At 56.4% G+C, this 40680-nt stretch carries 42 protein-coding genes and 1 pseudogene; 20 read left to right on the top strand and 23 right to left on the bottom strand.

Annotated features, from left to right (window positions below; all coding sequences use genetic code 11):
• Window positions 1–352: 352 nt before the first annotated feature.
• Window positions 353–916 (top strand): ribosome-associated translation inhibitor RaiA, encoded by a 564-nt coding sequence (gene raiA / locus Q0C28_RS06820; RefSeq protein ID WP_293574075.1) that lies wholly within the window; start codon window positions 353–355, stop codon window positions 914–916.
• Window positions 917–963: 47 nt separating this feature from the next.
• Window positions 964–1428, top strand: coding sequence for a PTS sugar transporter subunit IIA (locus Q0C28_RS06815; RefSeq protein WP_293574073.1), 465 nt, complete (start codon window positions 964–966; stop codon window positions 1426–1428).
• Window positions 1429–1460: 32 nt separating this feature from the next.
• On the opposite strand, the gene Q0C28_RS06810 is transcribed toward Q0C28_RS06815, so the two are convergent.
• From Q0C28_RS06810 to Q0C28_RS06785, 6 genes are all read right to left on the bottom strand, one after another.
• Window positions 1461–2909, bottom strand: coding sequence for a sulfotransferase family 2 domain-containing protein (locus Q0C28_RS06810; protein WP_293574071.1), 1449 nt, complete (start codon window positions 2907–2909; stop codon window positions 1461–1463).
• Between the two features lie 3 nt (window positions 2910–2912).
• A complete protein-coding gene (locus Q0C28_RS06805) occupies window positions 2913–4613 on the bottom strand; it encodes a beta-1,6-N-acetylglucosaminyltransferase (RefSeq protein WP_293574069.1) in 1701 nt (566 codons plus the stop codon).
• Complete coding sequence (locus Q0C28_RS06800) at window positions 4610–5596, bottom strand: glycosyltransferase family 2 protein (RefSeq protein WP_293574081.1); 987 nt, start codon at window positions 5594–5596, stop codon at window positions 4610–4612. The genes Q0C28_RS06805 and Q0C28_RS06800 overlap by 4 nt, the downstream gene beginning before the upstream one ends.
• 173 nt (window positions 5597–5769) lie before the next feature.
• Window positions 5770–6639, bottom strand: a complete 870-nt coding sequence (locus Q0C28_RS06795) for an aminoglycoside phosphotransferase family protein (RefSeq protein WP_293574068.1) — start codon at window positions 6637–6639, stop codon at window positions 5770–5772.
• 63 nt (window positions 6640–6702) lie between these two features.
• A complete protein-coding gene (locus tag Q0C28_RS06790; RefSeq protein ID WP_293574066.1) occupies window positions 6703–7416 on the bottom strand; it encodes a flagellar hook capping FlgD N-terminal domain-containing protein in 714 nt (237 codons plus the stop codon).
• Window positions 7417–7420: 4 nt separating this feature from the next.
• A complete protein-coding gene (locus tag Q0C28_RS06785) occupies window positions 7421–9154 on the bottom strand; it encodes a flagellar hook-length control protein FliK (RefSeq protein WP_293574064.1) in 1734 nt (577 codons plus the stop codon).
• Window positions 9155–9289: 135 nt separating this feature from the next.
• On the opposite strand from Q0C28_RS06785, the gene Q0C28_RS06780 reads away from it, so the two are divergent.
• From Q0C28_RS06780 to flbT, 5 genes are all read left to right on the top strand, one after another.
• Window positions 9290–9580 carry a rod-binding protein gene (locus tag Q0C28_RS06780; RefSeq protein WP_293574062.1) on the top strand — a complete coding sequence of 97 codons (291 nt, stop codon included), beginning with the start codon at window positions 9290–9292 and terminating at the stop codon, window positions 9578–9580.
• Window positions 9573–9932 carry a flagellar biosynthesis protein FlgN gene (locus tag Q0C28_RS06775; protein WP_293574060.1) on the top strand — a complete coding sequence of 120 codons (360 nt, stop codon included), beginning with the start codon at window positions 9573–9575 and terminating at the stop codon, window positions 9930–9932. Before Q0C28_RS06780 ends, Q0C28_RS06775 begins: the two co-directional genes overlap by 8 nt.
• Window positions 9933–10140: 208 nt before the next feature.
• Window positions 10141–10953, top strand: a complete 813-nt coding sequence (locus Q0C28_RS06770) for a flagellin (protein ID WP_293574079.1) — start codon at window positions 10141–10143, stop codon at window positions 10951–10953.
• 81 nt (window positions 10954–11034) lie between these two features.
• The gene (flaF, locus tag Q0C28_RS06765) at window positions 11035–11406 is read left to right on the top strand and encodes a flagellar biosynthesis regulator FlaF (RefSeq protein ID WP_293574058.1); all 372 of its coding nucleotides are present in this window, start codon (window positions 11035–11037) and stop codon (window positions 11404–11406) included.
• Between the two features lie 3 nt (window positions 11407–11409).
• Entirely contained in the window at window positions 11410–11814 is a 405-nt protein-coding gene (flbT, locus tag Q0C28_RS06760; protein WP_293574056.1) for a flagellar biosynthesis repressor FlbT, read from the top strand.
• A 917-nt stretch (window positions 11815–12731) separates the two neighbouring features.
• On the opposite strand, the gene Q0C28_RS06755 is transcribed toward flbT, so the two are convergent.
• Complete coding sequence (locus Q0C28_RS06755) at window positions 12732–14060, bottom strand: FliI/YscN family ATPase (protein ID WP_293574054.1); 1329 nt, start codon at window positions 14058–14060, stop codon at window positions 12732–12734.
• Between the two features lie 88 nt (window positions 14061–14148).
• Between Q0C28_RS06755 and Q0C28_RS06750 the strand changes: the two genes are divergently transcribed.
• The 9 genes from Q0C28_RS06750 to Q0C28_RS06710 are packed head-to-tail and all read left to right on the top strand — an operon-like array spanning window position 14149 to window position 18736.
• A complete protein-coding gene (locus Q0C28_RS06750; protein WP_293574052.1) occupies window positions 14149–14538 on the top strand; it encodes a FlgB family protein in 390 nt (129 codons plus the stop codon).
• 12 nt (window positions 14539–14550) lie between these two features.
• Window positions 14551–14943, top strand: coding sequence for a flagellar basal body rod protein FlgC (gene flgC, locus Q0C28_RS06745; RefSeq protein ID WP_293574050.1), 393 nt, complete (start codon window positions 14551–14553; stop codon window positions 14941–14943).
• Between the two features lie 39 nt (window positions 14944–14982).
• A complete protein-coding gene (fliE, locus tag Q0C28_RS06740) occupies window positions 14983–15279 on the top strand; it encodes a flagellar hook-basal body complex protein FliE (protein ID WP_293574048.1) in 297 nt (98 codons plus the stop codon).
• Window positions 15280–15282: 3 nt separating this feature from the next.
• Window positions 15283–15555, top strand: a complete 273-nt coding sequence (locus tag Q0C28_RS06735; protein ID WP_293574046.1) for a flagellar biosynthetic protein FliQ — start codon at window positions 15283–15285, stop codon at window positions 15553–15555.
• The gene (locus Q0C28_RS06730; RefSeq protein WP_293574044.1) at window positions 15555–16274 is read left to right on the top strand and encodes a flagellar hook-basal body complex protein; all 720 of its coding nucleotides are present in this window, start codon (window positions 15555–15557) and stop codon (window positions 16272–16274) included. The genes Q0C28_RS06735 and Q0C28_RS06730 overlap by 1 nt, the downstream gene beginning before the upstream one ends.
• A 10-nt stretch (window positions 16275–16284) precedes the next feature.
• A complete protein-coding gene (flgG, locus tag Q0C28_RS06725) occupies window positions 16285–17070 on the top strand; it encodes a flagellar basal-body rod protein FlgG (RefSeq protein ID WP_293574042.1) in 786 nt (261 codons plus the stop codon).
• Window positions 17070–17486 (top strand): flagellar basal body P-ring formation chaperone FlgA, encoded by a 417-nt coding sequence (gene flgA, locus Q0C28_RS06720; protein ID WP_293574040.1) that lies wholly within the window; start codon window positions 17070–17072, stop codon window positions 17484–17486. The genes flgG and flgA overlap by 1 nt, the downstream gene beginning before the upstream one ends.
• Window positions 17486–18226 carry a flagellar basal body L-ring protein FlgH gene (flgH, locus tag Q0C28_RS06715; RefSeq protein WP_293574038.1) on the top strand — a complete coding sequence of 247 codons (741 nt, stop codon included), beginning with the start codon at window positions 17486–17488 and terminating at the stop codon, window positions 18224–18226. Before flgA ends, flgH begins: the two co-directional genes overlap by 1 nt.
• A 9-nt stretch (window positions 18227–18235) precedes the next feature.
• The gene (locus Q0C28_RS06710; protein WP_293574036.1) at window positions 18236–18736 is read left to right on the top strand and encodes a flagellar basal body-associated FliL family protein; all 501 of its coding nucleotides are present in this window, start codon (window positions 18236–18238) and stop codon (window positions 18734–18736) included.
• Between the two features lie 191 nt (window positions 18737–18927).
• Here Q0C28_RS06710 and Q0C28_RS06705 read toward each other — a convergent pair whose 3' ends face one another.
• The 10 genes from Q0C28_RS06705 to Q0C28_RS06660 form a co-directional block, all read right to left on the bottom strand.
• On the bottom strand, window positions 18928–19329 hold the full coding sequence (locus Q0C28_RS06705; protein ID WP_293574034.1) for a hypothetical protein: 402 nt from the start codon (window positions 19327–19329) through the stop codon (window positions 18928–18930).
• On the bottom strand, window positions 19329–20414 hold the full coding sequence (locus Q0C28_RS06700) for a flagellar biosynthesis protein FlhB (RefSeq protein WP_293574032.1): 1086 nt from the start codon (window positions 20412–20414) through the stop codon (window positions 19329–19331). The genes Q0C28_RS06705 and Q0C28_RS06700 overlap by 1 nt, the downstream gene beginning before the upstream one ends.
• Entirely contained in the window at window positions 20411–21190 is a 780-nt protein-coding gene (locus tag Q0C28_RS06695; protein WP_293574030.1) for a flagellar biosynthetic protein FliR, read from the bottom strand. The genes Q0C28_RS06700 and Q0C28_RS06695 overlap by 4 nt, the downstream gene beginning before the upstream one ends.
• Window positions 21187–23280, bottom strand: a complete 2094-nt coding sequence (gene flhA, locus Q0C28_RS06690; protein WP_293574028.1) for a flagellar biosynthesis protein FlhA — start codon at window positions 23278–23280, stop codon at window positions 21187–21189. Before flhA ends, Q0C28_RS06695 begins: the two co-directional genes overlap by 4 nt.
• Before the next feature lie 12 nt (window positions 23281–23292).
• Window positions 23293–24090 carry a transglycosylase SLT domain-containing protein gene (locus Q0C28_RS06685; protein WP_293574026.1) on the bottom strand — a complete coding sequence of 266 codons (798 nt, stop codon included), beginning with the start codon at window positions 24088–24090 and terminating at the stop codon, window positions 23293–23295.
• 158 nt (window positions 24091–24248) lie between these two features.
• The gene (locus Q0C28_RS06680) at window positions 24249–26864 is read right to left on the bottom strand and encodes a hypothetical protein (protein ID WP_293574025.1); all 2616 of its coding nucleotides are present in this window, start codon (window positions 26862–26864) and stop codon (window positions 24249–24251) included.
• Window positions 26861–27730 carry a flagellar motor stator protein MotA gene (gene motA, locus Q0C28_RS06675; RefSeq protein ID WP_293574023.1) on the bottom strand — a complete coding sequence of 290 codons (870 nt, stop codon included), beginning with the start codon at window positions 27728–27730 and terminating at the stop codon, window positions 26861–26863. Before motA ends, Q0C28_RS06680 begins: the two co-directional genes overlap by 4 nt.
• 76 nt (window positions 27731–27806) lie before the next feature.
• Complete coding sequence (locus tag Q0C28_RS06670; protein WP_293574021.1) at window positions 27807–28451, bottom strand: hypothetical protein; 645 nt, start codon at window positions 28449–28451, stop codon at window positions 27807–27809.
• Entirely contained in the window at window positions 28451–28897 is a 447-nt protein-coding gene (locus Q0C28_RS06665; protein WP_293574019.1) for a hypothetical protein, read from the bottom strand. The genes Q0C28_RS06670 and Q0C28_RS06665 overlap by 1 nt, the downstream gene beginning before the upstream one ends.
• Before the next feature lie 9 nt (window positions 28898–28906).
• Window positions 28907–29431 (bottom strand): flagellar basal body-associated FliL family protein, encoded by a 525-nt coding sequence (locus tag Q0C28_RS06660; RefSeq protein ID WP_293574077.1) that lies wholly within the window; start codon window positions 29429–29431, stop codon window positions 28907–28909.
• Between the two features lie 118 nt (window positions 29432–29549).
• Between Q0C28_RS06660 and fliF the strand changes: the two genes are divergently transcribed.
• From fliF to fliP, 4 genes are read left to right on the top strand one after another with little or no spacing between them, the layout of a single operon-like run.
• Window positions 29550–31226 carry a flagellar basal-body MS-ring/collar protein FliF gene (fliF, locus tag Q0C28_RS06655; protein WP_293574017.1) on the top strand — a complete coding sequence of 559 codons (1677 nt, stop codon included), beginning with the start codon at window positions 29550–29552 and terminating at the stop codon, window positions 31224–31226.
• On the top strand, window positions 31226–31822 hold the full coding sequence (locus Q0C28_RS06650; protein ID WP_293574015.1) for an ABC transporter ATP-binding protein: 597 nt from the start codon (window positions 31226–31228) through the stop codon (window positions 31820–31822). The genes fliF and Q0C28_RS06650 overlap by 1 nt, the downstream gene beginning before the upstream one ends.
• Window positions 31815–32111, top strand: a complete 297-nt coding sequence (locus tag Q0C28_RS06645; protein WP_293574013.1) for a FliM/FliN family flagellar motor C-terminal domain-containing protein — start codon at window positions 31815–31817, stop codon at window positions 32109–32111. Before Q0C28_RS06650 ends, Q0C28_RS06645 begins: the two co-directional genes overlap by 8 nt.
• A complete protein-coding gene (gene fliP, locus Q0C28_RS06640) occupies window positions 32108–32851 on the top strand; it encodes a flagellar type III secretion system pore protein FliP (protein ID WP_293574011.1) in 744 nt (247 codons plus the stop codon). The genes Q0C28_RS06645 and fliP overlap by 4 nt, the downstream gene beginning before the upstream one ends.
• A 512-nt stretch (window positions 32852–33363) precedes the next feature.
• Here fliP and Q0C28_RS06635 read toward each other — a convergent pair.
• From Q0C28_RS06635 to Q0C28_RS06610, 6 genes and pseudogenes are all read right to left on the bottom strand, one after another.
• Window positions 33364–34467 carry a flagellar basal body P-ring protein FlgI gene (locus Q0C28_RS06635; protein WP_293574009.1) on the bottom strand — a complete coding sequence of 368 codons (1104 nt, stop codon included), beginning with the start codon at window positions 34465–34467 and terminating at the stop codon, window positions 33364–33366.
• Window positions 34467–35471: a flagellin gene (locus tag Q0C28_RS06630; protein WP_293574007.1), complete on the bottom strand. Its 1005-nt coding sequence runs from the start codon at window positions 35469–35471 to the stop codon at window positions 34467–34469. Before Q0C28_RS06630 ends, Q0C28_RS06635 begins: the two co-directional genes overlap by 1 nt.
• A 3-nt stretch (window positions 35472–35474) precedes the next feature.
• Window positions 35475–36923, bottom strand: coding sequence for a flagellar hook-associated protein FlgK (gene flgK, locus Q0C28_RS06625; protein ID WP_293574005.1), 1449 nt, complete (start codon window positions 36921–36923; stop codon window positions 35475–35477).
• A gap of 48 nt (window positions 36924–36971) precedes the next feature.
• Window positions 36972–38294 carry a flagellar hook protein FlgE gene (locus tag Q0C28_RS06620; RefSeq protein WP_293574003.1) on the bottom strand — a complete coding sequence of 441 codons (1323 nt, stop codon included), beginning with the start codon at window positions 38292–38294 and terminating at the stop codon, window positions 36972–36974.
• Between the two features lie 103 nt (window positions 38295–38397).
• Window positions 38398–39234, bottom strand: a complete 837-nt coding sequence (locus Q0C28_RS06615; protein ID WP_293574001.1) for a flagellar motor protein MotB — start codon at window positions 39232–39234, stop codon at window positions 38398–38400.
• Between the two features lie 155 nt (window positions 39235–39389).
• Window positions 39390–40502, bottom strand: a pseudogene (locus tag Q0C28_RS06610) (AMP-binding protein); the annotation flags it as partial.
• Between the last annotated feature and the right edge of the window lie 178 nt (window positions 40503–40680).

Here is a 40680-nt window from a genome sequence, read left to right as displayed (position 1 = left end):
GCGAATACACGTCTTCGAACTTCATAAGTCGAACTTCCTGTAACACTTCTGTCCGCTTCATAACGCCTCCTTTCGGAGACATGATAAAACCGGACAGATCGCATGTTACCTACACCGGACATATCGCTTGTTAGCGACACCCACAGTGATTTGCATTGACTCTTTGTGCTGCATGTCATGGAATTGACATATGGCAAATTTGCAGTCCGTCGCTGTTCTCGCTCCAGCCTTGGTTTCAAGGCCCGAACGAATGCGATCGACTGTTTTGCCTAAATCCCGCTTTTAAAACCATTTTTTCGGAGTTGGCTTGGCCTCTTCCCGGTTTTGAAAGTCATTTTGTGAAGGAGATCACATGCGTTACCAAATCAGCGGAAAACAAATCGATATTGGTGAAGCCCTGCAAACTCACGTGCAGGCGGAGCTGGGAGCAGCTGTTGAAAAATATGCAGAACGCCCAACCGATGCCAACGTCGTCTTTTCGCGATCTGCGCATGAATATGTTTGTGAAACGACTGTTCATTTGTCCACCGGCCTGACCGCACAAGCAAAAGCGCATGCCACTGAAATTTATGCGGCTTTCGAAGCCTGCAACGAGAAGATGGAAAAACAGCTGCGCCGGTATAAGCGTCGCTTGAAGGATCATCACCGCGATCGGAGCGAGCCGGTTGAACTCTCGGAGGCAAGCTCTTATATCCTCGCCTCGGACGCAGCCGGAGCTGAGTCGGAGCCTGAGTCGCTGCAGCCGATCATTATCGCTGAGATGGAGACTAAAATTCCATCGCTTTCGGTTGGCGAAGCGGTCATGCAAATGGAATTGGCAGGCGCACCGGTTTTGGTGTTTCACAACGAAGGTAAGGATGGGCTAAACGTTGTTTACCGTCGTGAAGACGGCAACATCGGGTGGATTGATCCATAAACCCAGAAAACGATAAACGCAGTGCAAGCTGAGCGGAGCAGTAAAGAATGCAGATTTCTGACATCCTGAAGCCAGAGGCCGTACGTGTCTTTGGCGCCGCCTCTAGTAAGAAGCGTCTCTTTCAGGAGATTGCTGATGTCGCTCAACAAAGCTATGGGCTGGATGCTCAGTCCACGGTTGAGGCTCTTCTGGATCGGGAGAGCCTTGGTCCCACAGGTGTGGGCCATGGCGTTGCTTTGCCGCATGCGCGTCTCGATGGGCTAGAGCAAGTTGTTGGCGTGTTTCTGGTGCTGGATACGCCGCTGGAATTCGGGGCGGTGGACCGGCAGCCGATCGATCTGACCTTTGCTCTTTTTGCGCCAGAGGATGCGGGTGTAGAGCATCTGAAGGCGTTGGCTTTGGTGTCTCGCACTCTGCGTGATCAGAATTTCTGCACCAAATTGCGTGCCAACCCCGATCCCGCAACGCTGCACACGATCCTCACGGAAAGCCAATCGGTGCAGGCTGCCTAACGCGGGACCTGGCACCGGATCCAACACTGGGCCTAGCTGCCAGTGACCGGGGTTACTGACCAGGGACCAAACCCAAACAACAGGTAATCGCGGCTGTAAACGGTCGCGATTTTTTGTTCCAAAGCGTCGTCATAGATGTCTGACAGGGCAAATGGTGCTGGATCCGGTGTTGCGCCCATGAAAGCTGCATCTTCTTTGCCAAGCCATCGGGCAATATCGGGCAGCACCCTGGGCAGTTCTTCCTCTCTTAGAACAAAATCAGGGGACTGCACATCGGCAAACCCTGCAAGGATCTGTGCCTGACTGGCCCATGCAGGGTCGGTGCGAAACGCTGTCTGGCCGGACAGGTTGGCTCCGATGATATCGACGAACTTGCCAAACGCCTGTTTGTGACAGTCCAGATCGTAGTCTGGATCCGCCGTCGTCTGGGGTAGGCCCAGGTCAAATTGCTTGCGCAGCAGGTTCCGGATCTGGCGCATCGGGCCCGGATCTGGCGAGAGAATTTTGCGACAGAACACGTGGTGCAGACGGGCGAGGGGATGGCGCAATACGGTGAGGCTGCGAAAACCCGGATGAGCTCGTTTCCACTGTCGCAGTTGTTTTTGGGTCATGTTTTCGCATAGCTCGCCTGCGCCTTCCGCGTCCTGCGCCGCCATCCAAGCTTTGATCGCATCGGTTGGCCCGCCGGCAATTGGCAAGAACAGGAGCGGCAGGTGTTGCCCAGCGATGTAGCTCGGCACAGCAGGTCCGCGTCGCGGTTCAAAATTTGGCGTACGGTTGAGATTGAACGGATCAATCATTGCCGCCGCTTGATCCAGTGCCTCTGGGTTTTCCACTTTGCTGGTAATCGCGCCGGGGTTTTGTGGCTTTAGGCTGCGATCCAGTTGATCCAACCTGGACGCCAACCCCAACCATTGGGCAAGCCCGTTGAGGATATCGACATCCTGCAAATCCTCATAAGCGATGTAAAACGCGGTTTGACCTGTTTTCTGCAGACTGTTGAGGATCTGAATTTGAAACCTCTGCTGCGCGGCAACATGTGTGACAAACTCGCTGGCCGACACCTGGGCAAGACCTTCTTTGCGACGTTTCACGTGTGTCAGTTTCCACTGCCCCGTCAGACGCGCGATCTTATGGGAGACATAGCTGTCCACCGGGTTACGGGTCAGCACGATCTTGGCACAGCGCTTGTCTGACAAAATCTGGTCAAGCACCCGTGGATCGTGGTCATGAAAATACCGAAACCCGGCCATCCCGGATGGGTGATCGCGAAAACGGTGCAAAAACCCTTCCGGGTCCCTGTCGCGATCAGCCTGGGACCAGCCCAGCGTTTCGGTGCGGTTGGGATAGCTGATGAAATGCGGATTGAAGGCTTCGCCATGACACACAACGCCAGCCAGCGCGTTCAAATTGCTTTCCAGAAAATTTGAACCGGTTCGCATATCTGCAAGAACCACAAAATAGTCAAAGGCTTGCGTCATGGTCTATCGCACCAAATAGGGTTTGCGAGGCTGATTTGGCAGGTTGAATGGCCCCTGTTCTGCGGGGAAATCCCCCATCAAATAGGGATGCATACCCTGGTTTTTGAGATTTTGCAGAAATTGTCCGAATCCGGCCAGATCAACCATCTTGGGTGCGGTATTCAGGTGGCGCTGCGCATGGGCGCCGAATTCATCCAGGATGGTTTGGATGGGCTCCATCGGGGCTTCGACAAACTCTGCCATGGTCCAAATCCTCACCCGCGCTTTGACAAATCGGGAGCGCAGAACCTCAATATGCTTTGCTTCAATCTGTTGTAGCCGCGCGGCCTCTTTCCGAAGGTCAGCAAAATTTTTGTTCGATTTGAACAGGGAGACGGCCCAAGCGCCCGAAATGACCGACACTTGTGCGTTTGGATCGCGGGCGACCAGCCAGTTGATCGATTGATTGTCCTGTGGGCCGAATTGGAAACACTGCCGTTCACCCCGGGTGTTCCAGATCAGATTTGTCAAAAACGCCTTCGAATTGTAGTCCCGCAACCGTGTACTGTCACTCAGCGCGCCGTTGAGAAGCGGTTTGCGGCCAGCAAATTCAACCCGATCTGGGGCGAACAAATGACCGTGCACCTTGGCCCCGGTGACATGCGACAACCAATCCTCGAAATCTTCAAACAGTTCGGTAAAGCCTTGGAAAACCGAGTAGGGATTGCATGTAACGCCGTTTTCAGAGCCTTTGTCCGGCAAACGGCTCTGCATATAAAGCCCTGGCCTGCCTCTGGTCCGTCGTTCCACCGCTTTGGCAAAAATGCGGTCAATCTTTCCGGGGTTGGGTTCCGTCCCTTTCATCGCATTGGCGCTGTCGCCCAGAAATGTTGCATAGAGCCGGTTTGCATGTGGCCAGATTTTGCGCGCCGCAAAGCAATCAGAACGACGCAAAAGCTGCAGGTGATCGTCGTAGAAGTTATGTGGCTTACCCTGGAAATCAAACTTCGACAGCGTCAAAGACCGGCTTTCGATCTTGCTGGAATAGAGCCGTGCCAAGGTCTGATAGTAGCTTTCGTCCGGGATCCAGACATGACGAAAATAGCGATCGTGGCGTGGCCTGTCGGGATCGTCCAAGATGGCCGACAACGTGCGACGCGTGAGACACCACCACTGGCTGCCCATATGGGGGACAAGCCCGCTTGGGATGCGCCGTCGCATTCCAATACGCCTTTGTAGAGCCACATATCGATCAAACAGAAACCGCTGGCGTTTCCACGAAAAAGGAAACCGCAGAGTAAAACGTTCCACGTCCAGCCCGCCGACGATCCAGGGTACATCCGCGGTTGTCGCGCTCTCGATGAAATCTGTGCGCGGACGTGCAGCCAGATAGTCGATAAGTTCAGACACAGGGCGCAGCGGCAGGCAGGCGCCAGAGGCCAGATAGACGTGCCGTACATCTGGAAACCGCGCGAGCATCAATTCGGACGCAGATTGTGACGCCGCGACGATGCCCCAGGTGCCCCACTCACACCGATGGCGGCGCGAAAACAGGACAAGCGGTTCATCTGCAAAAGCTGCTTTGAACGCGGTGAACACCGGTTTGGACACGTTTGTGTCCACGTGAATGACCACCGGGCACCCTGCTGCAATCCAATGGCGCGCCACTTGTTCGGCCCTGTTCAGAGCGGTGTGAACCAGCATGACGATGCCAACTGTGCTCATGCCCAGTTGCCTTTCGACATCAGACCCAGGATCTCCAACTGGCGCCAATTGATGTATTTTTCGCTCCAGCTGCACCATAGATCGAGCGGCTGTGCCCCGGATTTTGCATAGGCTCGATATTCAGCAGACTGGGCGTAATGCTGTTTGCGTTGCAGCTCTTCTTCGGCTTTTTCCGTAAAGGTATGGAGAAACTTGGTGTGCAAAAGCACGCCGCTGGCTTTTTCGCCGCCATTGGTTTCATAAACCTGGTTCAAGCCTCTGGGTAAAAGTGCATGGGTTGAACTGACAAAACTGTAGCGGCGATCCCATTTCACCAAAGGGATCTTGTTGAGCGCTGGGGCCTTTTGCGGTTGGTTGGCAAAAAATGTCCGCGCGCGCGGTCCCCCTTGGATCCACAGATTGCCGTAGACCGGATTGCGTTTGATGGAATAGTTGCCACTGTCAAACCAATGCGCGATTTCAAGGGGATCCTGACCAGCCTGATAGGGAACAGCGTTGACGGGTCCCTTTGGGTAAACGTCCAGAAGCATCGCAGAAAAACTGCGGATCCCGGATCCGTCCAGCCAATCCGTCAGGGCCCGCAGTGGTCGACTGTCACAAAACGGGTAAACGAACAGCTCGTCCGGATCGACCACCAGCACCCAATGCCCGTGCGCATAGCGTCGCTTCAGATGGTTCATCCAGTCGATGCCGAAGCTGGCCCGGCGATAGCTGGATAGGGTGTGCCAGATCGAGACATCTGCCATGCCGCGCAGATAGTCCACCGTGCCATCGACAGACCCGTTGTCAACAAACAGGAAGTGGTTCACGCCAAGCGCGCGATAGTAGTCCAGAAAGTAGGGCAGCCTGATCTGCTCATTTCGCATGGTTGCGACCAGCAGGATATCCGATGGGCTGATGCTGTGTGTGTTGTCTTGAACAGCCGTCAGTTCACGGGATTTCCGCATCCCTCGCAAGATCCGCCGCTTGCGCCGCAGGCGCATCCGATAAGACTCCCAAAGGCTCACGACAGGTTCCATGCAAGGTTTCAGGGCGGGCTTACCCCTCTGTCAGGGAACGCACTGCGCCCATGAGGAAGGGACTTTCAGTATGCCATTGAACTTATGTGGAAACAATGAATTTGCAATTGATCTCTTTGTTGCGATTTGAGGGAGAATTAGCCGCGGTTGCAGTGCTCTAACGCCATCAACTCGGCATCGAGCGCTGCGGCATTCTCCTGCCGGTCATGGGATGACCGCCACAGGCAATAGGCTGCCATGCGCCAATGATACCAGGGTTTCAGCTGCCGATATCTCGATACAACCGTCTGGTCGGAATAGCTGGCCAGAAATTCAGCCTCTTCCGCGTTGGTCAGCGGTTCTCCGCGATAAATCAGTTGCATGGCGGGCGACAAAAAGACAGCGAGATCTTCGGCAGCATCGCCCAGTTGCGGACATTGCCAGTCAATTAGGGTCAGCGCGCCGCCGTGTGAGACAATGTTGCCTGGAACCGGATCACCATGGATGAGGGTAAGGTGGGCGCTGGGCGCGACGTGACCTTTCGGGCGCAAAGCAGCGATATGTTGTGGCGCCGGACATTGTGCAAGGATCGCCTTTGTCTGCTGGACCAACGCATCAGACCCATTTGCACCAAGAGGGAGGTCAGGTTTGGCGGGGTGTCGATGCAATCGATCCAGAAGGCATGCAACATCACAGACGCCATCTGTCCAGGTTTGGCCGGGCCGATGAGTGTAGGCCAACCAATGCCGGCTCTCGAACTCACCATGGTTTTGCAGTTGTGGCACCATGCCAGAACTGCGGAGTGCAGTCAGAACTGTGCGTTCGCGGTCTGGATCGTTGGCAAACAGGGGGTTTTCCAACCCGTTTGCATACAGCTTTACCACCACTGGACCGACCTGCCAGACACGGTTGGAGCGGCCGCCAATCAGTGGTTTGGCAACCGCGCGGCCGATGACGCCACAATTGGCAAGATGTGCCAGAAATCGCTCTTCTGCAGCTGTGCGGTCGTGTTGCAGCGTTCTCTCCATTCAGACAAGCAAGACCCCATGTGGGATCTGCTGCTGTCGCTGCCTAGCACATACTGGGGGGTGTTAGGAAACCGGGTCACCGGCAGGCTGCGGTGCAGAAACGACCGGTTCACGCAGAGCTGTGACGCTAGAGGCTGGAATGGCAACACCGCTTTGCAGAATCAGGGCTACCTGATTGTCGAGCATCTGGGTTTCGGTCACGCGGCTATAGGTTTCTGCGGTTTCGGACAGCACAACCTCTCCATTCTTGGAGCTTTCCAGAGTGAAGCTGTAAACGCCAGCCGGGAGTGGCGCACCATCGTCGCCGATGCCATCCCATTCATAAGGCTCTGCAGATACCGGCAGAACAACGCGTTGAACCTCTGTTCCGTTTTCATTCTTCACAACCAGATTGACGGTATCTGCAACCTTGGCCGGATTCGGTGACACAGTGATCGAATTTGATCCGTCAAAATAGGATGGTGCAGCGGTTCGGGTTTCCATACCAACCCAGCCAGACATTGCTGCCATGTTCGACAAACCCAACTGGGTTTGCATGGCCGCAAGCAGATCATTTCCCTGAACCTGTTGTTCGACCATCGAAAACTGCGCCAGCTGGGCAGAGTATTCCGTCGAATCAATTGGTTCCAACGGATCCTGATACCGCGCTTGTGCGGTCAGCATTTTCAGGAATGTCTCGAAATCAGAGGTGATTCCGGAGGTATTCCGATCTGATGCGCTGGCTGGTGCAGGCGCGGCTTTTTGTTGCGGCGTTGTGGTGCCTGTTACGGTTGTCATGTGATTAAAGCCTCATGTCCAAACCGGTCTCGCCGGTGTTGAGTGTTGGTGTGAGTGCCGCTGTTTCGGCATCGATGTCATCGCTTGCGGCCAGGTCGCCGCCGCGGCCCTGTCCAGTGCCAGCTGATGCGGAGCCATCACCGGCATCCCCGCCAGAAGTTTCTCCGCCAGAGAATTCAAAGGAGATGTCTTCGAACCCCATTCGCCGGAATTCATCAGCCAATTCGCTGATATGGCGGCGCATCAGATCACCTGTTTCCGGGCGTTCAGTCTGGATCATCACGCTGACGCCTGTTTCAGTGACAGACACGCGCATATTCACGTGGCCCAGCTCTTTTGGATTGAGCGCGACATCAACATTGCGATCGCCTTTGGCGACCAGAGCCTCTGCCATTTGATTCGCAATCAATCGTGGCGTTTCGGGACGATGGACGGTGCCTGGGCTCAGCGTTGCTTCGGTCAGCAGTTGCGACAGGCCTGGCATTTCGGCGCCCAATGCGCTGCCTCCCGATAGAACCGCGTTGTGTTCTGTCGCTGTGATCGCGTCGACTTGCAATGTGGACAGGGTGGGATTCGCCGCGCTCAGCGTGCCAGCACCCAGCCCGAACTGTGCGATTGAATACGCGCTCTGCGGCACTGCAGAGGGTGTTTGCAGCGCCGTGACCTGATTCGTGGTTGCTGTGCTCTGCTCTGCTGCGATCTGTCGGCTTTCCGCACGTTCCTTTGCCTGAACGGATGGTTCCTGCGCAGCAACTGCTTGTGCTTGCGCCAGATTCGCTTGCGATTGGGCCACGGTGGTTTGTGGAGCGGTCATCGTCGCGTTTGTTTGTGCGGCTGTCGAAGCCAGGGTCTGGCTCTGTTGTTGGTCCGCACGGGCTGACGTCTGCTCCGCATTTAACGGCAGGCTGGACTTAGCCGTGGTGTCTTGTACTCCAGAGGCCACCACTGTGTTACGTCCAGCAGATGTATCGGACTGGCCGATTGGCGCTGAAACGCCCACAGCAGATGCTGCGGTCGATTTCGCTCCATCAGGCAGTGCAGCTTCCGAGGGCTTACCACGGGTGCCGCGATCCGTTTCTACAACTTGGCCCGGCAATTTGTCGGTGGACTGCGTCGCGGTTGGCTCAGTGCCAGTTTGGGGCTGTTGTGTCGGCTTTGTACTGGCATCCACTGTTGCTGTTGTCGGCGTGTCAGACTTCACCTGAAGACTTTCAGCCAATTTGGGTTCTGGCCCAACGGTCTTCTCAGAAGTCGTTTGAGGATGTACGCGTGTATCGTCGGCTCTTTGTTCTGAACCCAACACACCGTTTCTTACCGCAGCATTGACCAGCTCACCCTCGTCTGAGGACAGCGATTCGGCTTTCGGATCTGCAGGGGAGACTGTCGGGTCAACATCCTCGTCTACGGCAAATTCAACTGCGTCGCCATCAGTCTGAGCAACCAGTTTTGCCGGTGCTTCAGCATCCTTGCTCTGAAGCGCGTGTGGGCTGTTATCGCTCTGCTCTTGATCGGTATTCTCAGGGGTGGAGTTCTCGATCTTTTCAGATTTTTCATCAATATTTTCAGAGGTTTCTGAGGAGTCCTGCCCTGCATCAACCGGTGATTTTGACTTCGGCTCAGCCGTCTCTTCCATCACCGCATCAAAGCTCTTGCCAGTGCGTGTTTTGGTCGCTTCGCCTTGTTGGATCTTCTCAGATCCCTGCGCGCCACCAGAGAGGGGGCCGGTAAGTGCGTTCATAAACATTAGGCTTCCAGACATTCTATCTCGGTGTCTGGCACCTTAGCGTAAACCGGTTACGGCAATTTTAACCGATATCGCCCCATAGTCTGGAAAATCCCCGCGATTTGGATGTCTCAAGAAATGAGGTGACGAATGGATCAGATTGCCCCGATTACGGCTTCACAACGTACAGGTGTTGTGAAGTCGCCGCCACAGGACCCGTTGCGCGCAGCCGCGCAAGAGCTTGAGGCGACCTTTCTAACCGAAATGTTGAAATCAGCCGGTCTTGGCGAAACTCGCGAATCCATGGGAGGGGGCGCTGGCGAAGACCAGTTTTCCTCCTTCCTTGTGCGTGCCCAGGCCGAACAGATCACCAAAGCAGGCGGCATCGGTTTGGCCGAGTCGCTTTATCATGCGTTGAAGAAGGCACAGACAAATGACTGAACAGACCCCACAGGAAATGATCGAGACTCTGGATGAAATTCTGGACGCGGAGCGCACGGCACTGATTGGTGGCGATTTGCATGAACTGGAACCGTTACTCGCAAAAAAAGAGAAGATCATCGATGCCTTAAATATGGTCGGCGATCTGGAGCGTGAGAGCTTGCAGAAGGTTCAGACCAAAGTGTCTCGCAATCAAGAGCTCCTGGACAGCGCTATGGAAGGTATCCGCGCCGTCGCATCGCGAATGGCCGAACTGCGCCGCATTCGCCGTGGTTTGGATGTTTATGATCAGGCTGGCCGCAAAACCCGCTACGCAACCCGCGGGGCGGCCACACTAGAGAAGCGCGCATAAGCGGAAAAATTAGGGAAAATTCTAGCAATGGAATTCGCGGCATTAGCAATCCTTTAGCACATAATGGGCCAATGTCGCTTTGCACCTTCAAGAGAGGGTGGCGCGGATGCCAGACGGCGGAACGCATGGTCAGAAAGACGTCAGAGAGCGCCCTTCGGGGCAGGAAAAAACAGGGGCTAAAGTGCCCCGAATCAAAGGATTACATGCTATGTCCAGCATTCTGACTAACAACGGCGCAATGGTTGCTCTGCAGACACTGAAGTCTGTCAACATGGACCTGAACGATACCCAGAGCCAGATCTCTACTGGTAAGCGCATCGGCTCCGCCAAGGACAACGCTGCTGTTTGGGCGATTTCGAAAGAAATGGACTCCGACATCGCGAGCTACGAATCTGTTCAAGAATCCCTGGGCGTGGGTGAATCCACCGTCGCAGTTGCACTGTCCGGTGCAGAGCAGATCGTGGAAACACTGACAGAGATGCGTCAGCTGGCGATTTCTGCGAACTCGGAAAACGTGGACCACGGCAAGATTCAGAACAGCATCGCCAAGAAAGCGGCGCAGATCGAATCCATCATCGACTCTGCTGAATTCAATGGCGCAAACCTTCTGGACGCTGCGACCACACCTCAGCTGACCGTTCTTGGCGGTCTGGATCCGGCGGCGGATACAATCACCGTGACCTCGATCGACTCTGCTACGAATCTCAGCACCGGCGGTATCACCGCGATCACCGATGTTGGGACGGCTTCTACAGCCCTGACTGAGATCGAAACCATGCTGGGCAATGCGATCGACGCCGCCGCTCAGCTGGGTGCGGATTCTAACCGTCTGGGCGATCAGAGCCAGTTTGTATCCAAGCTGAACGATTCCCTTAAAATGGGTGTCAGCACCATGACCGACACCAACATGGAAGAATCGTCCGCTCGACTGAAAGCCCTGCAGACCCAGCAGCAGCTGGCAGTGCAGTCTCTGTCGATCGCGAACCAGGCGCCACAGACCCTGATGTCGCTGTTCCGATAAGAACGGCTTGATCTGGGGCGCGGCTCTGCGCCCCAGATCGCATATCGCAGAGAATCTGTAGATTAAATGTTAGGATAACACGTGAATGCCCTTCTGAAGGCGAAGAGCGCCTATTCGGCGGCAAAGGCCCCGACCCGCACAGCCAAAAACCTTGAATACGAAGTGATTGCTCGTATCACACGCCGCATGGTTGCTGCCGCGCAAAAAGGCAAACCAGGTTTTGGTGAATTGGCGGAAGCCCTGAAAGACAATCGCAAACTGTGGTCTATTTTCGCAGTTGAAGTTTCAAGTCCGAATAATCCGCTCCCCGAAGAGCTTAAGGCTCAGTTGCTGTCTCTTGGGACATTTACAAATCAACACACCAGCAAAGTTCTGGCTCGTAAGGGCGACGTACGGCTGCTGGTTGAAATCAACACGGCCATCATGCGTGGCCTTCGTAGCGGAGCATCCTGAAGTATGAGCGGATTGGTTCTGAAATTGGCCCCCAAAGAGCGGGTCTTGGTCAACGGCGCAGTGATCGAAAACGGTGATCGTCGCAGTCGTCTGTCCATTGTTACACCGGATGCAAACATCCTGCGCCTGCGCGATGCCATCCATCCTGAAGAGGCTAACACGCCTGTGCGTCGCGTGTGTTACGCAGCGCAGCTTATCCTGTCTGGTGACGTTGACGGCGAAGAAGACAGGCTACAGATGCTGCGCCGCATCGAAGAGCTGAGCCAGGTTTTCACGGACCCCGACAGCCGTGCATCCCTCGCGGAGGCGACAGATGCCGTTCTGTCGAACAATCACTATCGGTGTTTGAAAGCGCTCCGTACTTTGTTGCCACGCGAAGACCGGCTCATGGCGGTCCGCCCGTCTTGATAAAGCGACCTTAAGTGCCCCCGGTCAGGTGCAAACCGGCACCTGATGATTGAACAAAAAACACGGCAAACGGATCATACCAGCCCATCTCGCGGATTTTCTGATGTGTTTTGTATCAGAAGAAATAGCGAATAGTACTGACTATGATCTGTTGCCCGGTGTTCCGGACCACATAAGCCTGCGCTTCCTGAATATAATACTTGCGCCGGGCTTTGATGATGTCTCGACCTTTAGAACACATTTTTTCTTGGCTTCCCGACCTCACAAGACGATTGAGCGGTGAGGGTGCTGGGTCCGAAAGACGCCAGCTTGGTCGACCCACCAGATGCTATTTTAATTTGATGGCTGGAGCTTCTTAAATTTTAGCTGTCCGAAAAAGAGATCAAGTCTCTTGCAGGTGTGCAGCACGCTATTTCTATCAGGTAGTCCGGCAATAATCGAAACCATTCGATCATGTTGATTGGCAGCTCGGCAGCCATAACTGACTTCCAACCGATCGCTGCATTTGGGTGGAGCATTGCCAAAACTATAAGCTCAATCACTTCGTCGGTTTTCCCAATCGCGGTGCGGTAGAATTGAAGTTCTACATATAGATCTGGCAGGGATCCGATCTTTCAATACAGTTTAGCTTTGTCCGAGACCGACCAGAACGCCAGGTCGGGTGCAAGTGATTGATCGAACCACGAGGTGTGTCTGGCACAATCATAGATCTCGCTCCGCGTGAAGAGCGGCCAACCAGTAGCCTATCGCAGATCGTTTAGCTTGCAGGCGCTAGCGCCGCGCTGGTGACCGCTCGGGTCGCAATTTTGATTCAGCACTAAATCGATTGGTATGTCATGCACGCACTTCATTTCGTGCATGGTGTTTCTGATGACCTTTGGGCCGTCATTTACTAGCTTGCCGACCTCCATTGAGGCCTATCGCAAGGCGCCTGCCCGCCGCACCATCAGCATCAGCCGATTGAAACTGCTCTTGATCCCATCTGGATCAGATTTGCCGAAGAAACTGTCCAGTTCCGGCCAGAGCTTGACGGCCTGATCTAGAGTGATGTCATTACCTTCGGAATAGAGCCCGGCACGGATCATCACCTCGGATTGCTCATACGCACCCAGATATTTGCGGATATCCAAAATGGCTGCGTTTTCTTCGTCGGTTGCCGCTGCTGGCAGGCTTCGCGACACGGAGCGAGAGACATCCACCGCGGGGAATCTGCCGCGTTCTGCGATCTCGCGGCTTAAAACGATATGCCCGTCAAGAACGCCGCGCAGAATATCAGCGATAGGCTCGTCCATGTCGGATCCCGCAACCAGAACGCTGAAGACGGCGGTGATGTTGCCCTGACCTTCTGATCCTGGTCCGGCCCGTTCACACAGGCCAGTGATGAGCGGCGTAACAGACGGTGGGTAGCCGCGCAGGGCCGGTGCCTCGCCCGAGGCAACAGCAATTTCACGGTGCGCTTCTGCAAATCGCGTCACAGAGTCCGCCAGGAACAGAACATTCTTGCCTTGGTCACGGAAATGTTCTGCCACAGCCATCGCCGACCAGGCGCAGCGGCGCCGGACCAGTGCCGATTGATCAGAGGTCGCGGCAACAACAATAGCGCGCTGCATGCCATCCGGGCCCAAGACGTCGTTGACGAAGTGATTGACCTCTCGTCCGCGCTCGCCGATCAGCGCCATGACGACAACATCGGCTTCCATATTTTGCGCCAAAGTGGCCAGAAGTGTCGATTTACCAACACCAGAACCTGCAAAAAGACCAACGCGCTGGCCCTGAACAATCGGGAGAATCGTGTTGAACACGGCGAGCCCGGTGGCGAGTCGCTCGCCCATCGGACGTCGATCCGCAGCTTTTGGCGGTGCGGCCATCAGATCACGCGCGCTTTCACCGCGCATCATTGGACGTCCGTCAAGCGGCGCACCAAAGGGATCAATGACGCGGCCGATCCAATTGTCCGCGGGCGCAAATTCTGGCGTTGGATGCAGCAAGACAGCGTCACCAACGGCAACACGGTCTGGTGCGGTGTCTGGCAACATACTGACATCACTACCAGAAATCCGCATGACCTCGCCTTCTAGGGAATCACTCCCCTGACGGCGCAAGATCAGCCGATCACCAATCCTGGCCTGACCATCCAGGCCGGATACGGTGATTGCACCACCTGAAATCTCGGTCACACGCCCCATGGTGGATGACAGTTTTTTATTGGCCAAATCCTGGGTCAACGCATTGATGGCTGAGATCATGTTCTCGGGTCTCCGACTGTTCCTGAAAACAATTTCTAAAGGAATCGGGGTTAAGCCTTGATTGAAATTGATCGAGGGAGAAGCCCCGATGTTCAAAGAACTGAACGTCTTTAAAATTGCCTATTCAATGGCAACCCATGCCGGGAAACGGCAGGCATTGGTGGCTCAGAACATCGCCAATGCGGATACGCCTGGCTACAACGCCAAGGACATCAAGCCCTTTAAAGAAGTCTATGCGCAACGCGGGCACTCTGGCGACATGGTTGCCAGCCGGTCCAACCACCTGAATGGCGCTGGTGGCACGCATATGAATTGGGCTGTGAGCGAGACCCGCGGTGGCGGGGACCCCAATGAAAACACTGTCTCGATCGAATCCGAAGTCTTGAAAGGCGTCGAGGTGAAGCGACAGCACGACCGTGCTCTGGCGATCTACAAATCGTCGATGAAGGTCCTGCGCGCCAGCCTTGGCAAGAATTGAGGAGAATAGATCATGAGCGAGTTTTCCAAATCCCTCTCCATTTCCGCAAGCGCGCTGCAGGCACAATCCACCCGTTTGCGCCATGTATCTGAAAACATCTCGAACGCTGATACGCCCGGTTATCGCCGCAAAACAGTTCCGTTCGAAGCGGTGCGTGATCTGAGCGCGGATGTTGAAAAAGTCCGCGTTGGGCCTGTGCGCCTGGATCGATCCGATCTCGAAGAAATCTATGACCCCTCTCATCCTCTTGCGGATGACAGCGGGCACTACGACGGATCAAACGTCGATCTGATGATCGAGATCGCCGACGCGCGAGAAGCACAGCGCAGCTATGAGGCGAACCTGAAAATGTTCGAGCAAGGGCGGCAGATGTCGTCGTCTCTGATGGACCTTTTGCGCCGCTAACCCTGATTCAATAACTTCATAATTTCCTGGAGATCCAGAATGGATATTCGCAGTCTTTCCGCCACTTCCGGCTATGCCGCCGCTCGGCCAGCCACCAAGGTTGACCCTGATCACGCCCCAAACACACCAGGTGCGCGCATCAAAGCCAGCTTTGACGAGTTCAACGCAACATTGCAGCGCAGCGAACAGGTTTCTGTGACCGCGATGACCGGCAATGGCGACCCTCACGCACTGGTTCAGGCGCTGGCGCAGACCGAACTGGCGGTGGAGACCGCGGTGACCGTGCGCAACAAAGTGGTCGAAGCCTATCAAGAAATCCTGCGGATGCCTGTGTAAGCCATGCTGAGTGAAGGCATCTTCTACGACACGCTGCGGCAGGCTCTTTGGGCGGCCGTTACGATGTCGACCCCGATCCTGCTGGTTGCACTGGTGGTGGGTCTCAGCATCGGCCTGTTTCAGGCACTGACGTCCATTCAGGAAATGACCCTGACCTTTGTGCCAAAGCTGGCGGCCATCGTTGTCGTATTTTGGATGACCATGGGTTTCATGACACAAACCCTGGTTTCGTTCTTTGACGGGCATGTTGTGCCCCTGATCGCTGGAGGTTTGTAATGGGAACCACTGGATACACCACGCTGTCACGACAGACCGGGCTGATGCGCGAAATGCGCGTGGTTGCAAACAACATCGCAAATGCTGCGACCACGGGGTATCGCTCTGAGGGGCTGATTTTTTCGGAATTCATCCAATCTGCGCCGGGACAGGAATCACTGTCGATGGCGCGCGCCAATATCCGAAACACATCGATGGAACAGGGCCAGCTGACCCAATCGGGCGGCGATCTTGACCTGGCGATTGAAGGCGACGGCTTTTTTCTGGTCGAAACACCAGCGGGTGAGCGGCTGAGCCGTTCTGGCGCGTTTTCTACCAATGCTGCTGGCGATCTGGTCACCATGGATGGCCATCGTGTTCTGGATGCGGGCCGCGCGCCGGTGTTCATTCCGGGTGATGCGCAATCGATCAAGTTTGGCGCCGATGGCACTCTGAGCGCGGATGGTCGTGCACTTGGTCAAATTGGTGTTTTTCAGGCCGCCGAAGGCACTCAGCTGATCCGCGAAGACGGTGTCATGTTCCGTGCCGAAGGTGAGATCGAAGTCGCAGGCGACGCCCGTATCCTGCAGGGTTTTCTAGAGGGATCCAACGTTAACGCGATCTCGGAAGTGGCCCGAATGGTGGAAATTCAACGCGCCTATGAAATGGGCCAGAGTTTCCTCGAAACCGAAGACAAACGCATTCGCGACGCTGTCAAGAATCTGCTGAAATCGACCTAGGAGTACGCACATGCGAGCCCTCAAGATTGCTGCCACCGGTATGTCTGCGCAACAGCTGCGCGTGGAAACCATTTCCAACAACCTCGCGAATATGAACACCACGGGCTACAATGCGCGTCGTGCTGAATTCGCCGATCTTCACTACCAGCAGGTGACCCGTGCCGGTACGGTGAATGCCTCTGATGGGACGGTCCTGCCAACCGGGGTGCAGGTGGGTCTGGGTGTGCGCGCTTCGGCCATCTCCATCCATTTGGCACAGGGTGCGTTGCGCCAGACTGGCAACGATCTGGATGTTGCCATCGACGGCAAAGGCTATCTGGAAGTCACCTTGCCATCGGGTCAGTCCGCCTACAGCCGCGATGGCTCTTTGAAACGCTCCGCTGAGGGGCTGATCGTGACCTCCGATGGCTTCACTGTTTCGCCAGATATCACCATTCCGGCTGATGCCCGCAATGTGTCCATCAATGCGGATGGCGAAGTCTACGCCTATTTTGACGAAACCGCCGAAGGGCAGCTGATGGGACAGCTGACGCTGGCTGGCTTTTCCAACCCCAAAGGTTTGGAAGCGCTGGGCAGCAACCTGTTTGTTGAAACCGAAGCATCCGGAGCCGCAACAGTGGCAGCGCCTGGTGAAAACGGTCTTGGCACTCTGCGTCAGGGGTATCTCGAAGACAGCTCTGTCGATGCGGTCCGCGAAGTTACTGAACTGATCGAGGCCCAGCGGGGCTACGAAATGAACGCCAAAGTCATCTCGGCTGTTGACCAGATGATGGGTGCCACAACTCAGGTGCGCTAATGAAACGGATCCTCGCCATATTGATGTTAATTTGCGCCCAGCCCGCCTGGGCCGACATCCTGGTGCCCGTGCGCACCATTCGGGCCAAAGAAATCGTCACGGCCGAGGATCTGGCTATCAAACAGGCCGAAGTGCTTGGCGCGCTTTCCGATCCTGCCGAGGTTATCGGCAAAGAAGCGCGGGTTGCGCTCTATGTCGGCCGCCCGGTGCGCGCCGGTGATGTCGGGCCACCTGCAATTGTTGAACGCAATGATCTGGTGACCATTCGGTTTCGCCAGGGCGGGCTGATCATTCTGACCGAAGGGCGCTCGCTTGGGCGTGGTGCCGACGGCGAAGTTATCCGCGTCATGAACCTGTCATCCCGCACCACTGTCAGCGGTCGCATTGCGCCTGACGGAACAGTCGAGGTAAATTAATGAAACCCAAATTCTATTCAGCCAAAACAGCTTTGCTGGGTGTGATCCTGCTCAGTGCGTGTGGACGTGTCGATCACTTGGGCAAACCACCAAGTTTCACACCCGCCAATGAAACACCTGAACATGTTGCGATGCTGTTTCAGGGATTGCCAGTGAACACCCAAAATCAGCGACCCGTTGATCAGGCGTCTTTGTGGAGCGGCTCTCGCCAGTCCTTACTGGGGGATCGCCGTGCCACCAAGAAAGGCGATATCCTGACTGTTGTCATTGAGATCGATGAACAGGCAGAGATCTCCAATGACACCAATCGTTCGCGCTCTGGCAGTGAAACGCTGAACATGCCGCAGCTGCTGGGTCTGCCGCAGCGGCTTGACCGTCAATTGCCTGCAGGCTCGACCTCTGCGAATGCGATTGACCTGGGCAGCAGCAGCAGCTCTGGTGGCAAAGGGTCGGTCAAGCGCAGCGAAAAACTGGAGCTGAAGATTGCAGCAACCGTCGTGGATGTCCTGCCCAATGGGGTTTTGGCCATCAGCGGCACGCAGGAGTTGCGCGTCAATTTTGAACTGCGCGAACTGTTGGTGACCGGCTATGTGCGGCCCGATGACATCAGCCGCCAAAACGAAATCACCTACGACAAGATTGCATCTGCGCGTGTGTCCTATGGTGGCCGCGGTCAGATCACCGATGTTCAACAACCTCGTTACGGCCAGCAAGTTCTGGACGTCATTCTCCCATTCTAAGGCCAGATCATGCTTTCTAAATTATTGCCAGTGATCCTGCTCATTGTCGGCACCGCCGGCGGAATTGGTGCGGGTATCGCGCTCGCCCCTGCTCCGGAAGAAACCGCTGAGGCGCCCGAAGGCGGCGCAGAAAAACCCGAAAAGGCGGAGGAGGAAGAAAAGGATCCCTCCGAGCCCGAAGAGCCAACCCGCGAGTTCGTCAAGATGACCAGTCAGTTTGTGGTGCCGGTCGTCGAGCGTGAGGAACTGTCGTCGCTTGTTGTTGTGTCACTCAGCCTGGAAACCGATATCGGTATGACCGAAAAGGTCCACGCCTATGAGCCCAAGCTGCGCGACATGTTCCTACAAGTCCTGTTTGATCACGCAAACATGGGTGGATTTGCCGGGGCTTTCACCAGATCCGATATGCTGACGCCCCTGCGCACCGCCTTGCGCGAAGCGGCGCAGAAAGAGCTGGGCAAAGGTGTGCATGACGTCTTGATTGTGGAAATGACGCGCCAAGACGTCTGAGCCATCATACCAAAATCGCCCCATCAGAAAGCCGTCTGCTGCGCGCAGGCGGCTTTTCTTTTATCCGCTATGTCCGGCGTGTTGGTGGGGGTGTTGCAGCGAAATGCTGACAGCAATCAGGTACAAAAAACGCACCCCAATGTGGTAGGGCGCGTGGTTGTGGTTGTGGGTGTGTGCTGTGCCCCCGGAAATTACTCGAGGTTCATCAGTCTATTGTGCTGTTTTAGGGCCGTTGCTTTTTTGCTGGCGCTGCGCTGGTTCTGGGCCATCGTTTCCACTGCATGTTTGCGGCCGAATGCCTTGCGCAACCCATCCATCGCACGCAGTTTCCGCGCCGTGACCTGGGCCAGTTCCATGTTCAGTTGCCGCCTGGTTTTGCTATGCCATCCCTGCCACAACAAATCCGCGCCGAGCGCTTTCATCGCGAGATCGTCATGAGCCTGGTCGCGGGTTTCTTTTACCTGACGGTCCAGTTTGCTCAACTGGCCGCGCAGATGCGCCTCTGCGTCCAGGATTGGTTTGACCTTGGCATGCTCTCGCAAATACATCGCTTCGGTCACGCTCGCCATTTGATCCAGCATCTTTTGTTTCATCAGATCATGCCCTTCGCCTTCTGACGCATTTTCTCTGCAAACTGGATGGCCGCGGCCACAGGTGCATAGTGTTCTTCGTGGATTTCCTGGCCAATCTCGATCGCAGCATGGAGCGCACGGGCTGTTGGCGGATCGCTGTGAATGGGAATGCCGTGCTCGTTGGCTTTTTCCCGGATCAGGGCTGCCACTTCGTCGACACCCTTTGCGATACAGACAGGCGCCTGACCAGGCTCGCGATCCCATTTCAGCGCAACCGCATAATGGGTTGGGTTCACGATTACCACATCCGCTTTGGGCACATCCTGCACCCCTGCGCTCATGGCGATTTCATGACCCTTCTGCTTACGCGCGCCTTTCATGTGCGGATCGCCTTCAGAGTCTTTCATCTCGTCCATGATCTCTTTGCGTGACATCATGTTTTTGCGAACGAAATCAGCTTGCTGGAAGGCGGCGTCAATCACTCCGACGGCCAAAGCCACAATCAGCGCCAGCACCATGAATTCCGTTGCCAACTGGCCCATCATTTGCACAACGATAAAGGCGCCGGTTGCCGAAGAGGCAATCATGTCGGGCAGCCGGTAGGACAGGTATAGCCCCATGCACACTGAAAACAGGATGAGTTTGGCGGTGCTTTTGCCAAATTCAAACAGCCCGGTGATCCCGAATTTATTCTTGGCATTCGAAAGGATCGAAATGCGGGACATCTTTGGTTCGATCTTGGAGGGGGCAACCACAAAGGCTTTTTGTGCAATGATCGACAAGACCACAGCAGCCATCGGGACAATGAACAGGGGCATCAGCGACCCAAAGACACCCCTGATGACACCCCCGCTGGGAGGAGTTGCGTTGTCGGCAAAGAATAGATCAGCTAGCCTGTCGGGTTGATCCAGAAAGGTCATCATCAGTGTGCCGAACTCTCGTACCATGCCATCGCCCACGGCATAAAGCGCAATGATCAGCCCTAGATAGGCCGCAGCAACCGACAGGTCCGTTGATTTTGGAACGTCGCCTTTCTCTCGCGCTTTGCGAATTTTTTCTGGCGTCGGTTCATATGACTTGTCGGTATCGTCGTCCTGCCCGCTCATTGCATCCCCTCGCCGGGATTTGCAAAAAAGCTGAGCAAAGCCATGCTCCAGACTTCAAGGATGACTGGGCTTGCGACCATCAGAATGGCCAGCGCGCCTAATGTCACAACAGGGGCGCCGACAAAAGCGACCATCAGCTGTGGCATGGCACGGTTGATGACCCCCAAGGTCAGATTGTAGATCAACGCCCCGATCAGGAAGGGCGCGGCCAGAGCGAAGGCGAGCGAGAAGGCCCGCGATACGCGATGAACGCCCCAGTTGGACAGGCTTGATGCATCCGGAAACTCGCCCACCGGAAACATGTCGTAGGAGTAGATCATAAATTCAGCGGCACGCACGTGCACGCCCAACATCACCGCCAGTGCGAGGCCAGAAATCAACAGGACGGCACCCACTGCGGGCATCGGTTCGGCCCCAATACCGCCCAGCACCTGGGCCAGGGAAGTGGATTGCGCGGCAATTGTTCCAGCCGTCTGCAGCGCGTGCACAAACATCCGTATGGCAACGCCAAGCGCCAGACCAACGATGGCTTCGCTCACCGCGAGACCGGCGTAGGCCACAGGTCCACTGGGCGCGGGCAAAAGCGGAATTGCAGGGGCCACGACGAAGGTAAAGGCCACTGCAATTGCCAATTTCACACGGGCCGGGACATATTGCTCGCCAAAGGCGGGCAGCATTGCGACCATGGCCGACACCCGAAGGAAAATGATGGCACCATGCCAGAAACCTGCCCCCAGAAAGGTGACAAGTTCCGGAGGCAGGAAATCCAGGTTCATGCGGGCACCATACCCACCAGGGCTGGCCGCGCCTCAAGACCGATTTCTTCAAATGACAGCACCGGATTCATGATACCGCGAGATTTGAGGATCGTCCTCAGATACCGGCGGCGCCGGGTCGATGTGACGACCGCTGCAAACACGCCCTGTTCTGTTGTGGTGTTCAACCTGTCGCTCAAACCTTCGGCGAGCTGATTGAATTTATCCGGTGGCAGGGCGATGTCGACTGCGCCGCCTTGGGCATCGATCTGGTAGGTGGCAAATGTTTCTTCCCACTCCGGGGCCAGCTGGATCAGCGGGATTGTGCCATCTTCACGTTTCATCTCCCCGACCAGCTGGAAGCCGAGACGTTGGCGGACATATTCGCAAATCACCTCGGGTTGGGTGGCATGCAAACGGGCCTCAGCCACGGTTTCGAGGATCAGCGGCATGTTGCGGATCGACACTCGCTCTTCAAGCAGCAAGCGCAGCACGGCGTGCAGAGTGTCGATTGGAACCTTATCCGGCACCAGCTCGTCCAGCAGCTTGCGGTTGGCTTCGGCACGGAAATCATCCGTCAATTCGGTCATCTCGTTCAGCAAACGGCGCAGGGACTTCAGCGTCAGCAGACGCGGGAAGTTCTGTTTGATAACCTCCAACAGATGCGTGGCAAGGATCTCCGGTGCCGTCACAATGGTCGCGCCTGACAGCGCTGCGGTTTCCTGATTGCTGGCTGCAATCCAGCGCGCGGGCGCGCCATAGACCGGCTCCGTCACATCGGTGCCGGGCGGCAATGCGGAATGATTGTCCGGCATCAGCGCCAGAACCATGTCGGGATGCAAAATGCCGCGGACCTGTTCAACACCTTGGACCTTGATCACATAAGTCCCAGTCATCAATTCCGGTTCGTCGGTCAGCCGGATTTCCGGCAGTATCAAACCAAAGGTTGTGGCAACGTGGGTCCGCATGTTGGCAATCCGCGCATCCAACCCGGTTCCCGCATCCAGCACCATGCTGACGAGATCGGGCGCAAATTCCAGATGCAGATCGTCGAGATCAAGGATATCGCCAAGAGCCTTGGATTCTTTGGGCTCCATCACCTCTTCGATCTGCTCTTCGATTTCGGCCTCTTCGCGGTCCCTGGTGTTTTTGCTCATCCGATAGGCGGTGTAGCCCAACACGCCGCCGCCCACGATGAAGGGCAGGAACGGCAGACCTGGCACCAGCGCGAACAGGATCATCAAAACTGCAACAGTACCAAGAGCGGCCGGGTGTTTGCCGAGCTGGTCCGACAGAGCGGTGTCGGTTGCGCCGGTGGCACCGCCACGCGCCAGCAACAAAGCCGCTGCAATGGAAATGATGACCGACGGGATCTGAGAGACGAGACCATCACCAACCGTCAAAATCGCATAGGTTTCAAAGGCAGACCCTACTGGCATACCATGCACCAGCACGCCCATGATCAGACCCATGATGAGGTTCAGCAGGGTGATCAACAGCCCGGCAACAGCGTCGCCTTTAACGAACTTCGATGCACCGTCCAAGGACCCGAAGAAGGTCGTTTCGCGGGATTCAGCTTCGCGGCGTTCGCGGGCGGTGGCGTGGTCGATCGCCCCGGCTGCCATATCGCTGTCGATGGCCAGCTGTTTGCCTGGCATACCGTCCAGAGCAAAACGGGCTCCAACCTCGGCCATGCGGGCGGCGCCTTTGGTGATGACCATAAAGTTCACGATCAACAGAACACCGAAGACCACAAGACCAAGGAACACACTGCCACCCATGACAAACTGCGCGAAGCCTTCGATCACGCCGCCTGCTGCGTCCGTGCCGGTGTGGCCTTGGCCGATGATCAGTTTCGTAGACGACACGTTCAGCGAGAGCCGCAGCATCAGTGACGCCAGAAGGATGGTTGGGAACGATGAAAAATCCAACGGGCGCTCAATGAAGAGCGTGATGGTAAAAATCAAAATGGCCAGACCAAACGAGGCGGCCAGGCCGATATCCAACACCCATGCGGGCATTGGCAGGATCATCATCACGATGATCGCCATCAAGGCGAGAGCCAGCAGAACCGTTGGGCTGAACAGTTTTTGCATGTCGAAGTTTTGCACGAAAGTCTGCCTTTACTTGAATACGATCAAGGCTTGCGCCGATGAGCCGCCACCCGTCAGCGGCACCAGTGATCCCATACGGGCGGTGCCCTGCGAAACGAGTGGCGCAGGATTGTGAAGATTGACGAGCGGCTGCGGTGCCGAGAATGTTGCCTGGCGGCGCGACGGGGTGATGGGCAGCGATTGGGGCAGAGTGTCAGCCGGGTCCAACTGGGCCAGCACGCGATCAAACCGCGCCTTGTAGCGATTGGCAAAGGTCGGCGTACGTGAGTGATAAGCGCCCGCCGCTAAGGACCAATCCCCGAATTCGCCGTGCAGATCGCGCAGAAAACGCGCCGCATACTGGGCGTTTGCGAGGGGATCAAACATTTGATCAATCGAATCGAACGCTTTGCCATGCCATCTGAAATTGATCTGAAAACACCCGACATCAAAGCTGCGGGCACCGCGTTTGAAATGAGAAAACACATAGGCTCGTGCTTCGTCTTCTGTTTCAAACCACTTGCCAGCGCCTTCCATATTGACGGTCCAGGGCCAGGGCTGCAGCCCCTGTTTGCCCCCACGGCCCGTTTCGGTACGTGTGATGGCGCGCAAAACATCCAACGGCACGCCCTGATCACGAGAGGCCCGCTGTGCCGCAAGATCGCAAAGAGCGGCCACCTGTGGTGCCTTCGCTGTCGCAGACGTTGGTGATACGACTAATAGCGCCACCAGAAATCCGATGACGCCTGCCAGCCCGTTTGCTGGTCTGCGGAAACGATGGGCGAGCGCATACGCCCCGCGTTTGAAAAAATGATTCTGTTTCGGCATTCTGCCTGTCCAAATGAGGATTCACCCTGTCTCAAACCTAAGTCGAGAGCGTTGACAAAGGGTTATCATCATAAGGAAGGGGCCACCGAAGATGACCCCCCTAATTGTCTGTCGGCTGGGGGAATTATCTGAAAACCCAGCGGATTGTTTGAATGAAACTAGGACCCGTCGTCAGAGGCGGTAGCGTCGGTCGTCACGCGGTTCAGCAGATCCGCAATACCACCACGGGTGCCTTCGCTGCTTTCTACCAGGGCGCGTGCATGCGCCAAAGGTGGAAGGCCTGTTGGTTCCTTGGCAGTTTCGCGGATCTGGTCGGTCACATCTGCGACTTGTCCAAATCTTTCTGCCGTAGCGGGGTCAATTCCCTCTGGAATGTCGCCACCTTCTGCATGCCAGAACCCACGGGTCGCGGCATCGGTATCTTCGTCCAGGAGAAATTCACCAGCACGGGCGAATTCTCCATTCAGCCAGAGCGCTTCGGCGCGGAGGCGGTTGGCTTCGGATCCGCTCAACCCCATCAATTCAACCAATGCTGCTTGTGGTGTTTCCATTGCCAGTGCTGCCCGTGCCAGCGCAAGCCGCCGACCCGTGTTTTCTGGCTCCATCGGCATCTTTTGCAGCAATGCTTGTGCCTGTTGTGCAAACCCCAGCTGCAGCAGTCGATCAGCGACCAGATCGCCCAGCGGGGCAACTTCGTCCGAGGTGCTATTGGCGGCAAAGACCAATGCATACTGAAGGAAGGTCACATCATCCGCGCGCTCCGTCAGCAATGTCATCAACGGTACGGTCACGGCTGTTCTCGCAGCTTCGCCATCATGCCGTTCCAACGACTGCAGTTCAGAAAACGCCTCGTGATACTGCCCGGTCAGCGCAAGTGCCGTCACGACCGCAGAGCGCAAATCAGCACCGAGCTCGGAATCGCGGTTTTCTACTTCATAAGACGCAGCAAGATCCGGAACATCGGGAGACAGCGCTTTGCGTTCATCGTAGCTGAGGGTAATCAATTCAATCAGTGCTTTCGGTGCGTTTTGCGTTCGCTCCGCCACCTCTTCGGTCAATTCTTCAGCGACGACCTCGACATTGCCCTCAAGCCGGGCGACCTCGGCCTCTGCCAGGTTCAGATCGGGGACGTTTTCGGCGCCAATACGATCCACGGAGCGGAGCGCTGCACTGGCGAGATGCGGATCGCCCGCTTTTGCAAACAGAGTGGTCAGCCGCGGTCCAACCTGCAGCCGCAGGTGGGGCGGCAATTTTGCAAAGGCTTGCTGGATGGCATCTGTCTTGGCCTGTTTGCGGATCGATCCGTCTGCCAGCGCAGCCCAGAAGGCAACATCGCTGTCACAAACCTGCTGACCTGCAAAAACATGATTGATGTCCATTGTTTGACCATCAAGGATTGCACCCATAGCCGCCAGGATTTCGCCTTCGTCCTGCTCCACTGCGCCGCGCGGCAACATGTTCAAAATCGCCTGTGCCTCTGCGCCAAACCCAAAGTAGAGATAGGCGCGGGCCAACCGCAGCACAGACGACAGGTCCACATCGTCAAATTCGCGGACCAGCTCTGCCCTCAGTGGCGGGATCTGCTCCGCGAATGGCTGGTCGGTTCCCCAATTGTGAACCGCAACCTGATAGCCTGGCATACAGTGGTTTGATTCCGATTTTAGCCCCATCTGCCGTGCAAAAAGACCGCTTTCGCGATCCACCGAAGAGGTGACCGCAATCTGATCAAGCGGGTCCAGCGGCCTGTCTGCCAGACCAAGCGGATCCAGCAGCCGTCCCTGATCGCGCAACTCTACCCCGGTCAGATCCAACAGGCCCTGATTGGTGGCACGGCCGATCTGCTGCAGCAGGCGGTCCTGCGATGCGTTGACGGTTGCGGCTCTTTCATTTTCTTCGAGATCAAGCAGAAGATCACTGCCAATTTCAACGGCTGTTGTTGGCCCCCGCGGCAATTCAACCTCGGGATCAGCAACCGGGGCTTCTGCGATCTCTGCGGGATTGGAAACGGGGTCTGTTACTGGCTCTTCCTCTGACAAGAGCGTCAGGTCGAGCCCAGGCATATTGGGGCTGAGTGGCAGGCGTATACCATCCAACATGTCGGCCGTCGCTGCATCAGCAGCCTCCGCCACATCGGCAAGTTGCGGGGTCGGCACTGCTTCTGGCTCTGTGGCGATATCCACCTGCGGGGCGTTTTGACTTGTGGCCACAGGCTCTGGCGTCGAAATCGTGGGCGTCAGAGCGCGCTGGTCCGCCATCAGGCGCGGCAGGCTGAGCGCGGAGCGTGCATCTGGCGCCGCTGCGACAGGCAGATTGAACCGATAGCCGCCCGTGGTGACCGGTACATTGGCACCGACGCCAACGGGTTGACCGGTCTGCAGATCCGGCAGAGCACGCGAAGCCTGCTGCGAATTGTCGGGCGGGTCCTGGATGTCGACCACAAGGAAGCCGTCATTTTCGATGAATGTGCTCAGATCACAGTCACAGCCCAATTGCAGCTGCAAGGGCTGGCCTGGACCTGTCTGACTGGCGGAGCGGAGCCGCGTGCGCGGGATCAGATCAAAAATCCGACTGGTGTCAAAAATCAGGCCAGGCTGGTCAACCGACAAACGTGCCGTGGTGCCAGATTGATCAAGAGACCAGTTCGTACCCGTTGGCAGCCGCATGACAAGACGCGAAAATCCTTCGTGCTCGCCGGATTGCGGCACCACCGTCTGGGCGCTTGCCGCCGTAGCGCCGAGCGCCAGAAGAACAGGGGCAAGGGTTCGCCACATCATGCTGCGTCCTGTTTCACCGATTTGAGTGCCTCTTCCAGCTCGGAGAAGCCGGGGCGAATGTGGGATGGGGTGTTCTGGCGGCCAACCTCGATACAGATTGCAGCAGCATGGTTGTGCAGATTTGCGACCAGAACCTCACGGATCAACGAATAGAAATGGCCATCTTCTTCGGTGACAGCCTTCACTTTTGCCGCGAAGGGGCCGACGAGTGCATAGGCCAGGAAAACGCCAAGGAATGTACCGACAAGCGCGCCACCGATCAATTTACCCAGAACTTCTGGCGGCTGATCGATCGAGCCCATGGTTTTAATAATGCCCAAAACCGCCGCAACAATCCCAAGAGCGGGCAAGCCGTCCGCCAGCGTTTGCAAGGCATGGCTGGAATGCATCGCATGGTGCAGGTTGGCTTCGATTCGCTTTTCCAGCACTTCTTCGACCTGGTGGGGATCGTCATAGTTCATCGATGCGGAGCGCATGGTATCGCAAATCAGGTTGACCGCTTCTTTGTCTGCCAGGATCTTGGGATATCGGTTAAACACGGACGAGTTTTCCGCATCCTCGATATGCTGTTCGACCTCCACCGGATTGGCGCGGGCGATCCGAATGAGGGAAAACAACAGACACAGGAGGTCGCGGTAATCATCCGGCTTCCATTTCGGGCCTTTGAACACCTTTCCAACATCTTTCAGGGCGTGTTTCACACCACCGGCATCGTTGCTGATCAGGAACGCGCCGACACCGGCACCACCGATCATCATGAATTCAAATGGCAACGCCTTGATGATGATTTCCATCTTACCGCCGGCGAGCAGATACCCGCCGAACACCATGACAAAAACAACCACGATGCCTACAATACCGAGCATAGGTGTACTCCGAATTTCATTTGTTTCTACAAGTTTAGGCGATTCACGTTAAGAAAGCCTGAGGAGTAGGGGCGGTCTATTCCTTCGGAACAGATCCGTTGCGACCGGCCAGCACCACGCTGATGGTATAGGCTGCTTGCGGGCTGAGACCGGCCATAATACCTGCCGCAGCATCCGGGCGCATCCGAGCCAGAAAACCAGCGGCAAATGCGGGATCCATCTCTTCGAACAGAGCGGCCGATTCTTTCGGTTTCATCTGTTCATAGACAGTGGTCAGGCGCGTAAGATCCGCCTCCGTGGCGCCATCCGCCAGCGCAAGGGTCGAGCGCAGCTCCTCTTCGGCCATTTCCAACGCCACCAGCTTCTGTTCGATTGCATCATCGGCAATCTCCAGCGCTTTCATGCGGTCTTCGATTTCGGCCTCGCGGGCTGCGAGTGTGGCTTCACGCTCTTTGAATGCGGCAAGCATATTCTGCAGTTCTGCCGAAGATGGCATCGATTGCCCACGCAGAGCCCCTTCGGCAGGGGTTTTGGCTCCGTCTTCTTCTTGCAGGCCTGCGACTTCCCGCGCGATTGCGGGACCTGCTTCCAGGCCAAGTCGCACCGCCGCGGATCCAATCAGCAACAGCGCCAACATGAACAAGGCACTGCTGCGGCCACGTGACGGGCGCTTCGCTTTGCCTGGTTTTTGCTGCGGAGTAGATTTTGCTGCTTTGGCCATTACGCAACCCGATCCTTGGAGCGATTGTGACGCACGAACATCAATCCAGCTGGCTTCGCCGAATCTTCTTCGGGCTTCGCTTCGTAGGCGGCGGCCAAAGCGTCGTTTTCTTCGGTCTGCGCTGGTGCTTCGACCTGCGGTTCGGGTGCAGGCACCGGTACATCCGGCATGTCATGCATGGACGCCATCATCAGCTCCAGCCGCTGCGCCACAGATTCGGCGCGTCCAGTCAGTTGATCCAGCGCTTTGCTGGAGCCATCAGACACCTGACGTGCTGCCAGCAGTGATTTATTCAGGTCATCCACCTGGGCAGAGAGCACCGCAACAGCGCCACCCACACCTTTTTCCAAGTCATTGAATTTCTTGAGCCGCCGTGACAGCACAAGGCAATAAAATCCTGCGCCCATAGCACCGGCCGCCAGCAGGATATCTGCAATCAGTTCCATCCCGATCTCCTAGTTTAGTACGAAGTCCATAATCAGCAGATCCCGCACCCGGCCCTGACCGGCTGCTATGTTGATCCGCCGCAGCATCTGTGCGCGCAATTTCGGCAGAGCCATCGGATCGGTCAGATCTTCCAGCTCAAGGGCCCTGAGATAGCTGTTGAGAACGTCTACAATTCTGGGGAGGATTTTTTCGACTTCTGCCTGATGGGCAACGTCGACCTCCAACTGGGATCGGAACCGCAGATGTTGCAATCCACTTGCTTTGCGCAAGGAGATGATGATCGGTTCCATTTCGATAAAGGCAAGATTGGCGATATCTTCCGCCGACTCACCATTGTCCACGCCTTCTGGCGCCACTTCGGTCGATTCTTCCCCTTCTGGGGCCGCGCTCTGACCAAAGGGAAGAAGGCCTGACTGGACAGCGAAAAATCCCCCTCCGGCACCAGCAAGTGCAAGAACAACCCCAATAATAAGGGGCATCTTGCTCTTCTTGGCCGGGGCGTCCTGTTCTGTGTCTACTACAGCGTCTGTCATGACTATCCCTAATTCGTCGTGCAGCACCTTCATAACTTGCGGACACTAACCGAATGTTAAGGGCAATCCGTCAAAAGGGATTCACATCGGACAGAATGCCGGTGCTACGGAGGTTAATGTGCAGCAGATCAAGAATGTCTGGGCAGGTTTGGACACGCGAAAACGCCTGATTACCGTGGGAGCCACGGTGATCGTGATTCTCAGCGTCCTGGCGATGTCCCGTGTGGCGAATACGCCCACGATGCAACTGTTATACGCTGGGCTGGAAAGCGGCTCGGCTGGGGATGTGGTGCGAGCGCTTGAACAGCGCGGCACCCAATATGAAGTCCGTGGTGGGTCGATTTATGTGCCAGCCACGGTCCGCGATGAACTGCGGATGACACTGGCAAGCGAAGGATTGCCAGCAAATGGAGGTCGCGGCTACGAACTGCTCGATTCGCTGAGCGGGTTTGGTACCACCTCGCAGATGTTTGACGCCGCATATTGGCGCGCCAAAGAAGGTGAACTGGCGCGCACTATCGTAGCGAGCCCGCATGTTTCGCAGGCGCGCGTCCACATCGCAAACACTGGATCAAATCCATTTCAACGCACCGCAGAGCCAACCGCATCCGTGTCTGTTGTGCCGCTGGGTTCGCCCATCACACCGCCGCAGGCCAATGCCATCCGGTTTCTGGTGTCGTCTGCGGTGACAGGACTGTCCGTTGATAATGTTGCGGTGATTGATGCCAACGGCGCGTTGATCGGCTCCCCTGATGCTGCCGCAGCAGCAGGGGCTGGGACAGACGACCGGTCGCAATCGATCCGTGAACGGGTGATGCGCCTTGTCGAAGCGCGCGTTGGGCATGGCAATGCCGTGGTCGAGGTCAGCGTCGAAACTGTGACGGATACGGAATCGATCCGCGAAAAACGCGTCGATCCTGAAAGCCGTGTGGCAATCAGCACCGATGTGGAAGAACGGGCTGATTCTTCGCAGAACCAATCCGGCGAGGTGACCGTTGCATCCAATATCCCAGATGGTGATGCGGCGTCCGGCGATGGGTCAAAAGCCAGCACCAGCGCCACCCGTGAACGCGTAAACTATGAAATCTCCGAAACCGAAAAAGAGATCCTGCGCGGTCCAGGTGCGATCAAACGTCTGACCGTTGCGGTCCTGATCAATGGTGTGGCCACCACAGATGCCAATGGTGAAACGGTGATGGCACCTCGGTCCGAAGAAGAGCTGGGCGCGCTGCGGGAACTGATTTCAGCAGCAGTTGGCTTTAGCGAAGAGCGCGGTGACGTGATCACGTTGAAGTCGATGGAACTGCCCACAATCGAACCGCAAGGCACCGTGGCCACCACGTCGATCTTCGACAACATCTATCTGGATGCCATGTCGCTGATCCAGATGGCGGCTCTGGCCTTGGTATCGCTTGTACTGGGTCTGTTTGTGATCCGCCCGATTCTGTCTAACCAGGCCAGCGTACCTGCGCTGGGCGCGCCGGAGGGCGATGCCATGGGTGGTGATCTGCCTGCGCTCGGCGGTGGCGGGTTTATGGCAAACCCCGATTTGGGCGCGAACCTGGCACTTGATGGTGAAATCCAGGACGGCGGCGGTTTGCCCGCGATCGGCGGCGGCATGGGTGGCGGCATGGGAATGGGCATGGGTGACATGGGGGGCATGGGTGATCTTCCTGCTCTCGGTGGTGCCGATGAGAACCCTGTCGACCGACTGCGATCCATGATCGGCGACCGACAGGAAGAAACTGTCCAGATCCTGCGTGGCTGGTTGGAAGAAAATGAGGAGAGAGCCTGATGACTATTGCCCATCTTCTTGAGGATTTTGCCAGCGACACGCCGGTTCTGGCAGTGCCAGAAATCAGCGAAGCGCAGATCGAAGAGCAGAAACTCGCCTCTTACGAAACCGGCTACAGTGCGGGTTGGGACGATGCGGTCACCGCAAAGGACAAGGAGGTCACCAATGTGTCCTCCGAGCTCGCCAACTCTCTCGAGGATCTCAGTTTCACGTTCCTCGAGGCCCAGAGCCAGCTGCTCGAATCGCTCGATCCGATGTTCAAGGTTCTGACCAGCGCAGTTCTGCCGGATACGATGGCGGCCAGCTTTGGCCATCACATTGTCGATCAGCTCAATGATATGGCAAAGGTCCAGGCGGATCAGCCTATCAATATCGTCGTCTCTCCCGGAGAGGGGGCCGCGGTACGGGCGTTGCTGACGCGCAATTTTTCGGTTCCTGTCAAAGTTTGCGAAGATGTCGGGCTGAGCGCGGGGCAGGCCTACCTGCAGATCGGTAGCTCAGAACGCGAAATCAACAGCGGCGCTCTGATCGAGTCCATCACAGACTCGATCAAGGCCTTCTCCCAACATGTGATTGAGGACAGCAAATATGGATAACCCTGCCGAAATGAACAAGAAATCCCAAGATGGCGGTAACCCATTTGTATCCGTTCCAGTAGAGGTTGTGGTCTCTGTTGGGAAAGCACGACCGTTGATCCGCGATCTGGTCAACCTTGGCGAAAATGCCATTCTGACGCTCGATAAACGTGTCGAAGATCCTGTGGATCTTTACGTTGGCGACCGGTTGGTTGCGCGCGGCCAACTGGAGGAAATGGAGGGCGAGCAGGCTGGTCAATTGTCTGTTCGGCTGACGGAAATCGCCGATCTGCAAAGCGGGCTGGGATGACACGCAGTTTTTCACTTGTTTTGGCCGTTGCCAGCCTGGCTTTGCTGGCAACGGCGCATCCGGCCGCGGCACAAGATCTGAGCTTATCACTGGGCGACGGCAATTCACTGTCGGCGCGATCGATTCAGCTGATCATCTTGATTACGGTTCTGAGCCTTGCGCCCGGGCTGTTGATCATGATCACCTGCTTTCCGTTCCTGGTGACCGTGCTTTCGATTGTGCGCCAGGGCATCGGGTTGCAGCAGGCGCCGCCAAACATGCTGATGATCAGTCTGGCGTTGTTCCTGACCTACTTTGTGATGGAGCCGGTTTTTACCGAAGCCTGGAACACCGGGATCAATCCGTTCATCGAAGAACAGGTGGATGTTGAAACTGGCATGACCCTCGCCTTGCAGCCGTTCCGTGAGTTTATGGCAGCGCGGCTCGATCCCGACACATTCTATGCCATCGCGGATCTGCGGCCGGGTACAGCGGGAATTGACCCAACAGCGGACGCACCCCTTTCGGCGCTGGTGTCCAGCTTCATCCTGTCGGAAATTGCTCGGGCGTTTCAGGTTGGGTTTCTGGTGTTTTTACCCTTCCTGGTGATCGATCTTGTTGTCGCGGCCGTTTTGATGTCGATGGGTATGATGATGGTTCCACCTGCGGTGGTGTCCCTGCCGTTTAAACTGGCGTTCTTTGTGGTTGCCGATGGCTGGAGCCTGATCGCCACAGCTCTGGTTCGGAGCTATTACCCCTAAAAGGTTTGCCATCTTTAATGCGATGAACCCGAGTGGCGTTGTCCACTCGGGTTTTTTGTGTCGACACCAGTGCAGGGTCTGATCGAGTTTACTGTAGCGGCCAAACAAGAGGTCTCCCCTGCGTTTGCGGCCGGATCATTCCAATGGCGCTCCAAGGTCAAACACACCCCCTAACCGTACATGCCAGGCTGTTCGTCCCGGTCATCTCTGCACAGCCTGTTTTGCGGCGCGGTGTATCATTGGGGATAACAGGGCCCAAGGTGCGCTTACTGCCATGGAGTGGTCCGGCCATGCGCGGGTGATCTGTAGGTTCGATCACTGGCATGGGGCACCGTCCGTTTCGCCAGGTGATCTATGTTGCTTGCCAAATAGCTGGTGGTAGTAGGCGAATTTTGCGCTGTCAGGATTGCGGGATGTCTCCCTGTGCATTGAACCTGCATAAAATGAAATGGCATGAAAAAACCCCGGCCTCGCAGGACCGGGGTTTCATGTTTGATCATCGGTGTTGGTGGTTATCTGACCACAAACTCAGCGTGCAAGGCACCAGCGGCCTTTAGGCTCTTGAGGATGTCGATCATATCGCGGGGTGATACGCCAAGCGCATTGAGCCCCGCGACGACCTCCGACAGTGTCGTCGTTTCTGGCACCTCGGCAAGCTGGATGCCCTCTTCCTCTTCGATGGCGGCGCCGGTGCGCGGCACGACGACGGTTTCTCCATCCGAGAATGGGTTTGGCTGGACAACAAGCGGCGTCTCTTCGATCCGGAGCGTCAGGTTGCCCTGGGCGACGGCAACACGAGAGATACGGACATCGCTGCCCATAACGATTGTGCCGGAACGCTGATCAACCACCACGCGGGCTTTGCGTTGCGGTTCCACGAGAATGTTTTCCATCCTTCCAACGGCGTGCGCAGTAGAGCGGGTGTTGGTGCGCTGCACATCCACCTCCACCGTTCCGGAATCGCGCATCAAGGCCACGTTGCGACCAAACTCAGCGTTGATTGCGGATTCAATCCGACCGGCTGTGGTGAAATCTGGTTCCCGCAGAGCCAGCCGCATAGAGGTGAGCGAAGAGAGATCGAATTCGATTTCGCGCTCCACTCGGGCACCGGACGGGATAACCCCGGCTGTTGGCACGCCCTGCGTAACAGAGGCTGCTTCGCCCTCCGCAACAGCGCCGCCCGCCAGGATGGTGCCTTGCGCAACCGCATAGATCTGCCCGTCAGCGGCGTTCAGAGGGGTCATAATCAACGTCCCACCCAGCAGGCTTTTGGAATCGCCAATGGCTGACACAGTCACATCGACTGTGCCACCAACCCGGGCAAATGGCGGTAATGTGGCCGTCACGAAAACGGCTGCCACGTTTTTGGGACGAAACTGCTCGCCTGTGACATTGACGCCCAAGCGTTCCAAAATGTTGGACATGATGTCTTCGGTAAACGGGGAGTTGCGCAGCCCGTCGCCGGTGCCATTCAACCCAACGACCAGACCGTAACCAACAAGGTCGTTGCCGCGCACACCATCAAATTCCACCAGATCTTTCAGTCGGATCGCATTGGCTTGCACCATGGCAGGCAGCAGCATGAGGGCCAGAACATAGCGTAGCATTCGCAGCATTACAGGAACCTCATCAATGACAGCTGTGAGGTCCGGGCGGTGACCGAAAACAGGCTCTCCAGTTGGAACTGTGCCTCTTCGAGACGGGTCGCAGTTTCATAAGGATCTGCCTGAACCAATTCGTTGAACACAATGCTCAAGCTGGTTTGTGCCGCGCCATTGCGGGTCGCAGTTTCCTCGATCCGGCCCTCGACAAAGCCAAGATCAGATTGCAGCTGCACCAGTTGATCCTGGCTTTCGCGCAGTTCCGATCCAGTCGTGCGCAGCAATTCGAATTTCACGTCCGAGGTAAGCGACAGGCCCGGTTCGTTGATCAGTGACGCGATGGCCAGGCTTTTGAGTGTTTGTTTGAAGGCCTCATCATCCGCGGTGAGGGAAACGGTCACTTGTTCGTTTGGACCAATGTTGACCGGATCCATCGGATCATCGGCGCCTTGGTACATCACCGCGTCGAAACCGGTGGGATCGTTGAACCAGTCTTCCACCGCCTGAACGATATCAGGTGCGGTGGAGAACGGTGTGACCTCTGTGACGAGGTTGGACATCAGTGTGTCAAAGCTTTCCAGCGGGGTGGTTTCTGTGTCTTTCCCGGCAAACAGGCTCCGCCCGGCGGCTTCACCGTTCAGGGCCCGGATCGATTCCGTCAGATACACGCGCGCCTGATTGGAGATTTGTTGTGATGTGTTGTCGTTCGGTGATGTCGTGACAGCGAAGATATCGCTGGTCAGGTTCACCACATTGTCGTGGATCAGAGTGATGTTGTTCTGAGCGGACGACGCAAACAATGCAGCCTCGTTGTTGGCGACCTGAAAGGACTCCAATCTGTTAAGGTTGCGTTCCACGTCGGAAAGATAGGTCAGGTCGCCGCCGAGCTTTTGCGTCAGCTGGGAGGTTTTGCCTGTGCTCAATTCTTGCGTCAGCGTGGAGATATTGCTTTTCAGATCAATCGACCGATTGCGCAGGAACAGGTGTTGGGCCATGTCGCCATAGGAGTTCAAGATCATCGATTACATCCTCAGCAGTGTGTCCATCAGTTCATCCACCACGGTGATCATCCGGGCGTTTGCCTGATAGACTTTTTCAATTACGAGCAAATTTTGCAGTTCAGCATCGCTGTCGACACCCTGTGCCAACTCACGCTGCTGCATTTCGGTGAAGGTTGCCGTCGTGAAGGCAACATCCTGTTCGGCGCTGTTTTTGCTTTGTGCAAAATGAGACAGCAGGTTGGCGCTGAGCGTGCTGGCATCTAGGTTCGCGGTGCCTAGGCCCACGGAGGAAACCAGCTGTTTCTGATCCAGTGCATCAGTGTAGCTGCGCAGCAGTGTGGCATCACCGGCATCACCAGGTGCGGCCGCATTCAATCCGTCCCGCAGTCGCCAGGTTTCGGCGTCGCCCTGCATGGCGACCCGGCTGTTCAGTTCGATACGGTTGGCGATGCCCACTGTGTTCGCGGGATCAAAGAACGCACCTTGATCGGTGAATAGACCAGGATCTGTGGCAGCCAATGTTGGGTCCACGGCCGGATCCTGAAACCGCTCAACCAGATCCTTGGCCATTGCGTCCAGGTCTTCCTGAGCCTCGACTGTCAGCACATCGCGAACTTCGAAATTCGCCGCCAATGTGCCGCCACGGATGGGGCCGTTGGGGCCGGTTGCCACGTCCAGACCGTTGATTTGCAGACCAGACAGAAGACCATTGTCGATGGTCATGTAAGGCAGGGTGTCCGCCTTGCCGTCAAAAGTCAGCTCTGCGGGTTGGCCATCCAAGAGCACGGCGCCACCTTCGGAAAAGATCGCCACTTGGCCGCGACCGCGATCCACCACTTTGACTGGGATGATCTGGTTCACTTCGTCGATCAGGATATCACGCTGATCGAGCAAAGAGGCAGAGTCAGATCCGGTGTTCAGGCTGATTGCGATCTTGGCGTTCAGTTTTTGGATTTTCTGAAGCGCCTCGTTCACGGTGTTGACCTGCACATCAATGGCGCGATCTGCACGGGTTCTTTCGTTGCGCAGACCCTCTGCAGCGTCTGAAATCGACCGGGCCAGCTCTTCGGCCTGGATGGACAAGTCATTGAGGCGTGGGCCGGAGTCCGGCCGGGAGATCGCCTCAATCAATGCGCTATCGAAATCCGTCAGACGCTGGGTGACCGAATAGGGATCATCGGCATTGCCGACCAATTCGGTCATCCTGCTGTAGAAATCTGACCTGACCTGGGACACCGCCATTTCAGAACTCGCGTTGCGCACGCTGGATTGCAGTGCGGGATCATGCACGCGGTTCACGCCCTCGACACGCACCCCGCTGAAGCCGTCCCCCGCGCTGGTCAGCGCGATGGTGCGGCGGGAGTATCCTGGCGTCAGGACATTCGACAGGTTTTCAGAAACGACGCCTGTCGAACGGCCAGCCGCCGTCAATCCGGTCATGGCGGAGTTGAGAGCACTTGTAATGGACATAGGTCAATCAGCTTTCAGAAGGTCTGTTTCAGAGGAATGGACGCGTTATCAGCGCTTGATGTTGGTCGTTTCCTGCAACATCTCGTCCACGGTCTGGATCACCTTCGCGTTCGATGAATAGGCCCGCTGGGTCTGGATCATATTGGTCAATTCACCCGCGACATCGGTTGCCGATTCCTCGCGTGCATAACCCAGAATATCGCCTGTTGGACCTTCACCTGCGTTCCACAGGAAGTAAGATCCACTTTCGCTGGATGGCATGTAGGTCTGGCGATCCATGGCGATCATGCCATTGGGGTTGGGCAGATCCACCAGCGGCACCTGATACACCACGCGGCTTACGCCGGTGTCATAGTTGGCGCGGACAAAACCGGCTTCGTCGATTTCAACACCGGTGAAGTTACCAACGGGTGCGCCATCTTTGGAAATGGATGCGGGTGCAAACGTATCCGACAGCTGTGTCAGGCCATTATCATCGCCGAGGGTGCCGATGTTGATTTCCATTGGACCACCCGCAACGTTCACGATGATGGAGCCTGTAGTTGGGTCATAGGCACCACCAGTGGTGGCGGTAACTGCATTCAGGGCACCACCAGATGTGCGGTTGTCATCAAAGGTCAGTGTGTATTCCCCAATCGGCGCCGCATCTGTCGCGGTGTCGGTGATGGTCATCGTCCATTCATTGGATTCACCAGTGGCCGGAACGGTTGGCGAAAATTCGATCTGCAGGCTCTCGGACTTGCCCAGGTTGTCGTAATATTCAATCGACAGATTTTCTGGTGTGCCAGCGGATGTGGATTCTGTTGCGGTCGCAGGCAGGTTCACGCCCAGAGACATTTCAGTCGTTGGCTCACCGGACAGTTTGTTCACGTTGAACTGTACAGGTTCGAGCCCGTCGGAAGTGTCGCGCGCATAGGGCGGGATGGTGCCATCAGATTGCGCGGGCCACCCCATCAGAACCAGACCGGATTCGGTGGTCAGGATACCGTCCGCATTGGTGCGGAAGGATGCCGTGGTGGTCAGCATCATCTGCGGATTGCTGGTGCCCAATTCCACTTCGGTGATGGAGGTCACAGGCAGCATGCCACGGCCACGAACCGCGAGATCGGTTGCATTATTGGTCGAGACAAGCGGCCCGCGTTCGTCAATCAAACGGGTGTTTGTCGTGCGAACGCCGCCTGCGGAATAGGTGCCGCCGGACGATCCCATGACCATGGAATGGAAATCGGTTTGGACGCGCTTGTAGCCCGCTGTCGAAGAATTCGCGATGTTATCTGAAATAGAAGCCAAGCGGCTGGCATTCGCGGTCAATCCGGACACGCCGGCATTAAGCGAAGAAGAAATAGTCATGGACACGCCTTTCTGCTGCATCGAATCTTTCTTGATGCAACAGCTAGCCGATGGGCCATTAACGGGCGGCTAACAGATAAAATTGTCTGCTCTGTTTGCCGCCCGGATTAGGGCTTTCCATGAATTATTTCCGCAAGAGGATGATTTCGATCCTGTTGTTGCGCGCCGCCATCGGGTTCCGATCGGTCAAATCCCTATCGGCATGTCCTGTCACCCGTTCAATGCGTTTGGAGGTTGTGCCACCCGCTTCGAGCATGACCCGTGTCATGTCGGCGCGATCATGGGACAGGCTCCAGACCGGATTGTCGGCCACAACCACCGGGTGGGAGCGCGTGTGCCCGCCAACTGCGATGTTGTTTTCAACCACCGATGTCACCCGGGCAACCATGGCCACAATGTCACGATACAGCAGCGTCGGTTCGGATGTGTCTTCTTTGAACAAGGGGGAGCCTTCGGTATCGAACAATTCAATGACCAAGCCCTCGTCGGTGACCCGCGTGATGATGTGGCGTGCCATTTCGGTCGAGACCATGCTCTCGCCACCGCGCCCTTTCAGTTCTTCTTCCAGCGCGCGGAATTGTTCGTCTGCTTTCTGGCGCTGATCAGATTGATCCACGCCAGTGTCACCACGCGCCTGCTGCGCGTCGACCGGATTGGCCGCAGACGCACCGGTGCCGTTGCGCACCTTCACCTGTTCAGAGAACATGCTGTCGCCGTTGAAGGCCCCGTTGCCGCCGCCGGATATCCGGCTCAGTGGGATAGACGGAGAGAAATAATCCGCCAGCCCTTTGCGTTGTTTTTCCGTCGTTGCGTTGAGCAGCCACATCAACATGAAGAAAGCCATCATCGCCGTCACGAAGTCCGCATATGCGACCTTCCAGGCACCACCGTGGTGACCATCGCCACCACCTGATTTCTTCTTCTTGATGATAATGGGCGCCACATTGCTCTGTGCGCTCATATCCACCACCTATTTTCACCCATTGATAGGGATATCAGGCTGTGTCTTAAGTGAGGCTTAACAGATAAATTTGTCTGGAGTTAAGACCTATGGCGCAGTGCTTTCATGGGACCAAAGCCCAACGGCGGTGCGGTCACAGGGCGCCCAAAGAGCCATCATTGGTCTGGCATCAGACAGCCGCCGTATGTATCGCGCAACTTTGTCTTCAAAACCTTACCTGTCCCACCAAGCGGCAGATCATCGACAAAGATCACCCTGTCGGGCACCTGCCATTTGGCGACCCGTCCGTCATAATGCGCCAGCAGCTCTTCCTCCGTCAGATCGGGATCGCTTGCAATCGCAAGCACTACAGGACGTTCGTCCCATTTCGGATGCTGGGCTGCGATGGCTGCTGCTTGGGCCACCTTTGGGTGGGACATTGCGATATCTTCCAACTCCACGGTCGAAATCCATTCGCCGCCGGATTTGATGATGTCTTTTGACCGGTCGCGGATGATCACATAGCCATCCTGGTCCAGGGTTGCGACATCTCCGGTGTCAAACCACCCATCCGGGGTGAGCGCTGTGGTCTCTGCGCGGAAGTATTGATCCACCACCCAGTGGCCCGAGATCTGCAGATTGCCCTGTGTCATGCCATCGCGTGGCCGAACGGTGCCGCTGTCATCGACAATCCGCAGGTCGACACCATATGGCGGGCGGCCCTGTCCCTCTCGCAGTTTGGCCTTGGCCGTATCATCCAGATCATCGTGTTTTTGTAACAGCTGGTTCAACGTGCCGAGGGGGCTCGTCTCGGTCATGCCCCATGCATGGATGAGATCAACACCGTATTTGTCGCGGAAGGTGGGGATCATCACCGTTGGCAGAGCCGAGCCTCCGACGATTGTGCGCTCCAGCGACTGCGCTGTTGCACCGGTTTCTTCCAGCCCTTTCAGGAGCCCCATCCAGATGGTCGGGACGCCCAACGCCAACGTTACTTTTTCTGCATCAATCAGCCGGGCCAAGCTGGCGCCATCAAGATGGGGGCCCGGCAGCACAAGCTTTGCGCCCACCGAAGCTGCGATGTACGGGGTGCCCCAGGCGTTCACGTGAAACATTGGCACCACGGCCAACACAGTGTCACGGGCGCGCAGCCCCATGCCGTCGGGCTGGTTGCCCCCTAGAGAATGCAGAACACTGGTGCGATGAGTGTATTCAACCCCTTTCGGATGTCCGGTGGTGCCGGAGGTGTAGCACAGGCTGGAAGCCGTGTTTTCATCCAGGTCCGGCCACTGGCTGAGCCCGGTTTCCGCGCGGATCAGTTCGTCATATACTTAGCGTCATCGAACTTCCGAGTTTTGATGAGTTGACGTCATGCGTGAAAACGGTTCAGTTAGGCTCATGATCCGCCCCGGTTTTCTTACCCCTTCAGAGCGTCGAGAGCTTGAGGCTTGCGTGCGCAGTCATCGC

This window comes from Phaeobacter sp., assembly GCF_022825805.1.
In the GTDB taxonomy this organism is placed as follows: domain Bacteria; phylum Pseudomonadota; class Alphaproteobacteria; order Rhodobacterales; family Rhodobacteraceae; genus Phaeobacter.
Note: the sequence above shows the minus strand (reverse complement) of the source record. Positions and strands in the feature narration are given on the sequence as shown.

Coding starts and splice junctions, on each gene's coding strand:
- Q0C28_RS06680 (WP_293574025.1), bottom strand. CDS start 26,864: ATGATGTGGCGAACCCTTGCCCCTGTTCTTCTGGCGCTCGGCGCTACG.
- Q0C28_RS06815 (WP_293574073.1), top strand. CDS start 964: ATGCAGATTTCTGACATCCTGAAGCCAGAGGCCGTACGTGTCTTTGGC.
- Q0C28_RS06665 (WP_293574019.1), bottom strand. CDS start 28,897: ATGGAACTGATTGCAGATATCCTGCTGGCGGCCGGTGCTATGGGCGCA.
- flgC (WP_293574050.1), top strand. CDS start 14,551: ATGAGCGAGTTTTCCAAATCCCTCTCCATTTCCGCAAGCGCGCTGCAG.
- flgG (WP_293574042.1), top strand. CDS start 16,285: ATGCGAGCCCTCAAGATTGCTGCCACCGGTATGTCTGCGCAACAGCTG.
- Q0C28_RS06770 (WP_293574079.1), top strand. CDS start 10,141: ATGTCCAGCATTCTGACTAACAACGGCGCAATGGTTGCTCTGCAGACA.
- Q0C28_RS06730 (WP_293574044.1), top strand. CDS start 15,555: ATGGGAACCACTGGATACACCACGCTGTCACGACAGACCGGGCTGATG.
- Q0C28_RS06785 (WP_293574064.1), bottom strand. CDS start 9,154: ATGAACGCACTTACCGGCCCCCTCTCTGGTGGCGCGCAGGGATCTGAG.
- Q0C28_RS06650 (WP_293574015.1), top strand. CDS start 31,226: ATGACTATTGCCCATCTTCTTGAGGATTTTGCCAGCGACACGCCGGTT.
- Q0C28_RS06790 (WP_293574066.1), bottom strand. CDS start 7,416: ATGACAACCGTAACAGGCACCACAACGCCGCAACAAAAAGCCGCGCCT.
- Q0C28_RS06620 (WP_293574003.1), bottom strand. CDS start 38,294: ATGCAGCAGAAAGGCGTGTCCATGACTATTTCTTCTTCGCTTAATGCC.
- Q0C28_RS06615 (WP_293574001.1), bottom strand. CDS start 39,234: ATGAGCGCACAGAGCAATGTGGCGCCCATTATCATCAAGAAGAAGAAA.
- Q0C28_RS06630 (WP_293574007.1), bottom strand. CDS start 35,471: ATGATCTTGAACTCCTATGGCGACATGGCCCAACACCTGTTCCTGCGC.
- flgH (WP_293574038.1), top strand. CDS start 17,486: ATGAAACCCAAATTCTATTCAGCCAAAACAGCTTTGCTGGGTGTGATC.
- Q0C28_RS06795 (WP_293574068.1), bottom strand. CDS start 6,639: ATGGAGAGAACGCTGCAACACGACCGCACAGCTGCAGAAGAGCGATTT.
- flgA (WP_293574040.1), top strand. CDS start 17,070: ATGAAACGGATCCTCGCCATATTGATGTTAATTTGCGCCCAGCCCGCC.
- Q0C28_RS06710 (WP_293574036.1), top strand. CDS start 18,236: ATGCTTTCTAAATTATTGCCAGTGATCCTGCTCATTGTCGGCACCGCC.
- Q0C28_RS06735 (WP_293574046.1), top strand. CDS start 15,283: ATGCTGAGTGAAGGCATCTTCTACGACACGCTGCGGCAGGCTCTTTGG.
- Q0C28_RS06805 (WP_293574069.1), bottom strand. CDS start 4,613: ATGAGCACAGTTGGCATCGTCATGCTGGTTCACACCGCTCTGAACAGG.
- flbT (WP_293574056.1), top strand. CDS start 11,410: ATGAGCGGATTGGTTCTGAAATTGGCCCCCAAAGAGCGGGTCTTGGTC.
- fliP (WP_293574011.1), top strand. CDS start 32,108: ATGACACGCAGTTTTTCACTTGTTTTGGCCGTTGCCAGCCTGGCTTTG.
- Q0C28_RS06645 (WP_293574013.1), top strand. CDS start 31,815: ATGGATAACCCTGCCGAAATGAACAAGAAATCCCAAGATGGCGGTAAC.
- flgK (WP_293574005.1), bottom strand. CDS start 36,923: ATGTCCATTACAAGTGCTCTCAACTCCGCCATGACCGGATTGACGGCG.
- Q0C28_RS06780 (WP_293574062.1), top strand. CDS start 9,290: ATGGATCAGATTGCCCCGATTACGGCTTCACAACGTACAGGTGTTGTG.
- Q0C28_RS06695 (WP_293574030.1), bottom strand. CDS start 21,190: ATGAACCTGGATTTCCTGCCTCCGGAACTTGTCACCTTTCTGGGGGCA.
- Q0C28_RS06705 (WP_293574034.1), bottom strand. CDS start 19,329: ATGAAACAAAAGATGCTGGATCAAATGGCGAGCGTGACCGAAGCGATG.
- Q0C28_RS06660 (WP_293574077.1), bottom strand. CDS start 29,431: ATGACAGACGCTGTAGTAGACACAGAACAGGACGCCCCGGCCAAGAAG.
- Q0C28_RS06635 (WP_293574009.1), bottom strand. CDS start 34,467: ATGCTGCGAATGCTACGCTATGTTCTGGCCCTCATGCTGCTGCCTGCC.
- fliE (WP_293574048.1), top strand. CDS start 14,983: ATGGATATTCGCAGTCTTTCCGCCACTTCCGGCTATGCCGCCGCTCGG.
- Q0C28_RS06670 (WP_293574021.1), bottom strand. CDS start 28,451: ATGGCCAAAGCAGCAAAATCTACTCCGCAGCAAAAACCAGGCAAAGCG.
- raiA (WP_293574075.1), top strand. CDS start 353: ATGCGTTACCAAATCAGCGGAAAACAAATCGATATTGGTGAAGCCCTG.
- Q0C28_RS06750 (WP_293574052.1), top strand. CDS start 14,149: ATGTTCAAAGAACTGAACGTCTTTAAAATTGCCTATTCAATGGCAACC.
- Q0C28_RS06775 (WP_293574060.1), top strand. CDS start 9,573: ATGACTGAACAGACCCCACAGGAAATGATCGAGACTCTGGATGAAATT.
- Q0C28_RS06700 (WP_293574032.1), bottom strand. CDS start 20,414: ATGAGCGGGCAGGACGACGATACCGACAAGTCATATGAACCGACGCCA.
- Q0C28_RS06800 (WP_293574081.1), bottom strand. CDS start 5,596: ATGCGCCTGCGGCGCAAGCGGCGGATCTTGCGAGGGATGCGGAAATCC.
- Q0C28_RS06810 (WP_293574071.1), bottom strand. CDS start 2,909: ATGACGCAAGCCTTTGACTATTTTGTGGTTCTTGCAGATATGCGAACC.
- Q0C28_RS06685 (WP_293574026.1), bottom strand. CDS start 24,090: ATGCCGAAACAGAATCATTTTTTCAAACGCGGGGCGTATGCGCTCGCC.
- Q0C28_RS06755 (WP_293574054.1), bottom strand. CDS start 14,060: ATGATCTCAGCCATCAATGCGTTGACCCAGGATTTGGCCAATAAAAAA.
- motA (WP_293574023.1), bottom strand. CDS start 27,730: ATGCTCGGTATTGTAGGCATCGTGGTTGTTTTTGTCATGGTGTTCGGC.